We start from the raw sequence: 57671 nt of genomic DNA, 5'->3' as shown, positions 1-57671 counted from the left end.
GACCGCACTGACAACGCAAGGCAAACGGGACATCTGCCGTAATATCCAGATGGTATTCCAAGATCCGATGGCCGCACTTGACCCACGCATGACCGTCGGTGAAGCCGTTTCCGAGCCATTGCTGATCCATGGGATTGGCACAGCTAAAGAACGCCATGCATGCGCCGCTGAACTTTTCGATCGAGTGGGACTGACACCTGAACAGATGTCGCGTTATCCGCACGAATTCTCAGGCGGTCAGCGGCAGCGCATCTGCGTCGCCCGCGCGCTCGCGCTTAAACCAAAGCTTATCATTTGCGACGAAAGCGTTTCTGCATTGGACGTTTCGGTGCAGTCACAAGTGTTGCAACTGCTCGAAGAGTTGCAGCGAGAGACTGACGTTTCGTATCTTTTCATCAGCCATGACATGGCGGTTGTTGAAAACGTCGTCGACCGGCTGGCTGTTATGTATCTTGGGCAAATTGTCGAGATGGGGACCCGCGACCAAGTATTTGGCGATCCGCGACACAGCTATACCAAGCGGCTGCTTGATGCAGTCCCAATCCCGGATCCCGCGCGCAAACGGCAGCCGTATGCGAGACCAACGACCGAAATCCCATCGCCCATTCACCGGATTGGCACACCGCCTGACCGCCTGAAATTACACAACGTCGGGGATGGACACTTTGTGGCAGACGATCACTGACAGGACGTGGGAAAAGGGTTACAACATCCGTTTTACGCAAGCCGGTCCAAAGGTCCGCAATTTCCACCGAAATTATCATTCTTAGACATTATTCACCGTATCGTCAGCGATGTCTGGGTGGGAACGCAGATCATCCCATTGGGTCAATCCTCTTGAGTGCCCACAAACATCCTGTCCTTCGCGGCCGTAATGTGGTGGCGCATTGTTGCTTGTGCTACTTCGGGCTGACCCAAGCGGATAGCGTCGAGCACCGCACGGTGCTCTGCCAACACCAACTCCTGACGGCCCGGAGCATCAAGCAAAGTCAAAGAACGCGATAGCTTGACACCCACGGCAATTTGCTCGGTCAAGGATTCCAGAACGGCAGGAAAAAACGGATTTTTTGATGCCCGAGCGATGGCCAGATGCAGCCGTTGATCAGCATCAACGCCAAGGGCGTTCTCGTGGTAGGTCTTTTCCATCGCGGCATAGGCCGCATCCATCTCGGCAATATCTTCGTCGTCTCGACGCCGCGCGGCCCAAGCGGCTGACGCCCCTTCGACCTCAATGCGAAATTCATAACATCGCTGCACATCCGACACGGATTCTAGCGGCACAAAGCCGATGATTTCTCGGTCGGGAGTGCGCAAGACATAGCTTCCCGAACCGCGCCGCGATTGAACAATGCCATCGTCGCGCAGCCGTGACAGTGCTGCGCGCACGATCGGCCGCGACACGGCAAAGCTGGTCGCCAGCATCTCCTCCGTGGGGAGGCGACTATTGACCGGGTACTCCTCTTCGAGGATTTTGGTCAACAACTGGTCATAAACTTGATCCGCGAGTGACGGGTGCCTTGTCTGCGACAAAATCGTCTCCTTGTCTGTGGATCGGATGCTCTTTGCACCTTTATAGACCGCACTGTGAGTGATTGCAGCTATCTCATATCGAAATACCACAAACGCCACGACCACCCCGCGCAAGCAGGATGGCCGAGAGGGATCATTCGATCAGGAACTTGCCGATCCGGGCATCTTCGCCGGTTTCCGGATAACCAGAAAGTAGAAGAAAACGACCGTCAGGACGACAAAGAACAGACTGTCTGGATTGGTGAAGAAAGTCGTCGGATCGCCATTTGACAATGCCAAAGACCGCCGCAGAAACTCTTCCAGGTTCGGACCGAGAATGTAGCCCAATAGCATGGTAATCACCGGGAACCCGAAGCGCCGCAGATAAAAGGCCAACACCCCCATGCCAAGAGCCAAGAACATCTGGAACGTCGAATAGGTTGCCACGAAGCTGCCTACCACTGCCAAGAGAGCAATGACTGCATAAAGAACATCTTTACGGATCGAGACAATCTTGATGCAGTAGGGGCCGATCAGCCACAAAGTCAGTGGGATCAACACCACCGCACTGAACAGGAGCGACGCCAGCATCGGAGCGATCAAGCCAGCTTGATCCGTCATCAGTTGCGGCCCCGGCTGAATACCGTTGATAACCAAAACACCCAACACGATGGCCGTGATCGGATCACCGGGGATGCCGAAGGTCAGCATGGGCACCATTGCCCCGCCGCAAACCGCATTGTTGGCACTCTCAGAGGCAGCAATGCCCTTGGGGTTTCCCTTGCCAAACGTCTCTGGCTCGCTCGAAGTGCGCACTGTTTCCGTATAGGCAAGAAACGCCCCCATGGATCCGCCCGCGCCGGGTAGGGTTCCAACGAAATAACCAATCAGACAAGACTTGAAATAGCAGCCGAAGCCGATTTTCCGGATGTCTGCCAATGGCGGCAGAAAGTCCCTGCGCCTGAGTTTCGTCTTGCCTGCCTCTTGGGTGGCAACGCTGATATCGCGCGAAGAATTGGCCTGTGTCAGGATCTCGGCGATGGCAAATGTGCCTATGATGACCGGCATCAAGGCAAGCCCGGCGGTCAGGTTACTGTACCCATAGGTGAAGCGGGTGATTGGCTCCATCGCATCCAGCCCAATAGTGGCAAGCATCAATCCAATGCAGGCAGACAGGCCAGCCTTCGCAACCCGCCCGCGTTGCGCGATCACAACGACGACGATCGCAAAGGCCAGCAGGGAAAACTTGCCTGTGGTCTTAACCAAAAGCGACAACTCTGCCACGAAGGGCGCAAGCGCAATCAACAACAGTGCACCGACTGCGCCACCGAACATTGAGCCAATCGCCGCATGACCTAGGGCCTGCGCGCCTTTGCCCTGCTGCTGCATGGGATAACCATCCAATGCGGTCATCATAGAGGATGGCGCGCCGGGAATATTGATTGTCGTGGCGGTGATCGAACCACCACACATGCCCGCCATGTAGATGCTGGCGCACGCCATGAGCGCGGTTTCGACGCTGAGCGAATAGGTCAGGGGCAAGAGCAAAGCCATTGCAAGCGTCGCGGTCAACCCGGGAATGGCCGCGAAAATCGTGCCGATAAAGAACCCCAAAACCACATATATGAAGTTCACCGGGTCGAGCAACAGGCTGAAGCTTCCAAAGACTTGTAGAATGAAATCCATGAGTTAACCCCAAATCGTCGGCAGGCGCACGCCGAACAGCTGCTGAAACATGAGATAGGCCAACCCGACAATCGCCGCCGAAATGACTGCCTTTTGCAGCAGCTTTTCAAGTGACGAGAACAGCAGGATCAGCGCAAGAACGAACAACCATGACGACAGAAAATAGCCAGCAGTTCGGAACAGCGCGATGTAGATGAAAATTGCCACTGTCACCCAAAGGTGGGTGTAACCACCGGGTTCATTGCTGCTGTTTGCCCCGATCTCTCTTTCAGGTGCTGCGCGCAATTGTTCCACGATCAAGATACTGGAAAAAACAATCGCGGCAGCGCCGACCAGGATCGGAAAGAAAGATGGCGTCAGACCGTTCTCGGCGAATGGGTCGCCCAGACCAACAGCCGTGATGAGATAGCCAACAGACACGGCCAACATAAAGTACAGGAATAACAGGTATTTGTTCGTAAACATCAACGTCTCCCGCGATGATGAAAGGAGGGCGATCGGCCGTGGCGATTTGGACTGCGGGCTGATCTCTGCCCTCGAAATCGCATCGTATACGGATGACACCAAACATCACGACGCCGACGGGGCATCGCAGCCCTGCCCCCGATCACGGACCGGAGGCAGGAGAAACAAAAGACTTACAGGTTCAGATCGTCCATCAGACCGAACATCTTTGTTTGCAGCCCATCGACCCAGTCGTTGACCCCATCAGAGCCGAGCCAGTCTGCGGTCACACCGATCTGAGCAAGCCAGCTTTGGAATTCTTCGGTGTCATAAGCTGCTTTGAACGTGGACTCGAGGGTGGCAACCACGTCGTCAGGCGTGTTGGCGGGGGCCGCCAGAACCAAGAAGCTGCCCGTCTGCAGATCGAAGCCTTTGGAGCTGATTGTGGGCACGTCGGGGTATGTTTCGTTCTGGACCGATGACAGTTCGATGACGCCCCGCACATCGCCAGATTCGATAATCCCGCTGAAATCGCCCAGACTGGAAATCGCCGCGTCAAGCTCACCGGACAGCAACGCCTCGGAAGAGGCACTGGAAGACCCTGCATAGGTGATGACATTGAAATCGACGTCCAGCAGTTGCTCCAACTGAATAGCCGAAAGGTAGGGGCCCGACCCCTTTGGGGCAACGCCGATACGCACTTCGCCGGGATTTTCCTTAGCCCGTTCAATCAACTGCTCAAAGGTCTCTATACCAGTTTGCTGGGCAACGACGATCGCGTCGGGTTCGCTGGTAATGCGTGCAATCAACTTCATGTTGTCCAGCGCGTACCCTGGAACCATTTCACCGCGTGGCAAAGTGATGACGCTATCATAGGTCAGCATGCCAACGGTATGGCCGTCCGGACGGGCGTTTGTCATCTGGATCAAGCCAGTTGCTGTTACCGCGCCGGCGATGTTTTCAACATAGATCGACTGCGACAGGTCCTGTTCGGCGATATTGCTGATTTTGCGCGAAATGGCATCCGCGCCGCCGCCTGCGGGCCACGGCACGATGACGCGAATGTCGCGTGTCGGGAATTCTGCCGCTGCCGCCGTGGCTGTGACAACGCAAGCGCTGAGTGCCAGCAAGAACTTGCTATTAAAGTTAATCGAAAACATGGATCCGTTCCTCCGTCCAGATAGTGTTCACCAGGCGAGCCTGGCAGCTCAGATGACCTGCGCGTTGGTCGTTTTTCGCGCGCCGTCATTCATTTCAGTATGGGAATGAGTGGGCTGTGTATTGACTGCGCCTATGACGCCGTATGTATTTTGCCCCTGCCCGCTCAGCGACACCAAACATGTGTCTTAACAGGTGATTGGCAGCCCCCAGTTCCCGAGCCGTATGATCAGAAGCATTCCACCCTCCGTGGGAACCTTCTGCCGTCACCATACGGAAAAAATATCACAAATCAAATCAAATTATTACTAATGATCGCAATTTTTTGGGCTGTTTTTGTCGATTTTTGCCTGAAATTGCCGCTCGATGGTAGAGCAATCATTAATATGCAAAAATATGTAAAGTTCAGTCCACGATCTTCACAGGTACATCCGCGCCGCTCACAATGCGGCACGGATCAAGCCATAGATCGGCAGCGTTAAGTGCGAACCAGATCGGCCGGCAACAGCGCGTCCGGAATGTTCTGATAGCAGACAGGCCGCAAGAAACGGCGGATCGACATCGTACCCACCGACGTTGCGCCAAAGTTTGTGCTGGCCGGATAGGGACCACCATGAACCATCGAGTCACACACCTCGACTCCTGTGGGAAACCCGTTCGCCATCACGCGACCCGCGATCCGTTCCAGAATCGGCAACAAAGCGCGCCCCAACTCAATGTCGCCTTCGTCCATCTGCAAGGTTGCCGTTAACTGCCCCTTGAAATGCCCGGCGATGTCGATCATCTGCTCTGCACTTTGCGTACGGATAACAAGGCCTAACGGGCCAAAAACCTCTTCCGACAGATCCTCATTTGACAGCCAGTCTTCCGCTGACACCTCAAACAGATAAGGGGCCGCATTTCGGCCTTCGCAAGATGTTTTCAACAGCGACTTCACGCCCGACCCTTCAGAAACCCGGCGGGCCCCATCGCGAAAGGCCGTCGCCATGCCGTCGGTCAACATGGTCTGCGCCGCAACCGCACTTAGTCCATCGGTTGCTGCAGCCACGAAAGCATCGGCTTCGGGGCCATCAACCACGACGGCAATGCCTGGGTTGGTACAGAATTGTCCGACGCCCATCGTCAGACTCCCAGACCAGCCGGTTCCAATGTCGGCCCCGCGTGCGGCGGCGGCTTCCGGCAAGACAAACATGGGATTGACGCTTCCAAGTTCGCCATAAAATGGGATCGGCTCGGGGCGTTGTGCGCAAAGATCATAAAGCGCGCGCCCGCCGCCAAGGCTTCCGGTAAAGCCGACCGCCTTGATACGTGGATCAGTGACAAGCGCCTGGCCTACACTGCGGTTTCCGCCTTGTACCAAGCTGAAGATCCGAGGATCCATTCCCAGCTTGCTCAGCGCAGCAACGATTGCATCACCAACGACCTCGCCGGTGCCCGGATGTGCGCCATGACCCTTGACGACAACCGGACATCCCGCAGCCAGCGCCGCGGCGGTGTCCCCTCCGGCCACAGAAAAGGCGAGCGGGAAATTTGACGCGCCAAAGACGGCCACCGGGCCCACTGGACGCTGCATCATCCGCAGATCGGGGCGTGGCAGCGGTTGGCGCTGGGGCAAGGCCGGGTCATGGCGAACGTCCAGATAGTCGCCGTCGCGTATGTGCGCCGCGAAGAGCCTCAATTGGCCAGTGGTCCGACCACGCTCGCCTTCGAGTCTGGCAGCGGGAAGACCTGTTTCAGCGCTGCCGACTTCGGTGATTTCATCGCCTCTTACGTCAATTTCATCGGCAATGGTTTCAAGCAGTTTCGCGCGCTCTTCACGCGAAACCTCAGCGAAGCCAGGGAAGGCCGCCGCTGCGGCTTCGCAGGCCTGCGCGACCAACGCCGGCGAGCCAACCGAATATTCAAACGCGCTGCCGCTCGCAGGTTCGGACGAAAACGTGGCGTCCGTGCCGATACGTTGACCAGCGATCAGGTGTTTTCCGTGGGGGGTGAAAGCCATGTTTATCGTCCTGTCTTTTCACGCCAAGCGGCGAATTTATGAATGCTTTCATCATCGGTACCCGGATACAGACCAATGATGCCTGCGCCGCCGTTGACCTGTTCAAGCACGAAATCTTCGTACACTTCCATCTCGGCGCATTCTGCGGCGATTTCTTCGGCCAAATGGGCCGGAATAACCATCACGCCATCGCTATCACCCAACATTACATCACCGGGAAACACCGGCGCGTCGCCGCAAGAAATGGGCACATTGATTTCGATAGCTTCGTGCAGCGTCAGGTTTGTGGGTGCGGAAGCGCACGCGAAATAAGCTGGCATATCCAGCGCGCCGATACCCACGGCGTCGCGCACCCCGCCATCCGACACGACGCCCGCGACACCGCGCTTTTGCAATCGAGTGATCAGAATAGATCCGGCGGTCGCGGCGCGAGAATCCTTGCGGGCGTCCATGACCAGCACGTGACCTTCCGGACAGGTCTCAACTGCAACGCGTTGCTTGTGGTCGCGGTCGCGGAAAACAGTAATCGGGTTGCGATCTTCCCGCGCCGGAATGTAGCGCAGAGTAAATGCCTGCCCCACCATTGTGACGGGCTTTCGCTCAACAGGCGCAACGCCCTGAACGAACTGATTTCGCAAACCCCGTTTGTACAGCGCAGTGGCCACGGAGGCGGTGGATACTTTGCGTAGCTTATCACGTATTTCGGCGGACAGAGTAAATTCGCTCATTGCTTCTTCCTATGGTGTGGCATCGCGCGGACCTTTGAGTGAAGGGGGTCTGGTGCGCTTTTTTCCAGTCGGTTGCGCCAGCATCACGCCGACCCCTCATCAGCGTCACTCATACCCCCAAGCTTCAAGCACGACGCTACACCTCAAGCATTAATGTGTCAATATTTGTAATATATAAATCAAGAGTTCGGCTAAATGAGGGGGTTCTTCCATACTTTTTATTACTAATATGCGGTTTTTCCGATAGGATCACCTCCGCAAGCACGTGCTAGATCAGGACACAGGGGAAAACACGAAACAAAGATACCTCCCTCTCGGACGGCGCATTGAACTGCGCACAAGCCTGACAAATTGCCGCCCGTATCTGTTGCAGCATAAGAGCACTGCTGCCCGGCGATTGAGCTGTACGGAACGAGCGCTAGATGTCAGTCCGCAGCGTAAAGATCCACCATGGCATCCCAAAATGCCTGCTGAGCGGGGAAAATGCCCCCCTTGCGCCGGGCAGCGCAGATGTTCCATGTCATCTCTTCACGCATGTCGATCCGGCGCAACAGGCCCAAACTCTCATGCTCGGCAAACGCTTCAGCCACGCCACCACAAACCATATTGGTCCGGCCCGTGAGATCGGTCAGAAGGGCATAGTCGTCACATTCGAAAACCGGCAGCCGGTTGACTGTTTCCCACGCGGCCTCGTCATTACCAAGAATACGCGCGATCGATACGCGCCAATGTTTGTGCAGGTACGGACTCGCCATAGGTAGCCGCAGAACGGCGGCAAGCTCGACCGGGCCCTGCTCATGGATCGGATGGTCAGGGCGCGCGACGAACACAATTGATTTTGGGGCGATGATCTTAAGATCAAGGTCGCTCATATCCGGGGTATGCGTGAGGTCGCACAACGCAATATCCAACTCGCCCCGCCGCAGCGCGTCGATCGGGGCCTTGGTCGCATCAACGCGCACCGCGACGCGCACGCCACTTTGCGTACGCAGTAATTCGGCCAGGATTGGCGAGACAATCGCCCTGCCCGGAAGCGGACCACAGCCGATGCGCAGATAATCACCACCCGTGTCGCGCAGCCGTCTAAGGCCCACCTCGAACGACCCGACAGCCCCGTCGAAATCATCGAGAAGCCGCAGCACTTCACGTCCCGCCGTGGTCAGCCGCACTCCGTTGCGCTGCCGGTCGAACAACGTCATTCCCACCGCGCGCTCGGCCTGCTTGATATGGCGCGAAAAGCTTGCCGGTGAGATAGCGAGATGATCCGCCGCTTCACGGAAGCTACCGAACCGGGCAAGCGCACGGATCGCGCGCCTTTGGTGATCCTCAAGCATCGCGCCTCCAGCGTTTCACTAAATGCAACGCACATACCGAATGATGAAAGGGCGGGCAATCGAAAGGATTGACCCTTCGTTATCTGTTACGGTGATGGCCGGACGGATGATTTAGACAACGACGGAGTATGCATGCCGCCATTCCCCTCACGACGCGCCCTGGGCTTCGCGACTATTCTTTTCGGTCTCGCGACGGGCGCACTGGCGCAACAGGCCGACAGGCCGAACGTGTTGGTCATCATGGCCGATGATGTCGGCTGGGCGAGCCTTGGAAGCTATCATCAGGGCATCAAAAGCATCGAGACACCAAATCTCGACGCGCTGGCATCCGAGGGGATGCGTTTTACCGATTACTACGCCCAGCCGTCTTGCACTGCGGGTCGATCAGCCTTTCTGACCGGGCAGCTTCCTGTACGTACGGGTATGCACACCGTGGGCCTTCCGGGAGATCCGGTCGGGTTAAGCGACGAAGATCCAACCGTAGCCGACTTATTCAAGCTGCTGGGCTACACAACGGGCCAATTCGGCAAGAACCATCTAGGCGACCGCAACGCGTTTTTGCCGACCACCAAGGGCTTCGACGAATTCTGGGGCTGGCTTTATCACCTGAACGCGATGGAATACACGATCGACCCGGATTGGCCAGATGACGAGGCATTCAACGCCCGGTTCGGGCCGCGGAACGTGATCCATGCCTTTGCCACAGACGAAGCCGATGAAACGGTGGACCCCCGCTGGGGCCGTGTCGGCAATCAGCGCATCATTGATGACGGGCCGGCGCCGCCCGATCGCCAACGCACGCTCGACATCGAAGTGGCGGACAAGACGATCGATTTTATCGACCGCGCGGTAGACAGCGACACGCCGTTTTTCGTGTGGATGGCACCAGCGCGCGCGCATGTTTGGACCCATCTCAGCCCGGAATACGAAGCTCTTCTGGGCGATGGACGCGGCTTGCAAGACGTCGTGATGAAGGAACTTGACGACACTGTCGGCCGCGTACTCACGCGTCTTGACGATTTGGGCATCGCCGATAACACCATCGTCGTTTTCACGTCTGACAACGGACCCGAAACGCTAACTTGGCCCGATGGCGGCACCTCGCCATTTCGCGGGGAAAAGGGGACCACGTGGGAAGGCGGCTTTCGCGTACCTGCGATCATCCGCTGGCCGGGCATGGTTGAACCAGGTGTCGTGAACAACGAGATCTTCGACTCGCTCGATTGGATGCCGACATTGGTTGCAGCGGCAGGTGGCCCGAACGATCTGCCCGAACTTCTGCGCGATGGATATGAAGGTTGGCAGGTGCATTTGGATGGCTATAACCAGTTGCCGATGCTGACCGGTACAGGCGACAGCGCGCGCCGCGAGATCATCTATTACGAAGGCACAGAATTGCAGGCGATCCGCTATGCCGACTGGAAGGCGCATTTCGTACTGCAGAACCATGGCTGGGCCGGAATGAAGGAACACCTGAACGCGCCGCTTTTGATGAATCTGCGCCGGGACCCCTATGAAAAGGCGTTCGACGAATCCGGCATGTACGTGCGCTGGATGGGCAACAAGATGTGGGCGTTCGGGCCGGCGAGTGCAGTTGTTCAGGGTCATCTCCAAAGCTTTCAAGCGTTTCCACCACGCGGCGCGCCGATGGCCAATGCCGAGGCCGTGAATAGCCACACCAGCCGCGAAGGCGGCCTGTCGCAATGAGCCTGCGACTGTCTGCAATGAGCCGGGTCCGGTCCCTTACGGGGCCGGGTTTGTTAGTGGCCTGCGCACTTGTCGGCCTACCGGCGCTGGCAGAGATGTCAGGTCAGGCCGATACGGATACACTGTTCGAAAAAGTCCGGAATAATGTGGCAGCTGCACCCGAGTTGGACATCATAGCTGAAATCGATCATGCGCGTCTGGCCGCTGTCGCAGGCGAGACGATGCCCCCTGCACGGGTTGTGATCTTTTCAGACCCGGCACTGGATGCGGCCCTGATGAAAATCGATCCCCGGATCGGCGTCGATCTACCCCTGCGGGTCCTTGCCTTCGCCGCGTCTGACACTGGGCAAGCATTCACTGCCCATAACACGTTGGACTACGTTGCGTCGCGTTACAGTGTTTCAGTCCCTCAGGACCTGCGTGACCGACATGATGCAGTCCTCGCACGTGCCCTCGCAGGGGTTTCGGCCTCTGATCTGACTACGTTCCCGACCGACATAATGCAGCCTGACGGCCTGGTCCGCCTCGATAGTCCGTTCGGCTTCGACGAAACGCTTGATCGCTTGCGCGCGGCGGTGGATATGCAGGAAGATACTGTCTGGTTCGGTGAGGTAGATTTCACTGACAGGGCCTTAAAACAAGGGGTGGAAATCGCCCCTGCGCGTTTACTTTTGTTCGGCGGGCCGGGTCCAGGCGGCCGCGCGATGGCCAAAGCCCCAACACTTGGTCTTGATGCTTTTTGTCAAAAGATGCTGGTTTTAGAACGTTCCGACGGGCGAATAGAGGTTCTTTTCAACGATCTTCTTGCGCTCGCCGATAGGCAAGATGTCCCAAAATCGCTGCCGCTGCGGATCATCAACCGCCGCATGCTCAAAACATTCACCGAAGCTCTTGAAGGATAAGTTGAGATGACACTGACCCGGATGCAATGTGGCTTTCTTCTGGTGGCGGCCGTGGGGCTGACGCCGATCGCGCTGTCTTATGGGCTGTTCCCCGGTGCAAGCTTGTCTTGGCTCTTTGGCATCGACGCGGGGGATGTAAACACGCGGCATATCTTTCGCGCAATCATGGGTTTGTACCTAGCGATGGTCGTGTTCTGGGTCATCGGGGCGGTCAGGACGGACCTGCGCGTAGCCGCCCTTTGGAGCCTTGTCGTGTTCATGATCGGGTTAGCGCTTGGACGGATGTTGAGCCTCACGTTTGACGGCTGGCCGCACCCACTCTTGGTGGTTTACATGATATTGGAATTCGGGTTTGCTTTCGTGGGGTGGAAGCTTTTGCATCCAACGCAAGCGCGCACATCGGCTAGGTGATCAGTCCGGCATATGCTGGGTTGGATCGAGGATGCATCCGTCTCGCTCTGAAATCCAGATTTTGCAGAAAGGGCTGGCTGAGGCACTGACCACCTATCTGTCATCGTTCGCGAAGCGCTTCATATCCTGCTTTGCGAATGGGCTTGAGCAAATAATCTAAAACCGTGCGCTCTCCCGTTGTAACGTCGACCTGCGCAACTATCCCAGCGCCAACACTGTGGCGGGCTCCCGCATTAACCAGTTCCGTGCTCGACATTTCGATCATCATCGGAAAGTAAGTCTCTCCGGTTTGCAGATCAGTTTCGGCATCAGCGCCTACAAGGCTCACGTGCCCTTCCAGTGTACCGAAAATCGTAAAATCCAACGCAGTCAACTTGACCTTTGCGGGCAAGTCAGGGCGGACGTAGGCCACATCCTCCGGTCGCAAACGGGCCTATACGAGCAACCGGTCGTCGGCGGGTACGATGCGCAGGACCTCTTCCCCCGGTCCAACGACCGAACCAATTGTGATGCCGCTGCGCCGGGAAACGACCCGGCAACCGGAGCGCGCAAGTCCGCCCGAGCCTGCGCGCGTCAACTCACGGAACGATTGCGCAAGCGAATTTCCCGCCGCCCAGTTCAGCACTTTCATGAAGCATCAGCGATCTGCCCCGTATTTCGGCCAAGGTGAACGTCGTTTGTATAAAGGAGGCGGTCGACGCCCCGTTGGCATCCACCATGATGTCCGGAAGATCCCCAGCGGGGATATCCGATCCCATTGTCTCGGATCCCATTGTCATAGTCGCTGAATGGTCGGCAGCGCCTGCCATGGAAACACCCGTGCTGGCCATTGAATCGCTGCTTCCGGTCATGGCGCCGCCGCCGTGGCCCATGTGATCAGTGCCACCACTCATATGCCCGTCGTGACCGTCGCTTCCGTAATGTGCGCCTGCTGCGCCGCCCGGTTGACCATCTTCGCCGGGCAGACATGTTGCATACTCATGGACATGGGCTGCGTAGTGTCCCGGTGGCAGCCCAAGCAGATCTGCCGTAACTCTTACACCCTCGGCTGTCTGGTGAAATGAAACCGACCCGTAAGATGTACCGTCAGCAAGCGACGAAACGTCTGCCACAACGGTTTCGGCGGGGGTCAACTCTGTATAGAGCATTCGGGCATGGTCGACGTTGTGACTGTAGTTCGGCCCGGCCAATGCCGCCAAAAGATGCTCCCGTGCCTGATCGGGCATGTCCTGCTCTGCATAGGCGACCCCAAGATGATACTGGATGGTCACATCGTCAGGCTCCGCTTCTGCGGCGCCCTTCAAGAGCTTCATACCCGCCTCGTACGCGCCCTGTCTCACAAGAACCCATCCGAGGATATCCTGATTGATGGCCTCGTGCGGAGCCATCGCAGTGGCCCGATCCGCAAAAGCAAGGGCGGTTCCAAGATCTTCCGCGATATCGGCTCGCGCAAGCGCGCCCAGGGACAAGCCCGCCATATGGACCGGATTGTTTTTGACCGCCCTGTCAAACGCTGAAATGGCTTTGGCCACCCGCCCGTCGCTCAGATACATCAGGCCAAGTTCGGAATTGAGATCAGCAGACGACGGGTTTGAGACAAGCGCTTCCAAGAGCAGCATTTCCACATCCGCATGGCTGCCGCCCGCGTGTTCGTCACCCACGTAGCTACTGTGCCCATGGATGACCCCGGAGAGCGTGAGCCATGTCTTGGGTTGTTCCGGATCAATGCGCAACGCTTTGCGCAGAGACGACTCGGCGGTTGTCTTGTCCCCCAATGCCGAGGCAAGCACACCGTGCTGCTGCAAGATCGCGGCGCTCTGCGGAAAGCGGACGATGGCCTCACTGGCTTTTTCAAAGGCTGCCTGTGCGCCGCCCGCATTACTTAGAATGTCCAATTCAAGCAGCGCGACATCTTCTCGTTCCGGGTAGCGGGTTGTCAGAGCTGCCGCCTTTTCCATCGCAACTTCCGACTGGTTGCCTTCAACCAAGGTGCTGAAAGCCCGACGGAAAAAAGTGATGTCGTCACCTTGGTGCTGTTCCTCGGCGATGGTTTCCCAAATCAAGGCGGCCGCAGTAATGTCGCCCTTCGCGGCCAGAACGATGGCAAGGTCAGGCCGCAAAGCCGAGCCCATCTCCGGGTGATCCTTCATCAGGCTTTCAAGGCCCGCCTGCGCACCATCCAAGTCACCACTCAGTCGCAGGATGCGCGCATCGGTCAGTCTGAAGCTGGGGTGCTCGGGGTCGATCAACGATTCCAAGGTATCAAGCGCCTCGCGCGCTGTAATGGGGTCTCCCATCACAATCGCCGCATCAAGAAACCGTCCGAAAAGCTCAATCTTCGATTGGGATGGCAGGTCGAGGTCTGGATTGCGAACTGCCGGGCCCAGCAGATCAAGAACATCGCGGTGTCGACCGATCTGCGTGTAAAGATCCGACAAGTCAAAATGCGCTTGGTTAACCGCGCCATAGGGCAGGCCAAAGACGCGCAGGGTTCTCTCGGACAAAATGATCGCTTTAGCGATGTCACCTTCCGCTCTTTCAAGCTGTGCAAGTTGCCGAAGGGCTATGGGATTGTCTGGCGATTGCGCGACAACTTTTTCAAGTTCCTTGCGTCCGGTGCGTGCATCACCCGCCAGAACCAGAGAGGCCCCGTATTTCGCGCGGAGCCAATCATTTTCGGGCGCAAGTGAAACCCCCTTGCGGAAGGCCAACAGCGCGCCAGCGGCATCGCCGTCTTGCAACAGGGCGGCACCGGCAAGATCGTATGCCGCAGGATCGTTCGGGTACCGCTTTAGATAGTTCTGAAGCGCAAGACCGGCTTGCTCATCATCCTGATTCACCAGGGACGCAATCTTGAACAGGGCGGCGGGGTCTTTAGGCGCGCCGCTCAATGACAAAATGGTGGGCGAGGTGAGCCATTCAAATTGCTCCCCCAGAAACTCTTCCCCCACTTCGGCCGAGAACGTTGCGGACACCACAGGTGACGATTGCAGCACGAAGAATGTCGAGATCGCGCAAGCCAAAGCTGTACTGCGCACAAATCCGTTTGATGCCAACATTGCGTCCTCCAAAGCGGTTCTTATCTTTGAGTATAAATAAAAAAAGCGAGGGCAGAAAACCCGCCCTCGCCTAAAATAAGTCTTAAAGCTGCGTGATCTTAAGCACCGCGACGGCGGATCATGCCAAGCCCAGCCAGTGCTGCTGCCAGAAGTCCCAAGGCAGCAGGCAGTGGAACGTCCGCACTAACCGGCTCTCTGAGATTGATGGTAACAGTGCCCTGATCCGTCAGGCCGCCATCCGTCGCGAGGAACGTTGCAATATATGTTCCTGCCGTGAACCCGGTCGAATCCCACGTGAAATTGCCAGATGTTGGATTTCCTGGAAGACCTGCCACGAAGCTGGACCCGCCGATTGCGCCGCCCGGCCCGGTAAAGGACAGGAAGCTCAGCGTCACGTCGTCACCGACATTGGGGTCGCTGGCCGCTACGATCTCGTTGATCGTGTCACCCACCAGTGCGTTAACAACAACGTCGATAATCGCAGGTGGCTCTGGTGTCACGCCGGTGCTGTCAACGGCATCAAACAGCCAATCGAATTGCACTGTGGCAACAGTTTGCGCACCGTCTGACGCAATGATCTCACCCGAGAATGCCATATCGGCCCCGATGTTAGACCCGTTGTCAGCATACCCTGCCGTTGCGGCCGCAGAAATGCCGATCTGCCCGGCGGCATCAATTGTATACCCAGGCGCCTGACTGTTGATCCCAACGGTGAGAACAGTGTCATCATAGCTCAGGGTCAACCCATCGGGTGACACAACGTCCAGGTTATCAGAATAGGCGACGCCCCGCTGTACGTTCGGCTGAATGTTCTGGATATCGAACGCGATTGGGTTCACGGCACTGGATCCGTCCCACACAATTGTGGAGGTCGTGCCCATATTGCTGGCGGCGTTAGGTACTCCGCTCACACGGCAGCAACTGCTCCAACTGATCGTATAGGTGCCCGCTCCCCTTGCGCTGATGTCCACAGACGCGGTCTCGTCGGTGCGCGTGAAGCGGGAATCCGACGTATTGGTCGTGTCGGCGCCCATATTCAGATTGAAAGATGGCCCACCGTCTTTGGAGATGGTGACGAAATTCACGTCATCAACGGCAGTTGTCCGCCAGAACGACGTCGCTTGGATTGTTAGATTGCCGCTGCTGTCGATGCTTGGGATCAGAACCGACCCACGGTTATGCGACGCGTGTGCCGCTGCCGTGGAAAGCCCAGCGATCGCTGTGGCCAAAAGTAATTTCTTAAACATGATAAAAAACCTCCAACTCATGTCGCTCGCAAACCAGCCACGCTTGGTACAAAACACCTCGGGCAGGCCGCCCCCCTTTTCAGGATAGCTCAAAGTATCCCAACGTAAGCTTCCTGAGTCAATCAAAAGTTCACTTTCTGTTTACCATTGTCGGTTTTTCTTCATTACTTTTGTTTCGTCTGGAAACGACGTATCTGACGCCACGGATTGGCAGTGTTGCCTCAAGCCGTGAGGGGTTCATGTCGTGACTCCAGTGTGGTGGCTGACCGGCAGAACCACCGCGGATGCGCCGAGACAAAGGTGCACAGCATGAAATTTCCGGGCCAGCGGCTGATGGCGCGCGATTTCGACCGCCAAGTTGCCGAGCTTCAGGTACGTGTTGCGATCCTGAACGGTCACACCGCCCTTGGCATCCATGTCACGAAAGCCGTGGGATAAGTCCGCCTAGGGTAAAGGAAGAACCGTCGGACAGTTGATTTGCGCGACAGAGTCACTGTTACGTCCATAGTTGCGCTTGAAGGAGGAACGGGTTGCCCCGATTGAAGCCAAACTCCGCAAAGTCGGCAACTCCGCCGTCATGACTCTCAGCACCGAGATGCTTGCGCTACTTGATGCCAAGGAGGGTGGGATACCCTCTTTGCTGTTCGAACCGATGATGGCGGGCTGGATCTGATCACGGAAAATCCCGATGACATCGGCGCGGCGCTTGACTTCCTTGTTGAAGCGCTCGATCGGGTTCATGCTGTGCAAGTTTCCCAAGTTCGACAGCAAGTCTGCTCAGCGATTGAACGCATTTTGGCGGGTGACGCCGTTTTGAGCCTACACACGGGCTGTCAGGCGTGTTCGGGCTGCGAAGCCTTCACGCAAGCTGCGCGACCATCACGCCTGATCGAGCGCGACGGGATCGACATTGACCGTTCAACACTGGCCGACTGGGTTGGCAAATCCACGGCGTCGATGATCTGTTGCCGGGGAAAGCCACATCATAGGGCGGGCAGACCGGACGCTTACGGTTGTTGTCGAACTTGGGTGATTTCATCGACCTTAGCGCCGCCAAATTGCGCTCAAATCCAAGGGGACGTGTCGAAGTTGAGGAAGAAGCACATGGGTATCGGCGACATGACACAAGCCATGAAACTGAAAACCGACGCTTCAAATCTACGACTGCGGCCCCTTAACATTGGGGAAGTAACCCACGCCGGAATGGCCCGGACAGTGGAGCATGGTCACTCTGCCACCCAGCACCCATCGTGCATGCGCCGCGTCAAGGCACAGATAGAAAAGCCTCAAGCCTTTGCGTGAAGATGTCTGCGCCTCGCGCGTTAAGGTGTCGGTTGTCGGCGAACCAATCCAAGCGCATCCCGTCAACCTCCCTGTCCCACACATCCGATAACGGAATCACGAGCGCATCACCATTTACAAGAGCTTTGGATGCGCGCGCGAGCGCCACATCTTTATCGACAACAATAGATAGTTCCGCTGCTTTTGTCGCACGGGCCAACGCCTCTTCGTACGGACGTACGAGTGGCGCCCCAGCAATCACAATCAATTTGACATTTGACTGAGCTGCAAGTTCGGCAATTCTTTGCAAAGAAGCAATCGATCGGTCCAAAATTTCAGGATCTTCATCGACAGTTGTCACAACGAGCCGCGTGATGAAATCTGCCACAATCTGTATTTGGTCAGGCGCGGCTGGATCTGAAAGTTGCGAAAACTCGAAACGCGCCGACGGCGATCGCTCCGGTGGGTCAATGGCGTTTACAAAGGCTGAATGAAGTGCTCTGGTGTGCGAAAGGTGAAATATACCACGAGGCGGAAAAAAGCTTGCTTCCAGCCAGCCCAGAATGTCACCTTCTATCAATGAAAACGCCGAATTTATTGTGGTAAGTACATAAGCTTGATCTCGGGGTGATGGATTAAGCGATTTTAACTTCTGCCTGGTCCCATTGTCCTGATAGAGTTGGCTGAAATCCAATATCATGAAGGCATAGTCAGGAGCGCCACCACTCAACAAAAACTGCTCAAAAATCTTTTCCGTCTCGAATATATCTGCCGAAGGAAGCCATAATGGAACATGCGACATTTCCAATAGATCAAAACTGATATTGACGTTATAAGAGGCTCCGATTGTAATAGCAGATACATCAAGACTGTCAGCTAGCTCAAATGCGCTGACTCTACTTGGCATTATCGGAAAAGAGGTTTCCCGAGTACACCATGACAGCGCCTTTAGTATTACAAGAAAGACTGTGAGAAATAGCAATGTGCGAAGAAGAGAGAATTTTTTTGAAGACTCAAAACTGAAAATAGATAAACGCATTATCTTCTCCATTCGAGGTAGAAAACAGGATTACAAAAAGAAGCAACCCAATATAAAGCGCCCAACGCCAAAAGGTAGACTTCGGAAGTTCATCCAGTAAGGTCGGCTTCAGGCGATGCCCCATCCAGACCAAGGTTCCCAAAAACGCTGTAAAGAGCTCAGCTTTATGTTTAACTTCAGTGGCAAAGATGTCGTGAAAGCTCACCTGAAAGAGCTCCCCGTAGACCGCTAGAGCATGCGGAACCGACGGAGAAAGAAAAAGCGCGCCGAAAATTGCACTGAGAGAAAAAGTTCGAACAATCCGTGCAGCTTGCCAAAGCTGACCGGATGGCAGGGTCCAGCCATTCCTTGCACACAGGGTTTCGATTACAATGGTCAGGCCATGCAGGAACCCAAACAGGATGAAGGTGATATTGGCCCCATGCCACAGGCCTACTATAAGGAAAGTGAACACTATAAGGACGTATCGCCCGGTCCGTGATGTAATTAAGCTCGCAAGTGGTGTATGGAGATAATCAAAAATCCATTTTGTCAGCGTGATGTGCCATCGTTGCCAGAAATCACGAATGGAAGTCGCAGTCATCGGCGACCGAAAATTCTTTGACAGTTCGATACCTATGATCCTTGAAGACCCACGCGCAAGATCAGTATAGCCTGAAAAATCAGCATAGATATAGAAGATCGATAAAGAAACAGCAATCAACAGACTGATTGGTTTTCCACTCGGATCGTCTTGATAGACGTCGGCAAAGAATGGGGTCAGGCCTGCCACGATCACGAGCTTTTTCATAAGTCCGAACAAGATCAACAGGCAACCACTTCGAAATCTGGTCCAGTCGAAAGGGCGTTGGGAATGAAGTTGGGGTAATAGATCCCGTGCCCGTTCAATTGGACCAGCAATAAGTTGCGGAAAATATGCAACATAGAGAAAGAAGTAACCGGGATGTCGTTCTGGAACCTGCTTTCCTCGGTATACATCAATGGTGTAGCCCATTGATTGAAGTGTGAAGAAAGATATTCCGATCGGCAGAATGAACTGGTCGGCAGTCGTTGCAAAGCCACCACTAGTCAGATAATCAAAACCATCCTGAAGTAGGATTCGATACTTGAAATACCCAAGTAAAAAAATGTTTATGATTACACTGGTGGTCAATAGCCCTACGCGAACAGCCTTGCCCTTCGCTTGAAATAGAAAAAGACCACACAAGTAGTCTACAGCACCAGATACAAGTAGAAGCCAGACCAAACCAAACTGAGATGTCGCATAAAAAATATAACTAGCGGAAACAAGTACGATCCACCGCGTCCATTTTGGCAATAGAAGATATGACAAAAAAACGATGCACAGAAGAATAGCATATTCGAAAGTATGGAAGAGCATTCTACGCCACCTGACAGACAATTCCATTCGAGCAGCCGATAAAGACCCAACTCATTGTGCGAGAGTATTGCAGGTGTTTTCGAGCGCAGCGCTTATATGAAATAAGACTAGTGAACTTCGTAGACGCTGCCAACCCAAGTTCGACAGCAAATCCGCCAAGCGATTGAAAGCATTCTGGCGAGTGACGCCGTTTTGTGCAAACACGCGGGCTGTCAGGCGGGTTCGAGCAGGTTCAGGACGTCGAAAAGCTCCAGCTGTTCGGAGATTGCGGTGGTCATTACTGTTTCAGCCGAGGCTTTGAACAGCAGGCCGTAGACCGGCTTCTTGTTTCAGTATGCTCCCTGCGCGCGGATCGGCGCTTTAAGCGGGCTCAGGTGCAACACTTCCCTTTCACCGTTCTAAGCGTAACAACCAGCAGTTCGCCGGTTCCACTAGTGTTCCGTCCCAAATAATCACATAAGCTGTCGGCGACCGGCGCTTTTCATGGCGAGATCGGTTTTGAGGGAAGTACAGTCGGCGTTGACACCTTCATACACTCGGTTTTTCGGCATTTTCAACGGGCTCGTCGCTATGGTTGGCGAAGCAGGCTCTCCAGATATGGGGTGCCGAAGGACGGCCTGAAGTGGAGGCCGTCCATCCAGTCCTCGGGCGTTGACGCGTCGGCATCTGGGGCGCGGAATACCGCGTTGCAGGCGGGATGCAGCGCCGTAAAGTCCTGAACGAGGGTCGACAGAATACCCGAGACTTCCTTCATCACCGGCTCCAGCTCCGGTTGTCTGCGATAGACAACCGGATTGAGTGGAGGAAGGTGAAAGATGATCCGGCGATTGCCTTCGGCCGCGCACCAGTCTCCGAGCCCGCGCGCGTTATCAAGGAAGCCAGACTTGCGGCTCCGAAGTCTGTCCAGATCCGGAGTGCTGACAGGCTTGAACGGAAAGTACCTGTTTGAAAAAGGGTTTGCACAAGATCCGCTGTCATCCGGCGTTGCGACCCATTCTTCTCCCTGAAGAAATTTTTGCAGAGCTAGAACAAAGTTTATGGTCCGAGAAGCATCAGCATCGAGATTCATATCCGGCTCGCTCAAGGACAGTTCGAGCACGATGGTTTCTATGTGAGGGTTCTCAGTTGCGGCCTTGCCCGCCCATCGCGCCGCGGCCGTGATGTCTGCGGCGCTACGCGAGAAGTTCGCCATGCCGGACGTGGCACAGGGATCAAAGCCTCGCAGGCTGACCGAAGTCCCGATCACCCAAACTTCGGCTTGCGATGCCGAAGCGGTATTCTCGAGCCACGCATTCGCCTGCTTGGGATAGTAATGCAAGGGGCCTGGAAGTCCCTGCGTTTCAGGAAGGACGCGGGTCGTCTCGTTCAAAACGTTTGCGCGTGCTCGCAGGATTTCAGTTGCGGCAACGGCCACCCCAAAAAAGGCGATCAAGATACACAGGAAGCAAAGAGGCCCAAGCGGTTCAGAAATTTTCATAGATGACGAATCCGGAGAGCGGTGTGTTGGACAGCCAGGCAAGCCAGCCAAGAACTCCAAGGAACGCTGCCCAGGCGAGACTTGGTTTGAAAATCAGGGTTCCGTTCTGCTGTGGGAGAGTTCCGAACATGCGGGATGAGTTGGGTGCCAGAAAGGCGATTGCAGCGGCCAGAAAAAGGATTGCAAGACCGATGATGTCTGTCGGTGCTTTTGATAACGTCGGACAGGTCTCCACACCCGGTGCTCCGATCGACAGCAAAGAATATTGCCCCCCCCAGTTCCCAAGTCCTGCCAGAATGTTCAGAGCGGTATTGAGATCGCCACCCCGAAGGAAAACGACTGAAAGCGATGCGACCGAAATGCAAACCCCAAATCCGACAACCCTTGTAAAAAGCCCACCTTCAGCCGGTCCAGGCCTTGACCGTAAGCGGAGAAAGGATGCGACAATTACGGCCAAGGCGCCAAGGATACTGACTGCCAACGTCACCCTGTCCACACTGTGCCAGAGCATGACCATCGGGAAGGTCACCAGAACTGAAAGGGTCCACGCCGCAACGCGGCGCCATAGCGCCCTGCGAAAGGGGATGTTCCGTGCAAGCGCCCTCTGCAGGTAGAAGAAAAAATAATTTCGGGCGAATTGTATGAGCGACATGTGCCAGCGCATGACATAGTCGCCCAATCGAAAAGACTTCAGCGGACTGTCGAAATTAGGCGATAGCCGAAGGCCAAGGCACAATGCGATGCCTATTGCGATATCGGAATAACCTGAAAAGTTGTAGTAAAGTTCAAGAAGAAAACCGAAACTTGCAACAACCGCCTCCGGGCCGCAGGTTTCCGCGCCGCTTTTCGCAGCCTCATAAACCGGGGTCGTCAAGGCGCCGATATGACCTGAAAAGAAGCGCAATTTGAAGGCCCCAACAATGGCGAGGGCTGTGCCCGCGGCGAGCAGACCAAGATCCACCCTCTCGCTAGAAAGCCGAAGTAGCTGCGGCTGTAAAACGCGGTACGGCGTTATCGGACCCGCAGGCAAATGCGCAAAGAATGTCGAGAAAAGCAGATACTGAGACAGCGGTGCGTCAGGCGCGCGGTTTTCGTAGCGATCTAGCAGATAGGTCACTTGCTTGAAGGCATAAAACGACAGGCCAAGAGGGATTCCCGCAACCAGAAAGAAATCGCCTGAGCTCGGATGCGCCGTCGGGTTTAGTTTGAACCATGCAACGCTTGCGATATTGGCGATCAGGCCGACCAGAAGGATCGCTGTCCGATGCTCCGGCAGGTCGACCATGTATCTCGCGCAGCTTCGGTTTACGCATATGGTCCCGATAATAAGGCACAAGCTCAGCAGCGAGTTCGACGCAAGGAAACCGAGCGACATCATGACCAGAAATGGGATCGACCATTTCGGTGCGATGCTGCGCAGAAGAAAAAAACCAAGAAAAGTTGCTGGCAGAAAAAGAACTATGAATGTGGTCGATAGGAAATTCAAATCTTGCGGCCTGTTTGCCAGAATTTTCGTTTCTTGATTGTCTGTCTAAGTTCAGGCAATTACAGGTTCCAACCCTACGCTTTATATTTCTCGATCAGCATGTCCTCAATGACGAGCGCATCAAGTCCGGTGGTCGCAAAGGCCGCAAGGGCATCTTCGACCTTATGAACCATGGGACTTCCCATGATGTTGAAGCTGGTGTTGAGAATGACGGGAACCCCGGTTTCCTGTTCAAACGCCCGCACGAGGCCGTGCATCCAAGGGGTCGTTTCCGTGTCGACCGTCTGAAGGCGCCCGGTGCCGTCCTGATGAACGACTGCGGGCACGAGCAGTGCGCGATCTCGTCGCCACCGCAGCGTGATCGACATGTAGGGTGACGGCTGCGCGTTCTCGAACCAATCGCCGACGTCCTCGACACACAGGACTGGCGCAAAAGGACGGTATGGCTCGCGGCCTTTGACCAGACGGTTGATCCGGTCTTTCATGTCAGGAGCGCGCGGGTCGGCAAGGATCGACCTGTTGCCGAGGGCACGGGGCCCGAACTCTGCCCTCCCACGCATAACGCCGATAATTTTGCCTTGCGCGAGCAGTTGCGCAACCCGCGTTTCGCTGGTCCCGGAAATATCGGAAACCTGTGCCAGCCCGTGCATGTTGCCTATTTTCGCCACGCTTGAGGCCGAAGCAGCCGACCCCAAGTACGGCACTGCAGGCAGAACCGGCACCTTGTCGATGCCCGTTGTCTGCATCCAACTGAGCAAAGCTGCGCCGACCGCATTCCCATCGTCCGCCGGGGCGGGCGGAACAAACAGACGTTCAAACTTGGTGTGCCCGACGATGGTACCGTTGTACGAAGAGTTCAGCGCGCAACCGCCGCCGAGGATCAGGTTCCCCTCCGAACCTTCGTTGCATGTGTCGAGTATCCGATCAGCCAAGGCCGCGTAGGCGGCCTGCCCGCTGGCGGCCAAGTCCGCCGCATCCATCAAAGGGGCATCCCCGGACCGTGCGAAAACCGATATTTTACCTGCAATTTCAAGCAGCCTGTCACGGTCGGCAAAGCGAAGTCGCCCGTTCTCGGCCGTGAGCAGCGATAGTAGCAAGTCGCGGATCTGCGGCTGGACCGTGCCATAGGCAGCAAGTCCCATGACCTTCCATTCCTCGCCAAGCCGCCAATCAAAGCCGCAAAGCTGGGTGAGCCATGCGTAGAGGGTCCCAAGGCTGCCCGGCCCCCAAGACCGCCACTGACGTGTCAGCCTGCGGTCGCGCAGGTTATAGAACGATACCGCCCCTGCTTCGCCCTCGCCGTCTATGATCAGGCAGGCGGCCGATTGCGCGGGGGCAAATCCACAGGCCGTTATGGCGTGGCACAGGTGGTGGTCGTAACGGCGCACCTCTGGCATGTCCCGGGCAAGCCCTAACCTGAGAAGCGACGCACCTGCACGCGCGTGCAAACCGGCCTGCAACTCGCGCAACCAAAGCGCGTCAGAGGCCGGCAACAGATCGCCCGTGATCTGCACTGGAAGTTCCGCCTTGGCCTTCTTCCAAGTTGTCGCAACTGTCAGGGTGTCAGAAGCAAGGTCGAAACCGACCTGCTGGAGCGCAGAGAGAAGGTGATTGACGTGGTCCGGCGCAATCCCCCAGGCGCGCTTGTCCTGCAAGAACCGTTCGGTTGCCTCGGCAAAGACGAGTCTGCCCTGCGCATCAACAAGCGCCAGCGCCGGGTCGTGGCCCGATGTGGATAGTCCCAAATGGTAAAGCGCCATCAGCCAGCCATGCGAGACAGGACCGACTGGGCAAACTCGCGAAGCGAGTCATGTTCGAAGATTTCGGCTGGATCAATCTCCACATTGAACCGGTCCTCGACTTCGCCGCACACCAGAACCGCGTCGATGGATTGCAGTCCAATGTCCGACAGTGTCATGTCTTCGCTGATCGTTTCGGGTGCTGACCGGGTGCGTTGGGCGATCTGCTCGCGAAGGAACGAGAACAGAGCGGTTTCGTTGACGTCAGACATGCTGTGCCTTTTCCTTGAAAGTGTCGCAGGGCAGCGTGGCAAGCGCCACTGTCTGCGACATCGGGTGATAAAGATGCATTTGGGCAACCGGTTCCAGGTCAGGGAAGCGTTGGAAAAGAGCCGGTATGGCGTGTTTTATGACATGGCGCGAGACGGCGGCGCCCATGCACCGGTGCAGTCCCTGACCGAACGACACATGGCCCCTGCCATCCTTCGTCTGGCGGTTCAACACGCGTAGGTTCAGACGTGCCGTGTCACCCCTGTTGAGTTTCAGTGGCCCGGCCTGCGTCGCTTCACCGGCCACGCGGTATATGAATTTCGGGGCGCTGCAGCGTGCGATCAGATCCTCGAGATTGGCACCTAACCAATCCAGATCGGCGGCCATTGCACGAACTTCCGGTGGGCAGTTTAGCACCCATTTCAGTGCATTCGAAAGCGTGTGCGACAGGTTGAAGCTCGCACCGTAGAGTACAAGAACGACGGCTTTCAGGTCATTCTCATCAAATCCTTCGGGCGGATCAGCGAGTAGGCTTTCCAAGACCGACGGCATATCTTGGCCATTGTCGGGAACTGTCATGAAGGACAGTGCCTCCGCAAAGACCGACTGCACGTTCTGCAGATCCCGAAACGACAGCCACGGTTCCAGCACCTCCTGAAATCGCGGAGCGATCACGGTGAACCGATCCATATCGCCACAGGAAATACCCAATATCCGCATCATTGCCTTTTCACGCAATGGATCCGAAAAATCTCGCACTAAATCCACGCGTCGCCGGTTCGCCAGACTATCGAGAAGGCCTGTGACTAACCGGTCAATCACCGGTGTCCATTTACTGATCGACGATGCGCCAAGCAGACCCTGAAGGGCATCACGCAGTGCGACGTGGCGGTCGCCCTCCATGAAGAACATCGCGTTTCGCGCGATATGGATCGCCGGGCCGAGGTCACGGTCGCTGGCCTGCGCCAAAGCCCTCAAGTGACTTTCCATCGGGGGCGTACGAAAGGCATCTTGCGCAGAAAGGATGCCACGGGCGGTGTTCATATCCCGTATATCGCACAAACGCTGCGAAATACGCCGCGAGGTTTTGCCAAGATCACAGGGCAGCGCGGTCGGCGCCTGCATCATGGGCGTGACGACAAAGCGGCATTCGTCGGGTTTCAGTGTAAGATTTGGAAACCGGCGCGCCAGAACGGGAACTGCGCTTTCAAAAAGGAGTTCACTCAGGAACAGCCCGGGGCATTTGTGCGGGCCGCTACCGAAACTCATGTGCGCATCGCGCTGGTTATGCTTCTGGCGCAGTTTGGAATTCACCGCCACGATATCGATGATGGTGTGCTGGCCCTCGCGGAACGGGCAGCCTTCAATTTCGGTGTTTTGCCCGGCGACACGAACAAGGGTTCGGGTCGATTGATAGTGGCCCAGCAACTCGCCGCTGTTTTCCAGTGCCCACCCCGATTCAGCCGCTTCGTGCCACCAGGATACGGGGCCGCTCAGCAACCCGTGCAGCGCAAAGGCAAGCGATTGTGTGGCTGAATTCGATCCAACCAGAAGGCCAACCACGAAATACTCGGGGTCGAGGTCGGCGGGCAACTCGTCTCGCCGCGCGCGCATGAATTCCAGAAGTGTCGGTGCGCCTGCCGCTTTCCGCGCATCGCACTCGACGGCACAGGTCGCGACAAGGGACGCGGCCGCCGCGTTCAATGCCTTCAGCGTAGTCACCGAAAGATAGGGTTCGGTCAGGCGCTGTGCTGTCTCGACAGCCTCGAATGCTTCGCGCGTCGGTGGCAAATGCAGACCAAGGATTTCTGGCATTACCGCTAGGAAAAGTGGCAACGTGAAATCGCGCACGAGATCCGGATCGGATGCGTTGGCAAGACCGTCGCAGGCGGTTAGGCAACTTTGGGATATCCCGTCCAACCATGGACGAAGTCCCGATCTGCTGAAGAATGGGGCAATGACTTTGCGGGTCCGCAGATGATCGGCACCCGACATGGATACCAGCGTGTTGGCAGACAACCGGCGCAGCGCGTCAAGATCAATGTCGCCGCGCCGCGCGACCTCGTCAAGATAGCTGTCAATGCGCGGAAGATCCAAACCCCGTAGAACCGCCGCCGCCATAGCGGGCTCCGTCACGAAGTCCGCCTTATCGGCCCAAATCCCGCGTGTCATGGCGCTACTCGCTCAAAGGCGGCGCGATCAAAAAACACCGCCTCACGCAAAAGCGACTCTCGGTCCTTCATCACCTGCTGGCGCCTGATCTTGCCACTGCTGGTTCTTGGAAGCGTGCCCCGGCGCAAGACACTGATGGTTTCAAGCTGGACACCGGAACTGGCGGCGAGCGATTTGCGAATGCGCGCTGCGACGGCCTCCGGATTTTCCATTGGTGCAGCACCTGTGCGCAATTCGATGAAAAGGTCCGCGTCGCCATTTTCGTCCGGCCCCAGGGCGAAGGCCGCTGCGGCCGACGGGTTGAGATCGCGATGCTCGCGTGCAGCGAGCCATTCGACCTCGGCGGAGGCGACGTTACGCCCACGGACGATTATAATGTCCTTCGTGCGCCCCGTGACATACAGGCGCCCATTATGGATCCCGCCAAGATCGCCGGTGCGCAACCACGTGGTCCCGTCAGCGTCTGTGAAGAATTCATTTTGGGCGCTGTCATCCTCACCAAGGTAGCTCTCGCTAAGCGACGCCCCCCTGACCCAGACCTCGCCAGTTTCGCCCTCGGACCTCTCACCACCCGTTTCGGGATCGGCTATCCGTATCAGGGCACGCGTTGTGGCGGAAAGCAAACAGCCCTCGACGTTCTTGAAAGGTGCCGGGATGTCGTCGTTCGCGGGGCGAAGTCCTGGTTCTCCCGCCGCGAAAAGGGTGCACTCGGCCATTCCATAGCAGGCGAATACTGCCTCCCTAGCAAGGCCGTTGGCGGCAAAACGGTCGTGGAAGCGGTCCAGCAAGCCGCTGGGGATCGGTTCCGCACCGCAAAATGCCCTTGTCCACGAACTCAGGTCGAGGTCGCGCGCCTCGGCGTCAGAGATCCTTTCGAGACATTCCATAAAGGCGAAAGTCGGCCCACCGCTCAGCGTTCCCCTGTGCGTCGAAATCGCTTCGAGCCACGAAGCCGGCCGCCGGATCATGTCGAATGGGCTCATCTGCACCGAATGTGCTGCGCTGAGAAGCGGGTAAATGATGCACCCCATCAGCCCCATGTCATGATAGTGCGGCAACCAGTTGACCAGCACCGTATCCGACCCCATGCCCCAGAGGGATTGGATCAAGCTGCAGTTCTCCCGGATCTGCTGCGCCGAGATCGGAACCGCCTTTGGGCGCGATGTTGAACCGGACGTGTGCTGGATAACCGGATACGCCGGTGCACCGGGGATGTATGCCGTGGTCGTCCTGGCAACTTCAGGAGCATCTATCGCGAGTACAGAGCACGCGGTCAGCCCGCTGTGGTCGGCCAGTTGCGCTTCGACGGCGGAACGGCTGTGGCTTGTGCACAGCACTGCGGTGGCTCCGCAGGTTCGTGCTATGTTTTCGAGTCGTCCCGGTGGATCAGTCTTGCGAGGCAGCGCGACCGGCACAATGGTTCCTTCACCGATAAGCGACGCAACGAGCGACACCACAAAATCTTCGCCCGCTGGCAGGGCCGCAACAAGGACATGCGGGCCGGGGCCGATGTGGTTGCGCCAAAGCTGGAGGGTCTGATCGACACGGTCCTGCAGGTCCTTGCCCGTCAACGTCGTGGCCCGGCCCCGCCGATCCAGAACCGTCACGACGGGAGTATCCCGGCGCAAAGACAAGACATGCTCCAAATCGTGCTTGAGCGTTCCTCCGACCGGGTTAGGTCGAATTTGTCTCAACGCAGGCAATTGTTCCAATGGCAAATCCGATCACCTTTCCGGGCCGCTGATACCTCGCGCGGCATAGACAAAACTACAACACTTGTTCGCTCTGACCCGCTCTTTCTATTGATCGGTAGGTATTCAGGTACATCGCCAGCATGTTCGTCAGATCGCGCGAGATTTCGGGCCGCTTCTTCGACAATTCACTGACCGCCTCGATCACACGGCCCGCGCCCGGGTCGCGCGCGCTTTCGCGGATCAGGGTCAGAATTCCGGCAGATCCCGTACCAAGCGCCGCTTTGCCGCTTGTCGGAACAAGGTGTTCCGCAGGTGCCTTGAGGATCGATGCCACGCGTTCGAACCTGCTGATGGCATTGTCGGGATCATAAAGCTCGCATACAAGCCATCGTGCGCCTTCGGCAAGTTGCTGGCGCGTCATGTTCTTCGGTATGATGTTTGTCAAAAGACCCGCGCCAGGAAGGAGTGCCATTTTCCCGTCACCCACCAGACGGCCATCGTGACGCATCTGGTCAAACAGCGGGGTCGCGACCGGCGCAACCAGAACCGTGACGCGGATATTCACGACCGGAAGCGCCATGCCAAAAGCCAGTTGCCGCTCAAAGCAGTCCAGTCCGTCGCTGTCGAAACCAACCATCATCCCGGACAGGAGGACCACACCGCCGGACACGATGGCGGAAGCGTCGGCGACAAGATCGCGACGAAGGTTCTGGCGCTTCTGAGACTCGACCAGGGCGGCTTCGTCGCTGGTTTCGATGCCAACAAAAATCTCGCGCAGCCCCGCTTCGCTGCACATCGCGACAAGTTCGCCGTCTCGCGCCAAATCGATGGACGCCTGTGTCGAAAATTGGACGGGCTGCCGTCCGTCGCGACCGTTCCACGCTGCCAGTCCCTCCAGCAGGGCGCGCGACTTCTTGCGGTTGACCGTAAAATTATCGTCGGAAAGGCTTATCGTCCGGTAGCCGTGATCATAGAGGACCTGAGCTTCCTCAACGACCTTCGGGACGGGTTTGTGGCGCTGCTTGCGGCCCAGATACTGGATGACGTCGCAGAAATTGCACTCGAACGGACAGCCGCGGCTTGTCTGGATGACTCCTGTGACCGCGCGATCATTGGGATAAAGGTCCCAACGAGGAATCGGCGCCTCGGCGAGATCGGCTTGGGTACCTTGGTATCGTGGCTTTAGCTTGCCATCCACAAGATCCCGCGTCACTTCGGCGGCGATTGTCTCGAATTCGCCGATCACCATGCAATCCGCCATCCCTTCAAAGGTTTCGGGTGAGAGCGACACGTGCGGACCGCCAAGAATGACCGTTTTTCCCCGTTCCCTGAACGCGCGCGCGATCTCGATCCCGCGCTGTGCCTGAGCCACGTTGATACTGATCGCGACGATGTCTGATGGATCGTCGAAATCCACGTCTTCGATCTGTTCATCGCAAAGCTTGAGTTCAAACGCACCGCTGAAAAGCGCCGCCACCGTGGTAACCGCCGCTGAAGCCATGACCGCGAAGCGCCCTTCAATGTTGAGAACCGCGTCCGTCACCAAGGTATCAGCCTCGTAGGCCACAGCGGGCGCGATGATGTATATTTTCACAGCTCTTCCTCAGGACACTGGATCTATCGGAATGCCTGTCATTTCCAGCAGATAGAGGCTTGCGGGGCGCATCAAGCTCACACACTTCAGATCCCTCAGAAAGTATGCAACCCGTTATCCGGAATGGCAAGAACGGATCTTCCACTTGTGCGGAGCGACTATGACTCACATCCTGTCCGAGGAAGTCGAAGGCACGGGATTTCGGCTTCCTGACCCACCAAGGTTCGTGCGGTGCACAGTGTTTAGAGATACCTGCGTTTTTCAGTTTGAACGGCGCTGTTGGGCACCGAAAAGTCAAATGTCGTTGGCCAGAGAAATTCAGTGAGCGCGGCCTTACGCCCCTTCAACTTGAGCGATTTCGCGCCAAATCGGCATGGCCAGCGATCTCATTTCGCGGAAGTCGGTGCGTGGCATTTCGTGGCGCGGTAGGTGTAACAGGTTGGCGATCGGTTCGTGGATGGATGAAAATCGCTGCAAATGATCAGGCGATTTGAATCTCTTCATTCCTCGTTATCGGTGCCGTGTCCGCTGGTGAGAAGTCTCGGAGCGGTTGTTTAGCCCCTTGTGCGACCGATGTTTGACACCGGGCATGACCTCTCGTTTCGCCGCTCCGCATGAACGCGGTTTATCGGTGATCATCACGCGTGGCGCCGATCCCTGTCGCTTCAGAAGGTTTCGCATCAGGCGCTTTGCTGCCACCGTTTTGCGACGGCTTTGCACCAGAACATCCAAAACAAAACCGTCCTGATCGACAGCGCGCGACAGCCAGTGTTTCTTGCCACTCATCGTGATCACGACCTTATCGAGATGCCACTTGTCAGCAAACTGAGCGGACACATGAACTACGACCAGACCGCCTGAGCGATCACGTCAGGTGGAAATCGAAGGCGGTGATAGAGCGGTGAGATGCTCGTTTTGATCATGCGGCCCTATCCCACAGCAACGCAGGCCATGCACTAACTTTACCGTGCCGCATGGGAAACGAAGGCACAGCACCCCCTGACAACTTGAAAATCAGCATTGTTGACGCTATATATCGTCAGTATCACTGGAGGATCATAGATCATGCAGATCACGAGCTTTGCCGAAGCTGGGCAGTTCGAACCGCGCAAGATCGCCGCAGCGTTGCGCACTTCGGCTGAGGAAATCGCATTGACCGTGGGTTTGGGCAAAGACGCGTTACAGAGGCGAGCCCGCATAAGTTCGGACAAGACACAGCGCCGCCTGCGCGAACTGGTAGAGGTGCTGAACAAAGTCGAACCGCGTTTTGGATCGGAACTGATGGCCTATGCGTGGTACCGGTCAGAGCCACTGCCCGGTTTTGATGGCCGGACTGCCATGCAACTCGTGCAGGAAGGCAAAGCACAGCAGGTTCTGGAATACATCGATGCGGTCGATGCGGGCGTCTTTGCCTGATGCCGCTGAAAGATGGACGCTACACAGGGCCACTCTATCGCGCCCTGAACCCGATCTATGCGCGTGAACCTCTGTCCGGACGTGGCGCTGAACTCTACGGAGGGCGCTTTAACGCCAAGGGCACCCCTGCACTCTACACCTCGCTGGACCCCGCGACCGCTCTTAGAGAAGCCAACCAGGTCGGCAGCCTGCAACCTACGATCCTGGTGTCCTACAAGGCCGACCTTGGGCCTATTTTCGATACCCGCGATCAGGACGGACTTGAACAGTATGGTATGACAGCGTCAATGCTTGCCGACCCTGCATGGCGCATGAAGATGCTCAATGGCCAACCTGTGCCGACACAGGATTTAGCAAGCACCCTCATTGCGGATCGGTTTGCGGGGTTTCTGATCCAGAGTTTTGCGAAGGGCGCGTTGTCATTGGACTTCAACATCGTGTTATGGGCTTGGACTGACCACAACGGTTCTTTGGAAGTCGTGGATGACGAAGAGCGGCTGTCACGGATGTGAGCTGTGAGGATTGGTGTCTCATTTGCCCACCGCGATGGACATCGGTTGGTCCGAGGGACCCGGAATGACCGCACAGTATCGCCCTGGTGGGTTTTGGCTCGGTGGCCTTGACGCAATTGGAGAGGTGGCGCGTCATTGCAATAGTTACCGATCAGACGTCCACCGCGGTGGACACTAGGCGGTTTGCATAGCGGTTTTGGCCACACGCTTGATCAAAGCCACTGGATCAAACTGGTCTTGACGTTGGCCCAGGGTGATACCGTGAAAATACGCTCCAAAGTCCCTGATGCGTTTTCCAAGCTTTAGCATGGCCAATGACAGTTAACTTTACGGTGCCCTCTTTACCTGTAATGTCTGTCTTCAAAGGGTAACCCCCCGCGCTTGTTTATACCAACAGGCCAATGACGCACGTGGGGGATAGGGGCGTGCGCTCGCTAGATTTTCCGCCGGGCTTTGAGTGCCCCCAGCAAAGCCAAGGATGACAGACCCAGCACAATACCAGCCGGCAGGGGCACGACTGTGGCACCCGGCAGATCAGACATCGACAATGCGGGGTTGCTCAAGAAGCCCGGGTTACTGTCTGCTGCGAAAATGCTCAGTCCCTCAGACGTGGTGACAAACAACTTACTTGTATTGCCAAAATCAAAAAATCCGTATCCGCTAGCGAGGCCTGCGCCTACCGAAGCTCTGATCGTGACCCTTTGACCGACAGAAACCTGCCTTGAAACGACAAGCCAATCCCCGATAGTCCCGCTCATTTCGACCCGTTCGCCGGTGCCATGGTCTTGAACGTTTTCCCAGTTGTCCTCGACGATGTATTGTTCTGTGTTGAAATCAAGGCCAGTGCCTGCGGTCTGCACAGTCAGAATAGATGAAACATCCAAAACAGCTTGGTCATTCCCATAATCATCCACGTCATAGGCATAGTACGATCCCTCGGTAAACAGGTATGCTGTTAGCGTCCCCGCTCCTGTCGTCGTAAATGACCCTGAAATACTTGCGTCGGCACGTGCCTGCTCACCCCTGGTGCTGGTATTTGTTGTGGTAATCTCACCATAAATTTTAAGTTCGCCCGTCTCTTCATTCGCCTTTGCAGATGCCTTAGACAACCCAACAACCCCAAGTGAGAAATCACCGGCAAATAAATCGGCTTCGACGGAAATTCCATCTCCACAGTCTGATGTGTCCGATGAGCAAGTCTCAGTAAAAAGACGGTTCACTTGAGCCGACAACATAGTGGCCGCATGGGCAGAGTTGGCCAAGAGCAAACTAGTGAACAGATAAATCGACGTTTTTGACCAAGCGCATTGCCCAAAAATATTTCTAAACTGAACTTTTGCGACGATGTCTGAACTTCCGGTGTTCCTAAGAACAAGCTTCCGCCCTCTCCATTTTCCTTTAATGGCGTAGCGCGCTTCACCCCTAATATCTGGAAGCCTTTTGTCTGCACTCTGGTTGACGGTAAGGGAATTTCTATCTTCAGTCTTATTATTAGATGCCATTTTCGGTATGCCTTTCTCAGTCTATCTAGTCGCCGTTGACGTAATCACGATGGGAAATCATAGTCAGGTAGTTAGCCGCTGGCTCGCGCGCCTGTTCACTTCGCATCAGCTGCCGAACGGTTCGCAGATGAGGATTGCACATAGGCCAACTGGGCACTCCCCCCTCAAGGGGGGTAACGGCTAAGAAAGCCATTCGTAGACTTGATGTGTGGGATTTCCTAAGGGCAATGTGTCCTGAAACCGTAAGGAGGCGCTGCTGTGAGTCTACCGCAGAAACCAAGATCTGCGCTGGTTGAGACCATTCAATTGGGGCTTCCAGCATGGTCCGGGCGCGCTGCTGGGGCGCTCTCAGTGCCAGATGGTGTGCAAGCGTGCGAACAGTTCTTTTTTGGCGCCTTCGATGGGTGCCAGTACCCCGTCATGGTCTACGATCAAATGGCGCAGCGATTGATTCATCCGCTGGCACAGGGGGACGAACCCACCTTTCCCGAAAGCCTCCCCGCCTTTAAGGAATATGCCAAAGCGCCCACTTTTGTGATGTCAAAGGATGCTTTGATCTTCATCTTTAATCGATTAGATCGCTGGCCCCTTGCGCCTGCAGAGGTCGCTTTCGTGGCGGTGTCAATTGAACGTGAGCTGTTCAATGCCGCTACCGGTATGTCGCTGACCCCAAGTGAGTATTCGTTGGTTAGCTTGCTGCTAGCAGGCCATAATCTCCAGTCTGCGGCGGATTACACTGGGGCCAGCTACGACACCAAGAGAAAGCAGGTCCGGACGATCTTGGAAAAGGCAAGCCTGAGCGGCCAAGCAGCATTGCTTCGCGAAGTGTCGCTCGCAATATCCTCGGATGTGTTGAACGATCTCTTGCAGCCGGACCAACGCAGACCAGAGGTCGAGCTTGCGCAACGCACCTATGGTCGGGATGTCGTGATCCATTCGATTTCCATAGGTACTTCGCGGGATGTGCCGGTATGGGAATTCGGCGCCCGCCGGGGACAGCCAATCCTGTACTTCCACTCCATGCTAGCCCCGATGATGTTCACGACAAACATGGTCGAGACGTTGAAGGAACGTAACCTGCGCATTCTCATGATCCCGCGCCATTTCTTTCGCGCTGAGCCAGGAGGCCGCGGAGCACAATATCAGATTCTTCAGGCTGCGTCGGACATTGCCGATTACTTCTGCGGCGAGCCCGTCATCTGTATGGGCGAGAGCGCAGGCTGTTCTTGGGCGGCACAATTCACCCGCGCGTTCCCCGATCAAGTCAGCGAACTTGTCTTGGTGGCGACGCCTCAAGCGGTCCGCCCGAAAGATGCGGAGCGATTTTTACCACGTCCACTGACGCTGTTATTGGAAGTGTCCAACCGTATTCGGAACGTTGATCGTGTAATCTCGGGGCTGACTAGGGTCTATAACGCGATCGCACGGGTCCCAGCCTTGTCCCGTCGGTCACTGGATTTCATGCTCCGGCACGCGCCGTCTGACGTAGCAAGCATTGAAGAATCCTACACCAAGCTTTTTCTTGGCGATTGGCTCCGCCTCATTGCAAACAAGGCGACGCGTGCCTCAATTGACGAGGTCGCACATTTGCAATCCGACTGGGTGGAAGATTTACAGCATTTAACTCGGCCAATGCGCTTCTTCCACGGGACAGAGGATACGCTTTGCCCGATTGAAGACGCAAGAGTGATGGTCGAGGTCCTTCCGACTGCGACGTTCCAGGCATTTGAAGGCGCTGGCCATCTTGTACTTGGTCAACGGCTTGATGGTATCCTCACCTCTCTTGCCGCCGACCGGAAGTCGGCGGAGCTTGTACGCTAGCCTTGCCGATTAATTAGATAGAGTGAAAAAGTACCTACGGCCCGTACCATTGCGAAGGTCAGATAAGTTCGCTGACTGGACACACCCCCCTTGCCAGAACCCGTGCGGCAGAAACGACCGATATTGGTGAAACACTCGACCTGCTACATGTTGTGTTTACCGGATCAGGTCCTTTCCAACCCGCTGTGATTGCGGTCAAAGGCAGTGTTTTTGGCTGAAACGATCAGGCGTGGTTCTGACGCCTAGCTCGGAACCATTTTGGCCAGACGTTTGAGGTTCTAGGGTCAGGACCCATTGATTTCCGTCGGATGGCGTGATTCACGGTTCGAAAAGCGAGCGGTGAACATGTCTGATCTCTTCTGGCTGAGCGACGCGCAGATGGCACGTCTGGAGCCCTATTTTCCGAAGTCCCACGGTAAGCCGCGCGTCGATGACCGGCGGGTGCTGAGTGGTATTATCTTCATCAATCGTAATGGGTTGCGGTGGCGCGATGCACCTGCGGAGTACGGTCCGCACAAGACCCTGTATAATCGCTGGAAGCGATGGAGCGACAAGGGCGTTTTTGCTCGCATCATGGTTGGCTTGGCCGCTGAGCACGGCGAGAAGAAAGCGGCGATGATCGACGCGACGTATCTGAAGGCACACCGGACCGCGACCAGTATGGGCGTCAAAAAGGGGGGCGCGGTCGTCTGATCGGGCGCACCAAGGGCGGCATGAACACCAAGCTGCACGCCATCTGCGACAGCCAGGGGCGGCCGCTTGACCTCTTTGTCACCGCTGGACAGGTCAGCGACTACATTGGCGCACGGGCATTGCTGGGCGGCTTGCCAAAGGTCGAATGGCTGCTCGGAGACCGAGGCTACGACGCCGACTGGTTCAGAGACGCGTTGAAAGACAAAGGGATACGCGCCTGTATCCCGGGTCGAACGCAGCGCAAGACGATCGTGAAATACGACAAGCGCCGCTACAAACGACGCAACCGGATCGAGATCATGTTCGGCAGGCTCAAGGACTGGCGGCGCGTCGCAACTCGATACGACAGGTGCCCGAAGGTCTTCCTCTCCGCAATCGCGCTCGCAGCAACCGTCATCTATTGGCTATGAGTCCTGACCCTAGCTTTGTCTGACCGCATTCTTGTCATCTTCAAAGGCAAGATAGTTGGCGAGTTCGCGCACGACAACGCCGATATTGAAAAGATAGGCCTGCTCATGGCGGGACACTCCGACGACAGCTCACGACAGGACGCAATTGCGGAGAAGGGCATCGCATGAACATCAACATAGAAAAGCGCCTTGTCGCGAGCAACATCTGGCAAATCGGATCGGTCGTGATCGCTCTGGCGGCCTCTGGCGTTGTCTGCGCTCTACTCCTTCTGACGGCAGGTGCCGACATTTGGCAAGCCTTCGCAGCTCTTTGGGACGGTGCATTCGGCGATTGGCGCGCGACTTGGAAGACTTTGATCAAGGCCACCCCACTTATTCTAACCGGTGTCGCTGTGTCAGTCGCATTCCGGGCTAGGATCTGGAACATCGGCGCTGAGGGCCAGCTTTATGCTGGGGCGATGATGTCATACTGGCTCTATACAAGCGTTGGCCCCCTGCCCCTCCCGATTTTGATCCCCTTGCTGTTCGTCGCAGGCGCGCTTGGCGGCGGTCTCTGCGGGGGATTGGCCGGATATCTCAGCGCGAAGTATCGGGTGAACGAGATTCTGACGACAGTGATGATGAACTACATTATCCACTACTTGGTATCGTATCTGCTTGTTGGCCCCTGGAGGGACCCGTCGCAGTTCGTCCTTCAATCCCCAAAAATTGACAGTGATGCTTTACTTCCCTTCGTCTTGCCAGCGACGCGTTTGCATCTGGGCTTTCCGATCGCGGTCGCTGTGGCGATTATCACCTACTTTGTCATCACCAAATCTAGCCTTGGATACGAGATTCGGGCTGTTGGCATGAACAAACTCGCCTCACGGTTCAAAGGCATCAGGATCGAGCGCACTATAATTACGGCCATGCTGATAAGTGGTGCCGTTGCTGGGCTTGCTGGTGTCATCGAGGTCTTTGGTGTTCACGCCCGCATGAAGCCTGACATATCCTTGGGCTTCGGATTCACCGGTATCATTATTGCTGTGATTGCTCTGCTCAACCCTATCGCTGTGATTTTCGTTGCCATCCTTTTTGGCGGCTTCGTGAATGGAGGCATAAAATTACAGGTGGCAACCGGCGTACCCAGCACAATGACCGATGCCATCCAAGCGATCATCTTGATCTTCTTCCTGACCGCCGCCGTGCTGGCGCGTTATAAAATAGTAATCGAGGCAAAACAATGAACGATCTTTTTCAGGAGGCTGTTCTTATCAGCATGTTTGCAGCCGCAGTGCGCATTGCCACGCCGCTGCTTTTTGCTGCCTTGGGGGAGCTGATCACCGAACGCGCAGGTATTCTGAACCTCGGTGTCGAAGGCACGCTCCTTATGGCCGCCTTTGCGGGGTTTGCGGGCAGCTTCTGGTTCGGAAACAACTTCATAGGTGTTCTTTTTGCAATGTTTGTCGGGGCCGTGATGGCGTTCCTAATGGTTTTCATGGCAGCGACCCTAAAGGTCGAACAGGTCGTTACCGGGTTATCGTTGAATCTATTGGCGGCAGGGATGTCCCTCTATTTATACAAGACCTTCTTCCAAGGCGGTGAGGAGCCCTACATCGTCGTCATGGCGACACAGCCGATCCCGCTTTTGTCCGATATTCCCTACATCGGCGATATTCTATTCCAACAAAAACTGTTGACCTACTTGGCGTTTATGGCGGTCCCTGCTGTCTGGTTCCTACTATACCGGACAAAGTGGGGACTAGAGATCCGCGCGCTCGGCGAAAACCCGAAAGTGATCGACACCAAGGGGATGAGTGTTTCGCTAAGGCAATATTCTGCGGTGATCCTGGGCGGTGTTCTGATCGGGCTGGGTGGCGCCTTCATTACCATTGGCTCAGTTGTGCGTTTTGTCCCGGATATCTCGGCTGGCCGTGGCTGGCTTGCCTTAGTGATTGTGATCGCAGGCAATTGGCGCCCTGGTGGGATTCTGATGGCAGCCCTTGTCTTTGCCTTTCTTGATGCTTTGCAACTACAGATTCAAGGTGTTGGCGTTGCTATGCCTTACCAGATTTTCCTAGCCCTGCCCTACGTTCTTGCAATTGTCCTAATGATATTTAAGGCGCGTCGAGGACGGTCAGAGGAACCACAACGACTAGGAGTGCCGTATTTCAGAGGAGAACGGTAGTTGCGGCGAGCATACTTGATTTTAGACGCATTAAGCGATGTGGCAAAGTCGCAGCCACGGCGTACTTCAGAGAAACCGACGGCAACAACGGCCCGCCGGACGAAGTGGTGCTCGTCGAAAGTGGGGCCAAGACAGCGGGCCTTTGCGACATGAACTGGTCCTGTCACGATTATGTCCGCTCTGCAGCCATTCACTTAGGCAAAATGTAGAAACCTGAACCAATGGCGGCTCTTGGAGAGCTGCAGTGCGGCGGTTGATGGCATCGGCAATGGCCGCTGTGGGCCGGGTTTGCCTTCGAGGGCGGCCCTGACCGCGCCGGTTTGCAAAGTCTGCTTCCTGCGCATCGCGGCCGTTCGTGCGGGACGCAGCGAAAGTCGGCAGTGCGCCCGACTTGCCAACAACATCCGCAGTACTTCGTTGCGGAAATGCGGCCAACACAGGTGCGTGGCGAGAAGCGAAGGTTGGACGCCGATTCCATCTGATCGAACGCGACTCCGATCGAAGTGTTTAGGTTCGCCCCGGAAAACTTCATTCGAATACAATGCCTTAAAAAAATTCACCAAAAGAGCGCAGTCAATAGGTTCAGAGAATTTGGGCCCCAGAGAACGGATTCCCGGACTCTCCGGCCTGCGGCAGTGAATAGCCTAACCTGCAAACCCCATTGAAAACACGAGAAAATCCGGCCGATACAGGGCTCAGAGAAACTTTCTTCGAAGGCAGGTGGCGGAGCGGGTGGGATTCGAACCCACGGTACGCTTTCACGCACGGTGGTTTTCAAGACCACTGCCTTCGACCGCTCGGCCACCGCTCCGTTGTGTTCTGCTAACTCGTGTTTCCCGCGCTGACAAGTATCCAACGAAAAACTAGCGTTACAAAAAACAAGGCACATGCCCCCCAGTTGAGAATAGTTCTCAAAAACCTTGCCTGTTGAGAATGGTTCGCATATCTCACAGTGAAACACCTGATGGGATAGCGCGCATGATCCGAACCATACTCCTAACCACTCTTCTTTGCAGTGCGGCGCACACCGCCTTGGCCGAAGATAAATTCAAGGCCGTAACAACTTTCACCGTACTCGCCGATATGGCGCGCAACGTCGCCGGCGACGCCGCAGAGGTCAGGTCAATCACCAAACCGGGCGCCGAAATCCACGGCTATGATCCCACCCCACAAGACATCGTCGGCGCGCTCGACGCAGACCTGATCTTGTGGAACGGGCTGAACCTGGAACTTTGGTTCGAACAGTTTCTGCGCAACCTGCGCGGAATTCCTTCAGTTGTGCTCAGCGACGGGATTGCGCCCATTCCTATCGCAACCGGATCCTACGAAGGCCTGTCGAATCCCCACGCATGGATGGGCCGAGACAACGCATTGACCTATGTCGACAACATCGCAACGGCATTTGCGACACACGACCCCGAAAACGCAAATACCTACCGCGCTAATGCCGAAACCTACAAAGCCGAAATCCGCGCAACTATCGATCCGCTACGCGACGCCCTCGCAGCCTTGCCCGAAAGTCGCCGGTGGCTTGCAACATGCGAAGGTGCGTTCAGCTATCTCGCCCGCGATTTCGGCCTGCAAGAACTATACTTGTGGCCCATGAATGCGGACCAAACCGGAACGCCCCAACAAGTCCGCGCGGTCATCGATCAGGTCCGCGCGCACGATATCCCAACCGTCTTTTGCGAAAGCACCGTCAGCAGTGCCCCCGCAGAACAAGTCGCTCGCGAAACCGGAGCCAAGTTTGGCGGCGTTCTATATGTCGATAGCCTGAGCACGGCAGACGGCCCGGTGCCAACCTATCTTGACCTGTTGCGCGTCACGACCGAAACCATCGTCAACGGACTAACCGAGGCGCAACAGTGACAGCCCAACCAGCCCATACAGAGTCAGCGCCCGATGCCGGGATTTGCGCCCGCGGCCTGACAGTGACCTATCGCAACGGGCACACGGCCTTGCACGACGCCAGCTTTGAAATCCCCACCGGGACCATAACTGCACTGGTTGGTGTCAATGGCGCAGGCAAGTCCACTTTGTTCAAGGCAATCATGGGGTTCGTGCCAGCGGCCTCGGGAACAATTCGTGTTCTGGGCCTTCCCGTTCCGCAAGCGCTGCGCCAAAATCTCGTCGCTTATGTACCGCAAGCGGAAGAGGTGGATTGGTCTTTTCCGGTACTGGTGGAAGACGTTGTCATGATGGGTCGGTATGGCCACATGGGGTTCTTCCGCCGGGCCCGCACCACTGACCACGCTGCTGTCGACGCGGCACTTGAGCGTGTCAACATGAGCGATTTTCGCCATCGCCAAATTGGCGAGCTGTCGGGCGGCCAACGTAAACGTGTGTTCCTTGCACGTGCCCTGGCCCAGGATGCCTCGGTCATCCTGCTCGATGAGCCGTTCACTGGTGTCGATGTAAAGACCGAAGAACAAATTACCGAGCTGCTGCGCGACTTGCGCAGCGAGGGCCGCGTGATGTTGGTCTCCACACATAATCTGGGATCGGTTCCAGAGTTTTGTGACCGAACTGTTTTGGTCAAGGGCACCGTTCTGGCCTATGGCCTGACAGACCAAATTTTCACCCGCGACAACCTGGAACGGGCTTTCGGCGGCGTCTTGCGACACTTCACCATTGGCGGGGAAGACCTGCATGATGATGACGACCCCCGCCGGATCAGGGTCATGACCGACGATGAACGGCCTTTTGTGACATATGGCGGAAAGCCAGCTGGCATGCCTCTGGTCGATCCCCCTGCCCGCTCTGACACGGCAAAACGCCATGATTGACCTCCTGCTTGAACCATTCAGTTACACCTATATGGCAACTGCAATGTGGGTATCGGCGCTGGTCGGCGGTGTCTGTGCCTTTTTGTCCGCCTATCTTATGCTCAAGGGTTGGTCGCTGATCGGCGACGCGCTCAGCCATGCCATCGTTCCAGGTGTGGCCGGTGCCTATATGCTCGGTCTGCCCTTTGCGGCAGGCGCGTTTCTCTCGGGCGGATTGGCGGCAGCGGCCATGCTGTTCCTGAACCAGCGCTCGGGGCTGAAAGAAGACGCCATCATCGGGCTGATATTTACGTCCTTCTTTGGGCTAGGGCTGTTCATGGTATCGCTCAACCCCGTTTCGGTCGATCTTCAAGCGATCACTATGGGCAACATCTTGGCCATCACACCAAGTGATACGCTGCAGTTGGTCCTCATCGGAGGCGTATCGCTCGGGGTCCTCTTGGCCAAGTGGCGCGATCTCATGGTTGTGTTCTTCGATGAAAACCACGCCCGTACCATCGGCCTGAACCCCGGCCTGTTGCGCGGCATATTCTTCACGCTCTTGGCGGCGGCGACTGTCGCGGCCATGCAAACCGTCGGCGCGTTTTTGGTGATTGCATTGGTCGTCACCCCCGGCGCGACCGCCTATCTGCTTTGCGACCGTTTCCCCAGACTGATTATGGTCAGCGTCTCGATTGGCGTGCTCACGTGTTTCTTCGGTGCATATGCAAGCTATTTTCTCGATGGCGCAACTGGCGGCATTATCGTCGCTCTGCAAACCTTGATCTTTTTACTGGTCTACTTCTTTGCTCCGAAACATGGTTGGCTCGCCGCCCGGCGACGGGCAGCCGACGCACTGCGTGCCACCCCGGGGCTCGTGAACCCCGATGCTTGTGAAGGTCCCTCGCAATGATCGACGCCGCACTTCTGCCATTTCAACTGCCCTTCATGCAGAATGCGTTTCTCATCGGTGCGATAATTGCGCCGCCGCTGGCGATATTGTCCTGTTTTCTTGTGCTCAAGGGTTGGTCGCTCATGGGCGACGCCGTCAGTCATGCCGTACTGCCGGGCATCGTCCTGGCTTGGTTGGCGGGGTTGCCCTTGATAGTCGGTGCCTTCGGCGCGGGAATGGTGTGCGCACTGCTCACCGGGTTTCTTGCCGATGGCAGCCGCCTCAAGCAAGACACCGTCATGGGGGTGGTGTTCTCTGGGATGTTCGGCGTTGGCATCATCTTGTTCGTCGCTTTTCCAAGCGATCAACATCTCAACCACATTCTGTACGGCAATATGCTTGGCATAGGTGCGGAAGATCTCTGGACGTCTGGTTTGATCGCCTTGGCTGTTACACTGGGACTCATACTAAAATGGCGAGACCTTCTGCTTCACGCGTTTGACCCCGCCCAAGCCAAGGCGTGCGGGCTGCGCACAGTTTGGTTGCATTACGGATTGCTGACGGCTCTATCCGCCACGATCGTTGCGACCTTGTCGTCTGTAGGCTTGATCCTTGCGATCGCGCTACTGATTTCACCGGGCGCAATCGCATTCCTTCTGACCCGGCGCTTCGAAAGAATGCTCATTCTCGCCGTCGCAATCACATTCGGAGCAAACTTTTTGGGAACCTATGCAAGCTTCTATCTGGACAGCGCCCCTGCCCCGACAATTGTGCTGGTCCTGACTATCGCCTTTTGCATCGCATTTGCACGCCGCCTAAGGGGGGTCCGGCGAGAGGTCAGCGACGCGTAATGCGCCGCAATAACCCTCATGGCAAATATGACCGCCTTCAATACGCCCTCCGCGTATCAAATAGGCTGATCGGTGTCCGCACGAGTATGGCAAGATCAAACCACAACGACCAATTTTCGATGTAGAACAGGTCATGGGCAAATCGGGCCCTCAAGCTTTCCGGATCATCCACTTCCCCGCGCCATCCATTGACCTGCGCCCAACCGGTGATGCCAGGCGGCAACCGGTGACGCGCCGAATACCCATCCACGATCCTGTCAAACGCTTCTTGACGTGACGATTGTGCCGCAACCGCATGGGGCCTCGGCCCGACCAAAGACAGGGTCCCTCCGAAGACGTTGAACAACTGAGGCAACTCATCCAACGACGACTTGCGCAAGAATTTCCCCACACGGGTCACCCTGGGATCCCCCCGAACCACCACGCGCATCGCCGCGGCATCTGCCTGATCATGATACATGGATCGAAATTTCCAGACCCGGATCGGCCGATCGTTAAAACCATGGCGGACCTGACGGAAAAACACCGGGCCCGGGCTGTCCAATCGTATCAACACCGCGACAATTGCCAGAACCGGAGCCAGAACAACAAGCAGCAAGCTTGCAATCGACAGATCAAAGGCGCGCTTCAGGAGCCGCCGTTCCGGGCGAAAACTGGCGGGCAACAAGGCACTCAGCCCATCGGGGCCGTCCTCAAAACGATAGTCCCGACTGAACGCGGACAAATGCACCGGCACCGGCAAAACTTTGAACTGCGTCAACAAAGCCGCGATGCGCGTTTCCGCTTCAGGCGGCAATGTCATGATAATCATGTCAATTTCCGCCTGTCGGCAAAACACAACCAAGTCATCAAAGCGGCCAATTTTGGGCACGTCCAGCACCGCGTCTGGCGATCGGTCGCCGGCGCGATCATCGAAGATGCCACAAATCCGAATGTCATTATCCGCACGCTCAGCAAGCCCCCGGATCAAGCGCGCGGCCCCCTCGCCGCCACCGACCAGAACCGCCCGTCGTTCTGTGAGGCCCTGTTCAACAGCCCAGCCTGCCGCCGGGGCCAACCCGAACCGCAAGGCAATCATCGCAGGCAAGCTTCCCGCAACGATGACAAGACCCGGTCCCCCAACAAACTCCACAACAAGAGCCGCACCGCAAACTGCGCCTGCCGCAGGAAGACCCCCCTGCCCCGGTTTCAACAATCGATCCAACCTGTATCCACTGAAACTGGCACTCAGCGGCACCGCCCAGCCAACAAACATCACCGACCACATCACGCCCGACCAGCCAGAAAACCCCTGCACGGCCGAAAATTGCGCAAACCAAGACGCTAAAAATAACCCGCACCCTTCGGCCAAGGCCGCCAACAGAGCGATCCGAACCGGCGCCAGCGACGGTCGGCGCAACCGCCAGGCAACAATCCGCGCGGCTTCTGTCATTTCGTGATCCAACACACCCTCCAACCTTGAACATGGGCAGACTAGTCCGCACCGATTAAGGCTTGGTTGCTGAAAATGTCAGATGTTATCGCAATTTTTGTTCAAAACACTCCACGCTCAACGCGCATATTTTCCGCCTTTTGCACACTACTTCGCGATGCGATTACAGCCCATCAAATATGCCCGGCTGCATTTCAAGCCAGAACGCAAAGATCGCCCGCGCGTTCAGCGCTGATCCCCACCCGAAACGGCCAAAGTCTTCGCGCTCCAACGGATCTTTCAGACCAGACAAGAACAACCGTTTGTCGGCATCTCGCTGCGTCGGCGTGCGTGCCGCCGCCGCATCCCTGACCCGCGCCATCCGCGCTGCACGATCTCGCCGCTCTTCTGACAATGCCGCATCGCGGGCCTTTTCTGCTTCTTCGCGAGCCTCTTCATCCACTCTTCGAACGGCCGCAACCAAGACCTGTTCGGCAGAGGGTTTAACCTGACCACTATCATCTGCGGTTTCTGAAAACCCATCACGAATAGCCGCCGTCAGATACCGAACGGGACTTTTGACATGCGCCTGCCGTCCGACATAGGCGAGCTTCTCGGCAACAAAGCCTTCGCCGTGTTCCGAAATCCATTGCCGTGCCAAGCGGTCACTCACACCCAGGCTTCGCAAGCTGTCATAAACTGCGCCGTGGCGTACCGCGTCTCCGGCGTCCATATCGACCATCGCCAACTGCGGGTTCGACTTGATCTTGAAGCGAATGTCCGTAACCGTGCGCCCCAGTTTCCGAACTTCCGGAGTGACCAGAATGTTGCTCGTCTTGTTCACCTCGGTCACAGCCGGTTTGATGATCTTAGCATTCAGGTGTTTGTATGTCTCGTAATAGCTCGAGCCATCCACCCCCATCAGGCGACGGAATAATCCCAGATCCCACCACCCGGTGCTGCCTGTACGGACAAACCGATAGCAGTTCTCATACAGCGCCAAAGCATGGCCGCTCGCAAAACGTCGCTGAATATTCAGGTTGATCAAAGCGAACACTTTGGGGTCATGCAACTTCGCCGCCAGTGCCGGAGAATACGCATACTCGCAAATTCCCGCTTTCAATTTGGCATAGGACAAAAGCGCCGAAACACCCCATTCCTGCTGGCCGTCTTCGCCCAGCATATCCCATTCAGCCACCGTTTCAGCGAGACCGCGCAAGCTAGCCTTCAACGTTTCCATATCATTCGAATTGTAGCCGATCATCAAACACAACGTCCGCGCATCAATGCGGTGCGTGGGCCGCGTCGCGAGATCATCATAGGCGTTCAACAAAAGCACATTGCTAAGCTTGCGCTGTAGCAAAGTCAGTTTGCCAGACACATGAATGGCAGCCACGTTCTTTTTGACCGACGCACGGCGCAATGGCCCCGTGAGTTTCTCCGCAGGTATTTCTCCTGCGATCGCTTCGCTTGGCATATGCCTGTTCCTGATACTGCTGCTCGAAGGTGATCTTTTGCCACCGTATTGCAAAAAGTCTGGCAGATTAGGCACCTTCCGGCAAGTCTCTTGTAGGTACCCATTTTCAGGATGACAGACTTCTCACCCAAAGCCTGTATTGATCAGAATATATCCCGTATTTAGGCACTTAAAGGAGAGGCGTTCAGCCAATGCGCGACAAAGGCCAACCTCCATTTGTCCACGCTAGACAAAAATGACAACAATATCAGCGTTCCTGTAAACGGAACCACGTCAGACCGTGAATCAGACCTCTTCTTCCTGAATACAGGCCCCTGTGGTCCTGTGGATGGATACCATTGCTCCCGCATACGGATACCGAGATGCCTGTAAGGTATTGGTATAGAACATTATTGCCTTCCTAAAGCTTCTAAAGATCTGATAGATTCCTAAAGCTATATGGGTCGCAAATTACCTATTCTCTTTGGTTTTTAGGGTTTCGCGGCGAAACCTTGCGCTCCAAGAAACCCAACATCCGATCAAATAACGCAATTCCATCAAGACATGTGATGTGTGATACTCAGCGCAAATCATAAGAAACGTCGCACACAGCGTAACAGGCAAAACATGCGAGTAAGCAATGAACAAAAAATCCGACCTCCCTCCACCGCCCTATTTCAACTTGGATCCAAAGGCGGCAGCCGAGCGTCTGCCTAAGCCTAGCGATACCGCCCGATTCGCGAAAGCCGCTGCTTTCGCCGCACGTGGTCGTGAAGATTTGGCAAAGCGCGGTTATGCGCCAGATGGCCGAAAACGCCTCCGTAAGTTTTCGACATGGGAAATATGCAGATATCTGATTCCGGTTGCGCCCGCCCACTTGCGGCGCGTCTTGAAACAGAACCCTGAACTGCCTCAAGGCGAAGGCGCGAGCGGTTCAAAATGGTTCACTCTGGAAGAGGTTATTACGCTGCGAAACCACTTTGCCGAAGGCGGTGCTGCAAGCAAAGAATATCGCCCTTACAAGCCAAAGGGATTGCCTGCCAAAGTTGTTGCTGTTGCGAACTTCAAAGGGGGTGTTGGCAAGACGTCCACAGCCGCACATCTTGCAATGTCTGCAGCGTTGGATGGCTATCGTGTCTTGGTGATTGATCTCGATAGCCAAGGGTCGATGACGTCGATCATGGGCGGACAGGTTCCGGACGAATGGAAAACCGTTTTTCCTTTGATTGCCAAAGACTATGCGCGGCAAGTCATAGAGGAAAACGAGGTTCGCGCAGCGCAAGGTGAGGCCACCCTGCCCCTTGATGAAACGCTGACCGAAGCATTGAACATCACCGCAGGGGATATTGTGCAGCCGACCCATTGGCCGAATATCGACCTGATCGGCGCTCAGCTAAACCTCTATTGGGCTGAATTTCAGATACCTGTCTGGCGGATGCATTTGCGTCGTTGGGCGCTGTGGGACGCTCTTACGAATTTCTTGGAAGATGAGAACCTTCTATCTCAATACGACATTGTCCTGCTCGATACTCCGCCTGCTCTTGGTTATCTCACAATCAACGCTCTTGCGGCGGCCGATATTCTGTTGGTGCCTTTGGGCGCGTCGTTTCTCGAATTCGACAGTACGGGTCGGTTTTTTGACATGCTCTATTCTACATTCGCGTCCATAGAAGACGGTGAAAATGCGGCGCGGAGGGCTGCTGGGATTGATGAAGTGAAGTTTGAATGGGATGTGGTTCGAACCCTCATCACCCGTTTCGATGCGAACCAGCAGAGTGATCTGGCGAATGTCATTCAGGCGTATTTCGGTGACTTCATGAATGCGCACCGTCAGGAATTCACGGCGTTGGTTGGGCAAGCTGGCGAGCAGGTCAACGGCATATACGAAGCGGACTATCGTGAATTCAACCGCGAAACTTACGTTCGTGGGCGTGAAGCTTTCGACCGAACCTATGCCGAGTTGAAAGAGATCCTGATCGGGTCGTGGTGGCGGGATGAGCAGTTGGCTAAGGCCGACGAAGCGGCGGCAGAATAAGGGGCTGATACATGGCACGACGTACAAAACTCACGGCACCTTCGGCGGAAGAATTGAAGAGTTTGGAAGATGGTTTCGCGGCGAAACCATCGATGAGTGCATCTGGAATGATGCCGCCGATTGCACAGGTGGCCGCGGAGGCGGCATCGCTCACGCCGACGGAAACCACGCATATGCGAGCAGAAGCTGCCCGTGATAAACGGGATGCGGAGCGGCTCAGACAGGCAGAAGCCGAAGGTCTGATCTTGCTTGAAATTCCGACGGCCGACATCATTGCAGACGAATTGAGCCGCGATCGGTTGGTCATGGATCCGGAAGCCATGGGCGAGTTGAAAGCGTCCATTTCCTTGAATGGACTGCGACTTCCTTTGGAAGTATTCGAGATTGTGGATCCTGGGGATGGGCCTCGGTATGGCCTGCTTTCTGGGTTTCGGCGACTGGCCGCTTTGCGGGCGCTAGAGGCCGAGACAGCGAATGCCGCCTATGGGCGGGTCAAGGTCATCCTGCGCCATCCTGGCAATGTTGGCGCTGCATTTCTGGCGATGGTGGAAGAGAACGAAATACGCGCTGATCTTACGCCATATGAGCGGGGCAGGGTGGGTGTTTTGTCGGTTCAGCAAGGCGCATTTGAAACGGTCGAGCAGGCGGTCAATGGCCTTTTTCATGCGGCCAGCAAGGCGAAGCGATCCAAGATCAGATCGTTTGCACTGGTCCATGAGGAACTGGGTGACATGCTGTCTTTCCCCGAGCACCTTTCTGAGAGGGCCGGGTTGCGGCTGGCGTCTGCCTTGCGGGCAGGGCTGGCGGGGCGGCTGAGGGAAGCTTTGGCCACAGGGCAGGGTGTGGACCCGGTGGAAGAATGGGCCCTGCTTGAGCCCATCGTCGAAATTGCCGAGGCCGAAACGCGAGAGCCGAAGCGAGGAGGGCGCCCTCGCAGATCTGCACCTGAGAAGCGACCTGACGATGGTGTTGGCATTTATCACCTAGAAAACGGCATTTCGATCCGACGGGAGAGCGACACCAAAGGGTATTACATTCGGCTGGAAGGTCGGCAAATTGATGGCGAACTTGTTGATACGGTCATGTTCGAGATCAAGAGACTTTTGGAACCGCGCTAGATTATGCGTTTCGCGGCGAAACCCGCACATCAATGGATCAACGGAGTGCGCAAAATGTTTAATTTTCGACTATTGCGCATTCTACGATCTGGATTCTTTAGCTCACAGAGTGAAATCGATCCAATCAATCAATGTCCCGCAAATGGGTTCCCAAATACAAAAGGCTGTCCTGTAAGTGGGTACTTTTGGGCTGGATCTGTAGAAAAAAGGGCGTGATAACTGGAGGTTAGAAGCGTCCCGTAAGTGGGTACTTACGTGTTGAGTGCTTGTCCTGAAAATGGGTGCCTTTGTATCGCTGCTTCTCCTGTAAACGGGTGCTTTTGCGTATTGGCTGACCTGTAGCCGGGTTTATTGCGCAAATCCGCCTATGATATGCATCGCGAAAGATTGAGCCCTAGAAACCAATGCACCAATCAGGATAGCTTAAAGGTGTGAAGGCAAAAGAGCGAAAGACCGGATGCGACAGGATGGACTAACACGAAGGGCCAGCCTCTTTCTTTTGGCGGGGGGCGGTCTTGGCCTTGCTGGATGCACTACACTGTCCGACGCGGCGAGCGCCGAAGGAACAGGGGTGGCACGTGTCTATGCTGCGCCACCGGCCTCTGTTTGGGCCATTGCTGGTGAGGCTGTCGGCGCGGCTGGTCTCGACGTTGTATCAGTCGATCAGGCGCGTGGTGTGGTGCTTGCGCAGCATGGCCCAACGTTGATCAGCTATGGCGAAGATGTTTCGGTATTCATCCGCCCAGAAGGGAACGGAACTCGGATTGAGGTGGTGTCGTTGCGGGCCGAAGCGGCAAACGTGTTGGCGACGAATTGGACTGACCCTATCTTTGAAGCATTCGATGCGCGGCTGGGCTAAATTGCACAAAGCCAAGTTGGGTCTTGCGGTAGCGGGGCTCGCGTTGGTCTTATTGGCTGGGTGCGGTGGCACCTCGCCAACTGGCTTTGTGGACCCATCGCCGCTTCATCCCAACGAGACGCCTGAACTGCGACAGCAAATAGAAGCAGCAGCGGCAAAGCATGAGGTGCCTGTATCGTTGGTTCAGCGGGTGGTCATCCGCGAAAGTACACACCGTCCTTGGGCGCGGAACGGGCCTTATTACGGGTTGATGCAGATACTGCCACAGACTGCTGCGACAATGGGATATCGGGGACCACCGAGCGGACTGTTGGATGCGGAGACCAATCTTGAATATGCGGTGCGATATTTAAAAGGCGCATGGTTGGTTGCGGATGGTGATCAGGATGATGCGGTAAAGTGGTACTCGCGCGGTTATTACTATGAGGCGAAACGCAAAGGCTTGCTTGAAGAGACCGGGCTTCGCTGAACAAGATCAGCCCGGTCGCTTCCGGCACAGTACCGCCAGCCCCAGCAGCAGCGACCAGAGCGTGGCGGGTAAGGGCACCGCAGATGGGGCAGGGGGTGTGGATGCCACTGGGGAAGGTCGCTCAGCGGTAGTTTGAGGCGGGGTGAAAAGCTGCGGGGCATTTGGCATGGGCTGGAACAAATCAGCGATGACAACGGTGATCTTTTCACCCGGCGCCAGAGTAACGGTGCCATCGGCTGATGTGGTTGTGAAGCGTGGGAAACTTGGGGACGCTATGAAGTGCCCGGCTTGGTTGTTGCGCCCCGGATAGCCGCGCGCCTTAACACGATCAAAAGTACGCGACAGACCTGTATCATTGCCTGCACCGAGTGCGGGGTTTGATAGGCCGCTTGTGATCGCCTGTATTGGCATGAGTAAGTCGAAGCTGAACACGACACGCACGGAATCGTAGGTTGAGAGGTTCGTCAGGTTGCCCACGAACCCGGCCATGGCAAGCCCGATAGACCCGGACGATAATTGCGGCGCGTCTTGCATCAGCGGGGCAGGGGGCAAATCTGTGTCGGAGAAGCGCAGAGCGGTTTGATAAAGGTCTATCTCTTCGACAAGTGAGACGGCGACCTGTGATGTGGCGTCTTGTTCGGTGAATTCAAATGTGAAGGTTGTGAACCCCAGAAGCGACTCCACGGCGGAGTCGAAAGGCGCAAGCGCGCTGGCATGGCCCCATGCGGGCAGAAGCGCGAGGCAGGCTGCGCCGAGAAGGTTGGAAAGAGGTGGGAACTTGCGCATGAGGCTCATTAAGCTGGATCATGCGCAAGTTTGCATATGTAAGTGAATGTGCCGTTAAGACCGCTTTGGTGGGCTATCGCGCCGCTGGACCATCGCCGTTTGCCGGGCGTGCGGGAACCAGTGCGCGCACCAGGTCGCGCATTTCAAGGATGCCGACCTCGTGCCCTTTGCTTTCCACCTTGTAGGTAAAGTTGGTGTCCCCTCCGGACAATTCGATCAGATGTTCGAGCGTATCGTTTTGATCAACCGTGCCTGCGAAGGCGTGTTGGTTCGGTTGCCATGGCTGCATGACCGATCGCACCCGAAGCACGCGGGCGCGGTTGATGTCGCTTACGAAGTCTTCGATGTAGGGATCTGCCGGGTTGAGCAGGATATGCTGCGGCTCGCCCTGCTGCACGATCGCGCCGTCCTTGAGGATCACAAGGTGGTCGGCAAGTTTCAGCGCTTCGTCTAGATCATGGGTGATGAAAACGATGGTCTTGTGAAGCTCTTCTTGCAGTTCGAGAAGCAGGTCTTGCATGTCGGTTCGGATCAGCGGATCGAGAGCAGAGAACGCTTCGTCCATCAGCATGATGGGGCTGTCGGATGACAGCGCGCGGGCGATGCCCACGCGTTGCTGCATGCCACCCGAAAGCTGGTGGGGGTATTGTCCGTGGTTGCCACCAAGGCCCACCCTGTCGAGCCATTTGGCGCCTTCGCGGTCGGCGGTTTCCTGGTCTTGTCCGCGCACGATCCGGGACATGCCCGCATTTTGCAGAACCGTTCGGTGGGGCATCAGGGCGAATTTCTGAAACACCATCGACATGGTTTCCCGGCGCAATGTCCGCAGGCGTGCTTCGTCGTAGGTCAGCACATCTTCGCCGGCGACGATGACTTCGCCGGCAGTGGGGTCGATCAGCCTGTTCAGGTGGCGGATCAGTGTGGATTTGCCCGACCCGGACAGGCCCATGATGACGGTGATCTTGCCCGGCGACATGTCGATATTGATGTCGCGCAGGCCAAGCACATGGCCGTGCCTTTCCAGGAGTTCATCCTTGCCCATGCCGTTCTTGACAAGGTCGATGACGGATTGCGGATCTTTGCCAAAGATCTTGTAGAGGCCTTTAATCGAAATAATCGGTGTATCGGACATATCAGGCCTTCTGGCTTTTATTGATGCGGCCGAGGGCCGCCTTGGTCACGCGGTCAAGAAGAACCGCCAGAAGCACGATGCCAAAACCGGATACGAGGCCGACGCCGAGTTCGAGGTTACGAATACCGCGCAGCACCAGCACGCCGAGGCCCGGGGCCGATACGAGGCTTGCAATGACGACCATCGCGAGGCTCATCATGATGGTCTGGTTGACGCCCGCCATGATGTTGGGCAGCGCGAGCGGCACCTGTACGCCCCAGAGTTTCTGGCGGTCGGTCATCCCGAAGGCGTCGGCAGCTTCGATCACGTCCTTGTCCACAAGGCGAATGCCAAGGTCCGTCAGGCGCACCACAGGCACGATCGCGTAGAGAATGATGGCGATACCGTAGAGTTTCGGCTCTGTAACCGAGAACAGGAAGATCAGCGGGATCAGGTAAACGAATGTGGGCAGCGTCTGAAGCATGTCGAGGATCGGGATCGAGATACGTTGCATCGTATCAGATCGCGACATGGCGATGCCTATGGGTACTCCGAGTGCGATACATATGAGCGTGCAGACAAAGATGATCGACAGCGTTTGGACGGCGTAGATGTAGTGGTCGATCAATCCGAGAAACAGAAATGACCCGATGACGAAAGCCACCAGCGCCATTGAGCGCGCGGCGTACCAGACAAGCAGGCCGAGGAGGGGGATCAAGATAAACCACGGGATCGTTTCAAACATTTCGAGCGATCCGTTCAGTGCCCAGCTCAGGGGCTGGGTGATCGGGTCAAGCACGAATTTGAGCGGGTCCTTAATGGCGAGGAAGGCATTTTCGACCCCGTCTGTCATGTCCCGTGTCCGTGTCACGCTTGGGCAAGCAGCGTTGAGCGCATCCAGGGATGGGAATGGTGTTTCAAGCAGGGGCGTCGGCTTCTCTTCGGCACCGGAATTGCCGGAACTTTTGGCAAGCAGCTCCGCCATTGTCATCGGGCCGCCGCCTGTTCCCCCCGCATCGCACCAAGCGCGTAGGCCAAGCGTGTCGAATAATTGGTCGTAGAATGCCATATGTCAGGTGCCTCTCGCTGGCTTTCGCCGCTTACGTGAAGTCGGAGTGCTGTTAAAACGGCAACCCGACGATATCAGAAAATCACAGGAGCGCGGCCAGTTTTGCACGCGCTTCGTCGCTTAGCCATTGGGACCAAACGTCTGGATAGGAGGTAAGGAAATACACCGCAGCTTCTTCGTTGCTGGTGTCATTATCTTGGTGCCAAACCAGAACGTCGTTCATCTGAGCATTGGTAAAGCGCAAGCTTTCCATAAGCCCGGTGATGCCGGGCTCCCGTTTTATGTAGAGAACGCGCCGATCAGAAGAAATTTATAGAGTGGCGCATGTGAAGAGGCCCCCGGTGCGCGCGACGCCGGGGGCCTTTGTTGGTCTTACTGGATCAGGGCCGAAAGCTTTTCGCGAGCTTCGTCGTTCAACCAAGCAGGCCATACATCGGAATAGGTGGTCAGGAAGTAGACTGCGGCTTCGTCGTTGCTGGCGTTGTTAGCTTCTTTCCATGCAAGGACGTCACCCATTTGGGCGTTGGTGAAAGACACATTGGTCATCAGGGCCGCGATGTCGGGTTCACGATCCGCGAAATCGTTGGTCACAACGGTTTTGACGGGTCCGACGGGCCAGCCGGACAGACCTTCTGCGGTGCATTCCGGGTTTGCCGCGCATTCAAAGACCTCTTCGTTATAGGGGCCTTGGTCAACGGCGACCATTTCATACTTGCCGAGAAGCGACGTCGGCGACCAGTAGTAGCCGATCCAAGGCTCTTTGCTTTCGTAAGCCGATGCCAACGATGTTGCCAACGTTTCGCCGGAACCGTGGATGAAGATTTCATACCCATTTTCGGTCAGGCCAAAATTGCGGGTCAGGTCATCGTTGGTGAATTTGCACGCCCAGCCATCGGGGCAGGAGTGGAAGCGGCCACCCAGCAACTCGGCATTGGCCAATACGCCTTCGACGGTCGCCAGTTCGGGATGCTCGTCAACGAGGTACTTGGGAACCCACCAGCCTTCATTGCCGCCATCGGACAGAACGTCGGTCAGGGTGGTAATCACGCCTTCGTCCTGCATGGACTGGTAGGTCGGCGCGCCAAGGATCCAGAGTTCTGACACAATGTCGGGCTTGCCGGTTTCGGCAACGGACACAAGGGCCGGAACGGTCGAGGACGGAACCGCCTGCACGGTACAACCATACCCTTGTTCCATCAGGAACTTGGAAACGCTGGTCACAACGGCACTGGAGGCCCAGTTCATTTCCGTCATGGTAACTTCGCCGCACTCGGCATGTGCCGCACTCGTGGACATCGCCGCAAACAGTGCTGCGGACGCAATTTTAAAATTCATGTGGTTCCCCTGTTGGTTGTACTTTTTGGCGTCTCTGCCTTGGATGATGGCACAATAGCGACAAGGTCATGTCGTATCCAGACCTAGCAGCGTGAAAATAGTGCACTTTACTTGGCTCAGTGTCGGTTATGCGCGTGCATTAGAAAAAAGTAGCCCGATGGACTTGTGAAAAAATATGAAATACCACTTTTCTAACAAGGGTCGGAATAGGCCCGTCAGGGAGCAGTTATGGATTTCGCATTAAGCGAAGAACAGGCAGCAATTTTCGAGTTGGCGTCTGATTTCGGTGCCGACCGTATTGCCCCTTTCGCCCGCGAATGGGAAACTGCGGGCACTATTCCGCGGTCTCTTTGGCCCGACTTGGCGCAGCTTGGATTTGGCGGCCTGTATGTGGGCGAAGACGACGGCGGGTCTGGCTTGTCGCGTTTGGATGCCACATTGGTTTTTGAGGGTCTAAGTGCGGCCTGTGCATCGGTGGCAGCCTTTCTGTCGATCCATAACATGTGTGCAGCGATGTTGGCGCGTCATGCTGCGCCCGACCTGCGGGCGCGGTTGTTGCCGCGCGCCGTTTCGATGGACTGCGTTCTTTCGTATTGCCTGACCGAACCCGGAAGTGGGTCAGATGCGGCAGCGCTGCGCACCCGCGCGGTGCGGGATGGGGACATGTTCGTTTTGGACGGGTCGAAAGCCTTCATCTCGGGAGCAGGCTATTCGGATGCGTATATCGTCATGGCGCGGACCGGCGCAGAGGGTGCATCGGGTATTTCCGCATTTGTCGTAGAAGACGGCACGCCGGGTCTGAGCTTTGGCGCGCTTGAGGATAAGATGGGCTGGCGGTCGCAACCCACCCGCGCCGTTCAGTTCGATGGGTGCCGTGTGCCAGCGGGCAACCTGTTGGGTGATGAGGGGCGGGGCTTTTCCTACGCGATGGCGGGTCTGGACGGAGGTCGGTTGAACATTGCGGCGTGTTCGCTTGGGGCGGCGCAGGCGGCGATGACAGCGACGCTTGCCTATATGCGTGAGCGGAAGGCATTCGGAAAACCGCTTGATCAGTTTCAGGCTTTGCAATTTCGATTGGCCGAGGCCGAGATCGACCTGCAGGCCGCCCGAGTGATGCTTCGACAGGCTGCTTGGAAGTTGGACACTCAGGCGTTTGATGCTACTTATGCGTGCGCGATGGCCAAGAAGTTCGTCACTGAAACGGGGAGCGCGGTCGCGGATAGTTGCCTGCAGTTACACGGCGGATATGGCTATTTGGCGGATTACGGAATTGAAAAGATTGTGCGGGACTTGCGGGTACATCAGATTTTAGAAGGAACTAATGAAATCATGCGCCTGATTGTGGCGCGCCAGCTGGTTGGGCGCGGTACATGAGCGGCGCGGTGGTCCGGATCGATGGGCGCGCGGGCCGTATCACGTTGGACCGTGCTTCTGCGCTGAATGCGCTGACCTATGACATGGTTCTGGACATTGACGCAGCGCTGCAGGGTTGGGCCGATGATGCGGCTGTCGACGTTGTGGTGATTGATGCAGTGGGTCAAAAGGCGTTCTGCGCCGGCGGTGATATTGCCGAGTTGTACGAAACAGGGCGGGCGGGCGATTTCGAACATGGGCGCCGTTTCTGGCGCGATGAGTACCGGCTGAATCTGCTGTTGGCGTCGTATCCCAAGCCAGTTGTGAGCCTCTTGCAAGGGTATACCATGGGCGGCGGTGTGGGCATCGGGTGTCATGGGTCCGACCGGGTCGTTGGTGAAAGCAGCCGTATTGCGATGCCAGAGGTCGGCATTGGATTGGTCCCGGATGTGGGAGGCTCTTTGATGCTGGCGCGGGCGCCCGGTGCTCTTGGTCCGTACCTTGGGTTGACCGCAGCGCGGATGGGACCGAGCGATGCGATCCTTGCCGGGTTTGCGGATCACTTCATTCCCGAGGCAAGCTGGCCAGGGTTGGTCGCGTTGTTGTGCGACACAGGCGATATTTCTCATTTGCGCAAAGCCGCGCTTCCTGCGCCTGAGCCTGGCTTGGGGCCGGATCTGCCTGCGATCGACGCGTGTTTCGCGGCAGCCGATCTCGGCGGTATCGTCGCAAATCTTGAGGCGCGTGGCGACGAGTGGGCCGAACGAACCCTTGCAGCATTGAAACGTGGAAGCCCGCTGGCCTTGGCCTGCACCGTTGAGATGCTTGGGCGGTTACGTGCCGATCCACGGGCAGATATGGCGGCAGCGTTGGGCTTGGAATACCGGTTCACCTATCGCGCAATGGCGAAGGGCGATTTCTTGGAAGGTGTCCGCGCCGCGGTAATCGACAAGGATCGCACCCCGCGCTGGGGACATGGGTTATTGGGCCCGGTGCCGGATGCAGAAATCAAAGCGATGCTTGATACCTTGGGACCGAATGAGTTGAAATTGACGAGGGACGCAGCATGAAGATTGGTTTCATTGGACTTGGCAATATGGGCGGTCCGATGGCGGCCAATCTGCTGGCGGCTGGCCATGATGTGGCTGGGTTCGATCCATCTGCGCAAGCGCCTGATGGGATCCGCATGTGCAATGGAGCGGCGGCTGCCGCCACCGGGGCAGAGGTCGTGATCACCATGCTTCCCAACGGCAATATCTTGCGCAGTGTCGCGTCGGAGATCCTGCCGGTGATGTCGCCCGGTGCGATACATCTGGATTGCTC

At 56.4% G+C, this 57671-nt stretch carries 48 protein-coding genes, 1 tRNA gene and 3 pseudogenes (1 of these 52 running past the window's edge); 22 read left to right on the top strand and 30 right to left on the bottom strand.

The features are described from left to right. A protein-coding gene (locus tag E2L05_RS08650) for an ABC transporter ATP-binding protein (protein ID WP_133342519.1) crosses the window boundary here: on the top strand, window positions 1–685 show its end. The gene continues 1097 nt to the left of window position 1, outside the view; only the last 685 of its 1782 coding nucleotides appear in the window; the start codon falls outside the window, past its left edge; the stop codon is at window positions 683–685. Between the two features lie 143 nt (window positions 686–828). Here the strand turns inward: E2L05_RS08650 and E2L05_RS08645 are convergent, their stop codons facing one another. The 7 genes from E2L05_RS08645 to E2L05_RS08615 all read right to left on the bottom strand — a co-directional run bounded on the left by E2L05_RS08645 (window position 829) and on the right by E2L05_RS08615 (window position 8858). Continuing rightward, a complete protein-coding gene (locus E2L05_RS08645) occupies window positions 829–1530 on the bottom strand; it encodes a FadR/GntR family transcriptional regulator (protein ID WP_133342518.1) in 702 nt (233 codons plus the stop codon). A gap of 141 nt (window positions 1531–1671) precedes the next feature. Then, window positions 1672–3195: a tripartite tricarboxylate transporter permease gene (locus tag E2L05_RS08640; protein ID WP_133342517.1), complete on the bottom strand. Its 1524-nt coding sequence runs from the start codon at window positions 3193–3195 to the stop codon at window positions 1672–1674. A 3-nt stretch (window positions 3196–3198) separates the two neighbouring features. Then, window positions 3199–3660, bottom strand: coding sequence for a tripartite tricarboxylate transporter TctB family protein (locus tag E2L05_RS08635; protein ID WP_133342516.1), 462 nt, complete (start codon window positions 3658–3660; stop codon window positions 3199–3201). Window positions 3661–3833: 173 nt separating this feature from the next. Continuing rightward, a complete protein-coding gene (locus E2L05_RS08630) occupies window positions 3834–4799 on the bottom strand; it encodes a Bug family tripartite tricarboxylate transporter substrate binding protein (RefSeq protein WP_133342515.1) in 966 nt (321 codons plus the stop codon). Window positions 4800–5275: 476 nt separating this feature from the next. Next, window positions 5276–6796 (bottom strand): aldehyde dehydrogenase (NADP(+)), encoded by a 1521-nt coding sequence (locus tag E2L05_RS08625; RefSeq protein ID WP_133342514.1) that lies wholly within the window; start codon window positions 6794–6796, stop codon window positions 5276–5278. A 2-nt stretch (window positions 6797–6798) separates the two neighbouring features. Beyond that, window positions 6799–7524 (bottom strand): ribonuclease activity regulator RraA, encoded by a 726-nt coding sequence (locus E2L05_RS08620; protein WP_133342513.1) that lies wholly within the window; start codon window positions 7522–7524, stop codon window positions 6799–6801. Window positions 7525–7949: 425 nt separating this feature from the next. Beyond that, window positions 7950–8858, bottom strand: coding sequence for a LysR family transcriptional regulator (locus E2L05_RS08615; RefSeq protein WP_133342512.1), 909 nt, complete (start codon window positions 8856–8858; stop codon window positions 7950–7952). 132 nt (window positions 8859–8990) lie between these two features. On the opposite strand from E2L05_RS08615, the gene E2L05_RS08610 reads away from it, so the two are divergent. The 3 genes from E2L05_RS08610 to E2L05_RS08600 are packed head-to-tail and all read left to right on the top strand — an operon-like array spanning window position 8991 to window position 11878. Beyond that, window positions 8991–10565: an arylsulfatase gene (locus E2L05_RS08610; protein WP_133342511.1), complete on the top strand. Its 1575-nt coding sequence runs from the start codon at window positions 8991–8993 to the stop codon at window positions 10563–10565. Continuing rightward, window positions 10562–11467 (top strand): DUF302 domain-containing protein, encoded by a 906-nt coding sequence (locus E2L05_RS08605; RefSeq protein ID WP_133342510.1) that lies wholly within the window; start codon window positions 10562–10564, stop codon window positions 11465–11467. The genes E2L05_RS08610 and E2L05_RS08605 overlap by 4 nt, the downstream gene beginning before the upstream one ends. 6 nt (window positions 11468–11473) lie before the next feature. Continuing rightward, on the top strand, window positions 11474–11878 hold the full coding sequence (locus tag E2L05_RS08600; RefSeq protein WP_208016238.1) for a DUF4345 domain-containing protein: 405 nt from the start codon (window positions 11474–11476) through the stop codon (window positions 11876–11878). Window positions 11879–11978: 100 nt separating this feature from the next. On the opposite strand, the gene E2L05_RS21050 is transcribed toward E2L05_RS08600, so the two are convergent. The 3 genes from E2L05_RS21050 to E2L05_RS08585 form a co-directional block, all read right to left on the bottom strand. Further along, window positions 11979–12206 (bottom strand): hypothetical protein, encoded by a 228-nt coding sequence (locus E2L05_RS21050; protein WP_341776741.1) that lies wholly within the window; start codon window positions 12204–12206, stop codon window positions 11979–11981. A 250-nt stretch (window positions 12207–12456) separates the two neighbouring features. Next, window positions 12457–14937 carry a tetratricopeptide repeat protein gene (locus tag E2L05_RS08590; RefSeq protein ID WP_133342509.1) on the bottom strand — a complete coding sequence of 827 codons (2481 nt, stop codon included), beginning with the start codon at window positions 14935–14937 and terminating at the stop codon, window positions 12457–12459. Window positions 14938–15035: 98 nt separating this feature from the next. After that, window positions 15036–16184: a hypothetical protein gene (locus E2L05_RS08585; RefSeq protein WP_133342508.1), complete on the bottom strand. Its 1149-nt coding sequence runs from the start codon at window positions 16182–16184 to the stop codon at window positions 15036–15038. Between the two features lie 285 nt (window positions 16185–16469). Between E2L05_RS08585 and E2L05_RS08580 the strand changes: the two are divergent. After that, window positions 16470–16622 (top strand): annotated as a pseudogene (locus E2L05_RS08580) (IS5/IS1182 family transposase); the annotation flags it as partial. 216 nt (window positions 16623–16838) lie between these two features. Here the strand turns inward: E2L05_RS08580 and E2L05_RS20970 are convergent. From E2L05_RS20970 to E2L05_RS08520, 11 genes and pseudogenes are all read right to left on the bottom strand, one after another. Beyond that, window positions 16839–16934, bottom strand: a pseudogene (locus E2L05_RS20970) (transposase); the annotation flags it as partial. Between the two features lie 514 nt (window positions 16935–17448). Next, window positions 17449–18504, bottom strand: coding sequence for a hypothetical protein (locus E2L05_RS08565; protein WP_133342507.1), 1056 nt, complete (start codon window positions 18502–18504; stop codon window positions 17449–17451). Then, a complete protein-coding gene (locus E2L05_RS08560; protein WP_165971718.1) occupies window positions 18479–19885 on the bottom strand; it encodes an MBOAT family O-acyltransferase in 1407 nt (468 codons plus the stop codon). Before E2L05_RS08560 ends, E2L05_RS08565 begins: the two co-directional genes overlap by 26 nt. A gap of 568 nt (window positions 19886–20453) precedes the next feature. Beyond that, entirely contained in the window at window positions 20454–21362 is a 909-nt protein-coding gene (locus tag E2L05_RS08555; RefSeq protein WP_133342505.1) for a hypothetical protein, read from the bottom strand. After that, the gene (locus E2L05_RS08550) at window positions 21349–22647 is read right to left on the bottom strand and encodes a hypothetical protein (RefSeq protein WP_133342504.1); all 1299 of its coding nucleotides are present in this window, start codon (window positions 22645–22647) and stop codon (window positions 21349–21351) included. The genes E2L05_RS08555 and E2L05_RS08550 overlap by 14 nt, the downstream gene beginning before the upstream one ends. Window positions 22648–22922: 275 nt before the next feature. Next, the gene (locus E2L05_RS08545) at window positions 22923–24608 is read right to left on the bottom strand and encodes a carbamoyltransferase family protein (RefSeq protein WP_133342503.1); all 1686 of its coding nucleotides are present in this window, start codon (window positions 24606–24608) and stop codon (window positions 22923–22925) included. Next, on the bottom strand, window positions 24608–24859 hold the full coding sequence (locus tag E2L05_RS08540; protein WP_133342502.1) for an acyl carrier protein: 252 nt from the start codon (window positions 24857–24859) through the stop codon (window positions 24608–24610). The genes E2L05_RS08545 and E2L05_RS08540 overlap by 1 nt, the downstream gene beginning before the upstream one ends. Further along, window positions 24852–27029, bottom strand: a complete 2178-nt coding sequence (locus E2L05_RS08535; protein ID WP_133342501.1) for a cytochrome P450 — start codon at window positions 27027–27029, stop codon at window positions 24852–24854. Before E2L05_RS08535 ends, E2L05_RS08540 begins: the two co-directional genes overlap by 8 nt. Further along, window positions 27026–28741 carry an AMP-binding protein gene (locus E2L05_RS08530; protein ID WP_165971717.1) on the bottom strand — a complete coding sequence of 572 codons (1716 nt, stop codon included), beginning with the start codon at window positions 28739–28741 and terminating at the stop codon, window positions 27026–27028. Before E2L05_RS08530 ends, E2L05_RS08535 begins: the two co-directional genes overlap by 4 nt. Before the next feature lie 55 nt (window positions 28742–28796). Further along, window positions 28797–30317, bottom strand: a complete 1521-nt coding sequence (locus tag E2L05_RS08525; protein ID WP_133342499.1) for a radical SAM protein — start codon at window positions 30315–30317, stop codon at window positions 28797–28799. Between the two features lie 333 nt (window positions 30318–30650). Continuing rightward, window positions 30651–31136 (bottom strand): annotated as a pseudogene (locus E2L05_RS08520) (IS6 family transposase); the annotation flags it as partial. Between the two features lie 246 nt (window positions 31137–31382). Between E2L05_RS08520 and E2L05_RS08515 the strand changes: the two are divergent. Next, complete coding sequence (locus E2L05_RS08515) at window positions 31383–31733, top strand: MbcA/ParS/Xre antitoxin family protein (protein WP_133342498.1); 351 nt, start codon at window positions 31383–31385, stop codon at window positions 31731–31733. Beyond that, window positions 31733–32245, top strand: coding sequence for an RES family NAD+ phosphorylase (locus tag E2L05_RS08510; protein WP_133342497.1), 513 nt, complete (start codon window positions 31733–31735; stop codon window positions 32243–32245). Before E2L05_RS08515 ends, E2L05_RS08510 begins: the two co-directional genes overlap by 1 nt. A gap of 434 nt (window positions 32246–32679) precedes the next feature. Here E2L05_RS08510 and E2L05_RS08500 read toward each other — a convergent pair whose 3' ends face one another. Next, window positions 32680–33747, bottom strand: a complete 1068-nt coding sequence (locus tag E2L05_RS08500) for a hypothetical protein (protein ID WP_133342496.1) — start codon at window positions 33745–33747, stop codon at window positions 32680–32682. Window positions 33748–34005: 258 nt separating this feature from the next. Between E2L05_RS08500 and E2L05_RS08495 the strand changes: the two genes are divergently transcribed. The 4 genes from E2L05_RS08495 (at window position 34006) to E2L05_RS08480 (ending at window position 38838) form a co-directional block, all read left to right on the top strand. After that, window positions 34006–35568, top strand: coding sequence for an alpha/beta fold hydrolase (locus E2L05_RS08495; protein WP_133342495.1), 1563 nt, complete (start codon window positions 34006–34008; stop codon window positions 35566–35568). Window positions 35569–35913: 345 nt separating this feature from the next. Continuing rightward, window positions 35914–36671 (top strand): IS5 family transposase gene (locus tag E2L05_RS08490; protein ID WP_133342494.1). Its coding sequence is split into 2 segments (ribosomal slippage): window positions 35914–36235 and window positions 36235–36671, totalling 759 coding nucleotides; the frame shifts between segments, so codons are not numbered across the junction. Window positions 36672–36835: 164 nt separating this feature from the next. Further along, on the top strand, window positions 36836–37897 hold the full coding sequence (locus tag E2L05_RS08485; RefSeq protein WP_133342493.1) for an ABC transporter permease: 1062 nt from the start codon (window positions 36836–36838) through the stop codon (window positions 37895–37897). Beyond that, window positions 37894–38838: an ABC transporter permease gene (locus E2L05_RS08480; protein WP_133342492.1), complete on the top strand. Its 945-nt coding sequence runs from the start codon at window positions 37894–37896 to the stop codon at window positions 38836–38838. Before E2L05_RS08485 ends, E2L05_RS08480 begins: the two co-directional genes overlap by 4 nt. A gap of 721 nt (window positions 38839–39559) precedes the next feature. On the opposite strand, the gene E2L05_RS08475 is transcribed toward E2L05_RS08480, so the two are convergent. After that, window positions 39560–39649, bottom strand: a tRNA-Ser gene (locus tag E2L05_RS08475). 167 nt (window positions 39650–39816) lie between these two features. Here E2L05_RS08475 and E2L05_RS08470 point away from each other — a divergent pair. The 4 genes from E2L05_RS08470 to E2L05_RS08455 are packed head-to-tail and all read left to right on the top strand — an operon-like array spanning window position 39817 to window position 43346. Further along, on the top strand, window positions 39817–40707 hold the full coding sequence (locus E2L05_RS08470; protein WP_133342491.1) for a metal ABC transporter substrate-binding protein: 891 nt from the start codon (window positions 39817–39819) through the stop codon (window positions 40705–40707). Then, a complete protein-coding gene (locus tag E2L05_RS08465) occupies window positions 40704–41624 on the top strand; it encodes a manganese/iron ABC transporter ATP-binding protein (RefSeq protein WP_133342490.1) in 921 nt (306 codons plus the stop codon). The genes E2L05_RS08470 and E2L05_RS08465 overlap by 4 nt, the downstream gene beginning before the upstream one ends. Next, a complete protein-coding gene (locus E2L05_RS08460; RefSeq protein WP_165971716.1) occupies window positions 41617–42516 on the top strand; it encodes a metal ABC transporter permease in 900 nt (299 codons plus the stop codon). Before E2L05_RS08465 ends, E2L05_RS08460 begins: the two co-directional genes overlap by 8 nt. Further along, window positions 42513–43346, top strand: coding sequence for a metal ABC transporter permease (locus E2L05_RS08455; RefSeq protein WP_133342489.1), 834 nt, complete (start codon window positions 42513–42515; stop codon window positions 43344–43346). Before E2L05_RS08460 ends, E2L05_RS08455 begins: the two co-directional genes overlap by 4 nt. A gap of 37 nt (window positions 43347–43383) precedes the next feature. On the opposite strand, the gene E2L05_RS08450 is transcribed toward E2L05_RS08455, so the two are convergent. Both E2L05_RS08450 and E2L05_RS08445 read right to left on the bottom strand, forming a co-directional pair. Beyond that, window positions 43384–44778, bottom strand: coding sequence for an exopolysaccharide biosynthesis polyprenyl glycosylphosphotransferase (locus tag E2L05_RS08450; protein ID WP_133342488.1), 1395 nt, complete (start codon window positions 44776–44778; stop codon window positions 43384–43386). Window positions 44779–44941: 163 nt separating this feature from the next. After that, window positions 44942–46234: a replication initiation protein gene (locus tag E2L05_RS08445; RefSeq protein ID WP_133342487.1), complete on the bottom strand. Its 1293-nt coding sequence runs from the start codon at window positions 46232–46234 to the stop codon at window positions 44942–44944. A gap of 619 nt (window positions 46235–46853) precedes the next feature. On the opposite strand from E2L05_RS08445, the gene E2L05_RS08440 reads away from it, so the two are divergent. The 4 genes from E2L05_RS08440 (at window position 46854) to E2L05_RS08425 (ending at window position 50694) form a co-directional block, all read left to right on the top strand. Continuing rightward, on the top strand, window positions 46854–48248 hold the full coding sequence (locus E2L05_RS08440) for an AAA family ATPase (protein ID WP_133342486.1): 1395 nt from the start codon (window positions 46854–46856) through the stop codon (window positions 48246–48248). 11 nt (window positions 48249–48259) lie between these two features. Next, on the top strand, window positions 48260–49366 hold the full coding sequence (locus E2L05_RS08435; protein WP_133342485.1) for a ParB/RepB/Spo0J family partition protein: 1107 nt from the start codon (window positions 48260–48262) through the stop codon (window positions 49364–49366). Between the two features lie 571 nt (window positions 49367–49937). Continuing rightward, complete coding sequence (locus E2L05_RS08430) at window positions 49938–50225, top strand: hypothetical protein (RefSeq protein ID WP_133342484.1); 288 nt, start codon at window positions 49938–49940, stop codon at window positions 50223–50225. Then, window positions 50209–50694, top strand: a complete 486-nt coding sequence (locus E2L05_RS08425; protein WP_133342483.1) for a lytic transglycosylase domain-containing protein — start codon at window positions 50209–50211, stop codon at window positions 50692–50694. The genes E2L05_RS08430 and E2L05_RS08425 overlap by 17 nt, the downstream gene beginning before the upstream one ends. Before the next feature lie 6 nt (window positions 50695–50700). Here E2L05_RS08425 and E2L05_RS08420 read toward each other — a convergent pair whose 3' ends face one another. From E2L05_RS08420 to E2L05_RS08405, 5 genes are all read right to left on the bottom strand, one after another. Then, the gene (locus E2L05_RS08420; RefSeq protein ID WP_165971715.1) at window positions 50701–51480 is read right to left on the bottom strand and encodes a hypothetical protein; all 780 of its coding nucleotides are present in this window, start codon (window positions 51478–51480) and stop codon (window positions 50701–50703) included. A 73-nt stretch (window positions 51481–51553) separates the two neighbouring features. Continuing rightward, window positions 51554–52612, bottom strand: a complete 1059-nt coding sequence (locus E2L05_RS08415; protein ID WP_133342481.1) for a quaternary amine ABC transporter ATP-binding protein — start codon at window positions 52610–52612, stop codon at window positions 51554–51556. A 1-nt stretch (window position 52613) separates the two neighbouring features. Then, a complete protein-coding gene (locus tag E2L05_RS08410) occupies window positions 52614–53660 on the bottom strand; it encodes an ABC transporter permease (protein ID WP_133342480.1) in 1047 nt (348 codons plus the stop codon). A gap of 82 nt (window positions 53661–53742) precedes the next feature. Then, window positions 53743–53904 (bottom strand): hypothetical protein, encoded by a 162-nt coding sequence (locus E2L05_RS20735; RefSeq protein WP_165971714.1) that lies wholly within the window; start codon window positions 53902–53904, stop codon window positions 53743–53745. A 128-nt stretch (window positions 53905–54032) separates the two neighbouring features. Next, window positions 54033–54995 (bottom strand): ABC transporter substrate-binding protein, encoded by a 963-nt coding sequence (locus tag E2L05_RS08405; RefSeq protein ID WP_133342479.1) that lies wholly within the window; start codon window positions 54993–54995, stop codon window positions 54033–54035. A 228-nt stretch (window positions 54996–55223) separates the two neighbouring features. Between E2L05_RS08405 and E2L05_RS08400 the strand changes: the two genes are divergently transcribed. From E2L05_RS08400 to E2L05_RS08390, 3 genes are all read left to right on the top strand, one after another. Next, on the top strand, window positions 55224–56369 hold the full coding sequence (locus E2L05_RS08400; protein ID WP_133342478.1) for an acyl-CoA dehydrogenase family protein: 1146 nt from the start codon (window positions 55224–55226) through the stop codon (window positions 56367–56369). Further along, on the top strand, window positions 56366–57418 hold the full coding sequence (locus E2L05_RS08395; RefSeq protein WP_133342477.1) for an enoyl-CoA hydratase/isomerase family protein: 1053 nt from the start codon (window positions 56366–56368) through the stop codon (window positions 57416–57418). The genes E2L05_RS08400 and E2L05_RS08395 overlap by 4 nt, the downstream gene beginning before the upstream one ends. Continuing rightward, window positions 57415–57671 (top strand): NAD(P)-binding domain-containing protein (locus E2L05_RS08390; protein WP_165971713.1); only part of this gene is annotated, 257 nt, incomplete at its 3' end. The genes E2L05_RS08395 and E2L05_RS08390, both read left to right, overlap by 4 nt.

The organism is Meridianimarinicoccus aquatilis (assembly GCF_004358675.1).
Taxonomy (GTDB): Bacteria; Pseudomonadota; Alphaproteobacteria; order Rhodobacterales; family Rhodobacteraceae; genus Meridianimarinicoccus; species Meridianimarinicoccus aquatilis.
Note: the sequence above shows the minus strand (reverse complement) of the source record. Positions and strands in the feature narration are given on the sequence as shown.

What these genes read in the sequence shown, in the direction of transcription:
- E2L05_RS08640 (WP_133342517.1), bottom strand. Translation starts at nt 3,195, where the DNA reads ATGGATTTCATTCTACAAGTCTTTGGAAGCTTCAGCCTGTTGCTCGAC.
- E2L05_RS08635 (WP_133342516.1), bottom strand. Translation starts at nt 3,660, where the DNA reads ATGTTTACGAACAAATACCTGTTATTCCTGTACTTTATGTTGGCCGTG.
- E2L05_RS08630 (WP_133342515.1), bottom strand. Translation starts at nt 4,799, where the DNA reads ATGTTTTCGATTAACTTTAATAGCAAGTTCTTGCTGGCACTCAGCGCT.
- E2L05_RS08625 (WP_133342514.1), bottom strand. Translation starts at nt 6,796, where the DNA reads ATGGCTTTCACCCCCCACGGAAAACACCTGATCGCTGGTCAACGTATC.
- E2L05_RS08620 (WP_133342513.1), bottom strand. Translation starts at nt 7,524, where the DNA reads ATGAGCGAATTTACTCTGTCCGCCGAAATACGTGATAAGCTACGCAAA.
- E2L05_RS08615 (WP_133342512.1), bottom strand. Translation starts at nt 8,858, where the DNA reads ATGCTTGAGGATCACCAAAGGCGCGCGATCCGTGCGCTTGCCCGGTTC.
- E2L05_RS08610 (WP_133342511.1), top strand. Translation starts at nt 8,991, where the DNA reads ATGCCGCCATTCCCCTCACGACGCGCCCTGGGCTTCGCGACTATTCTT.
- E2L05_RS08605 (WP_133342510.1), top strand. Translation starts at nt 10,562, where the DNA reads ATGAGCCTGCGACTGTCTGCAATGAGCCGGGTCCGGTCCCTTACGGGG.
- E2L05_RS08600 (WP_208016238.1), top strand. Translation starts at nt 11,474, where the DNA reads ATGACACTGACCCGGATGCAATGTGGCTTTCTTCTGGTGGCGGCCGTG.
- E2L05_RS08590 (WP_133342509.1), bottom strand. Translation starts at nt 14,937, where the DNA reads ATGTTGGCATCAAACGGATTTGTGCGCAGTACAGCTTTGGCTTGCGCG.
- E2L05_RS08585 (WP_133342508.1), bottom strand. Translation starts at nt 16,184, where the DNA reads ATGTTTAAGAAATTACTTTTGGCCACAGCGATCGCTGGGCTTTCCACG.
- E2L05_RS08565 (WP_133342507.1), bottom strand. Translation starts at nt 18,504, where the DNA reads ATGCGTTTATCTATTTTCAGTTTTGAGTCTTCAAAAAAATTCTCTCTT.
- E2L05_RS08560 (WP_165971718.1), bottom strand. Translation starts at nt 19,885, where the DNA reads ATGCTCTTCCATACTTTCGAATATGCTATTCTTCTGTGCATCGTTTTT.
- E2L05_RS08555 (WP_133342505.1), bottom strand. Translation starts at nt 21,362, where the DNA reads ATGAAAATTTCTGAACCGCTTGGGCCTCTTTGCTTCCTGTGTATCTTG.
- E2L05_RS08550 (WP_133342504.1), bottom strand. Translation starts at nt 22,647, where the DNA reads ATGGTCGACCTGCCGGAGCATCGGACAGCGATCCTTCTGGTCGGCCTG.
- E2L05_RS08545 (WP_133342503.1), bottom strand. Translation starts at nt 24,608, where the DNA reads ATGGCGCTTTACCATTTGGGACTATCCACATCGGGCCACGACCCGGCG.
- E2L05_RS08540 (WP_133342502.1), bottom strand. Translation starts at nt 24,859, where the DNA reads ATGTCTGACGTCAACGAAACCGCTCTGTTCTCGTTCCTTCGCGAGCAG.
- E2L05_RS08535 (WP_133342501.1), bottom strand. Translation starts at nt 27,029, where the DNA reads ATGACACGCGGGATTTGGGCCGATAAGGCGGACTTCGTGACGGAGCCC.
- E2L05_RS08515 (WP_133342498.1), top strand. Translation starts at nt 31,383, where the DNA reads ATGCAGATCACGAGCTTTGCCGAAGCTGGGCAGTTCGAACCGCGCAAG.
- E2L05_RS08510 (WP_133342497.1), top strand. Translation starts at nt 31,733, where the DNA reads ATGCCGCTGAAAGATGGACGCTACACAGGGCCACTCTATCGCGCCCTG.
- E2L05_RS08500 (WP_133342496.1), bottom strand. Translation starts at nt 33,747, where the DNA reads ATGGCATCTAATAATAAGACTGAAGATAGAAATTCCCTTACCGTCAAC.
- E2L05_RS08485 (WP_133342493.1), top strand. Translation starts at nt 36,836, where the DNA reads ATGAACATCAACATAGAAAAGCGCCTTGTCGCGAGCAACATCTGGCAA.
- E2L05_RS08480 (WP_133342492.1), top strand. Translation starts at nt 37,894, where the DNA reads ATGAACGATCTTTTTCAGGAGGCTGTTCTTATCAGCATGTTTGCAGCC.
- E2L05_RS08470 (WP_133342491.1), top strand. Translation starts at nt 39,817, where the DNA reads ATGATCCGAACCATACTCCTAACCACTCTTCTTTGCAGTGCGGCGCAC.
- E2L05_RS08460 (WP_165971716.1), top strand. Translation starts at nt 41,617, where the DNA reads ATGATTGACCTCCTGCTTGAACCATTCAGTTACACCTATATGGCAACT.
- E2L05_RS08455 (WP_133342489.1), top strand. Translation starts at nt 42,513, where the DNA reads ATGATCGACGCCGCACTTCTGCCATTTCAACTGCCCTTCATGCAGAAT.
- E2L05_RS08450 (WP_133342488.1), bottom strand. Translation starts at nt 44,778, where the DNA reads ATGACAGAAGCCGCGCGGATTGTTGCCTGGCGGTTGCGCCGACCGTCG.
- E2L05_RS08445 (WP_133342487.1), bottom strand. Translation starts at nt 46,234, where the DNA reads ATGCCAAGCGAAGCGATCGCAGGAGAAATACCTGCGGAGAAACTCACG.
- E2L05_RS08440 (WP_133342486.1), top strand. Translation starts at nt 46,854, where the DNA reads ATGAACAAAAAATCCGACCTCCCTCCACCGCCCTATTTCAACTTGGAT.
- E2L05_RS08435 (WP_133342485.1), top strand. Translation starts at nt 48,260, where the DNA reads ATGGCACGACGTACAAAACTCACGGCACCTTCGGCGGAAGAATTGAAG.
- E2L05_RS08425 (WP_133342483.1), top strand. Translation starts at nt 50,209, where the DNA reads ATGCGCGGCTGGGCTAAATTGCACAAAGCCAAGTTGGGTCTTGCGGTA.
- E2L05_RS08420 (WP_165971715.1), bottom strand. Translation starts at nt 51,480, where the DNA reads ATGCGCAAGTTCCCACCTCTTTCCAACCTTCTCGGCGCAGCCTGCCTC.
- E2L05_RS08415 (WP_133342481.1), bottom strand. Translation starts at nt 52,612, where the DNA reads ATGTCCGATACACCGATTATTTCGATTAAAGGCCTCTACAAGATCTTT.
- E2L05_RS08410 (WP_133342480.1), bottom strand. Translation starts at nt 53,660, where the DNA reads ATGGCATTCTACGACCAATTATTCGACACGCTTGGCCTACGCGCTTGG.
- E2L05_RS08405 (WP_133342479.1), bottom strand. Translation starts at nt 54,995, where the DNA reads ATGAATTTTAAAATTGCGTCCGCAGCACTGTTTGCGGCGATGTCCACG.
- E2L05_RS08400 (WP_133342478.1), top strand. Translation starts at nt 55,224, where the DNA reads ATGGATTTCGCATTAAGCGAAGAACAGGCAGCAATTTTCGAGTTGGCG.
- E2L05_RS08395 (WP_133342477.1), top strand. Translation starts at nt 56,366, where the DNA reads ATGAGCGGCGCGGTGGTCCGGATCGATGGGCGCGCGGGCCGTATCACG.